Source organism: Iodidimonas muriae (assembly GCF_014647255.1).
GTDB classification, from domain to species: Bacteria; Pseudomonadota; Alphaproteobacteria; order Sphingomonadales; family Rhodothalassiaceae; genus Iodidimonas; species Iodidimonas muriae.
In genome coordinates this window covers 1-56417 of record NZ_BMOV01000010.1, presented here as the reverse complement: position 1 = coordinate 56417, position 56417 = coordinate 1, and the positions used below count along the sequence as shown (strand labels likewise).

General features: G+C 59.9%; 61 protein-coding genes and 1 tRNA gene (1 of these 62 running past the window's edge). 21 read left to right on the top strand and 41 right to left on the bottom strand.

Translation table 11 applies throughout. The features are described from left to right. Positions 1-197 carry the 5' end (the start) of a site-specific DNA-methyltransferase gene (locus IEX96_RS12335; protein WP_150006416.1) on the bottom strand. It extends 1222 nt beyond the left edge of the window, so 197 of the gene's 1419 nt are visible here — the first part of the coding sequence; it begins with the start codon at positions 195-197; its stop codon lies beyond the left edge, outside the window. 375 nt (positions 198-572) lie between these two features. On the opposite strand from IEX96_RS12335, the gene IEX96_RS12330 reads away from it, so the two are divergent. Genes IEX96_RS12330 through IEX96_RS12320 form a run of 3 tightly spaced genes read left to right on the top strand, consistent with a single transcriptional unit; the run spans position 573 to position 1630 of the window. Then, a complete protein-coding gene (locus IEX96_RS12330; RefSeq protein WP_150006417.1) occupies positions 573-875 on the top strand; it encodes a type II toxin-antitoxin system HigB family toxin in 303 nt (100 codons plus the stop codon). An 11-nt stretch (positions 876-886) separates the two neighbouring features. Beyond that, the gene (locus IEX96_RS12325) at positions 887-1258 is read left to right on the top strand and encodes a helix-turn-helix domain-containing protein (protein ID WP_150006418.1); all 372 of its coding nucleotides are present in this window, start codon (positions 887-889) and stop codon (positions 1256-1258) included. Positions 1259-1276: 18 nt separating this feature from the next. After that, positions 1277-1630: a HigA family addiction module antitoxin gene (locus tag IEX96_RS12320; RefSeq protein ID WP_150006419.1), complete on the top strand. Its 354-nt coding sequence runs from the start codon at positions 1277-1279 to the stop codon at positions 1628-1630. Between the two features lie 139 nt (positions 1631-1769). Here IEX96_RS12320 and IEX96_RS12315 read toward each other — a convergent pair whose 3' ends face one another. The 17 genes from IEX96_RS12315 to IEX96_RS12235 form a co-directional block, all read right to left on the bottom strand. Further along, on the bottom strand, positions 1770-2213 hold the full coding sequence (locus IEX96_RS12315; RefSeq protein WP_150006420.1) for a DUF6362 family protein: 444 nt from the start codon (positions 2211-2213) through the stop codon (positions 1770-1772). Continuing rightward, positions 2206-2406 carry a hypothetical protein gene (locus tag IEX96_RS12310; protein WP_150006421.1) on the bottom strand — a complete coding sequence of 67 codons (201 nt, stop codon included), beginning with the start codon at positions 2404-2406 and terminating at the stop codon, positions 2206-2208. The genes IEX96_RS12315 and IEX96_RS12310 overlap by 8 nt, the downstream gene beginning before the upstream one ends. A 65-nt stretch (positions 2407-2471) precedes the next feature. Then, the gene (locus tag IEX96_RS12305) at positions 2472-2684 is read right to left on the bottom strand and encodes a DUF6378 domain-containing protein (RefSeq protein WP_150006422.1); all 213 of its coding nucleotides are present in this window, start codon (positions 2682-2684) and stop codon (positions 2472-2474) included. Next, entirely contained in the window at positions 2681-3259 is a 579-nt protein-coding gene (locus IEX96_RS12300) for a hypothetical protein (protein WP_229773724.1), read from the bottom strand. The genes IEX96_RS12305 and IEX96_RS12300 overlap by 4 nt, the downstream gene beginning before the upstream one ends. Positions 3260-3422: 163 nt before the next feature. Continuing rightward, complete coding sequence (locus IEX96_RS12295; RefSeq protein WP_188874011.1) at positions 3423-6365, bottom strand: DUF7146 domain-containing protein; 2943 nt, start codon at positions 6363-6365, stop codon at positions 3423-3425. Further along, the gene (locus tag IEX96_RS12290) at positions 6358-7641 is read right to left on the bottom strand and encodes an ATP-dependent DNA helicase (RefSeq protein WP_188874010.1); all 1284 of its coding nucleotides are present in this window, start codon (positions 7639-7641) and stop codon (positions 6358-6360) included. The genes IEX96_RS12295 and IEX96_RS12290 overlap by 8 nt, the downstream gene beginning before the upstream one ends. After that, positions 7638-8405, bottom strand: coding sequence for a hypothetical protein (locus tag IEX96_RS12285; RefSeq protein ID WP_188874009.1), 768 nt, complete (start codon positions 8403-8405; stop codon positions 7638-7640). The genes IEX96_RS12290 and IEX96_RS12285 overlap by 4 nt, the downstream gene beginning before the upstream one ends. A gap of 8 nt (positions 8406-8413) precedes the next feature. After that, positions 8414-8638: a DUF6511 domain-containing protein gene (locus IEX96_RS12280; protein ID WP_229773723.1), complete on the bottom strand. Its 225-nt coding sequence runs from the start codon at positions 8636-8638 to the stop codon at positions 8414-8416. Further along, entirely contained in the window at positions 8635-9015 is a 381-nt protein-coding gene (locus IEX96_RS14115; RefSeq protein WP_229773722.1) for a hypothetical protein, read from the bottom strand. The genes IEX96_RS12280 and IEX96_RS14115 overlap by 4 nt, the downstream gene beginning before the upstream one ends. Then, positions 9012-9701: a hypothetical protein gene (locus IEX96_RS12270; protein WP_188874007.1), complete on the bottom strand. Its 690-nt coding sequence runs from the start codon at positions 9699-9701 to the stop codon at positions 9012-9014. Before IEX96_RS12270 ends, IEX96_RS14115 begins: the two co-directional genes overlap by 4 nt. Before the next feature lie 5 nt (positions 9702-9706). Continuing rightward, positions 9707-10570, bottom strand: a complete 864-nt coding sequence (locus tag IEX96_RS12265) for an ATP-binding protein (protein ID WP_150006460.1) — start codon at positions 10568-10570, stop codon at positions 9707-9709. Continuing rightward, a complete protein-coding gene (locus IEX96_RS12260) occupies positions 10570-10863 on the bottom strand; it encodes a hypothetical protein (protein WP_150006458.1) in 294 nt (97 codons plus the stop codon). The genes IEX96_RS12265 and IEX96_RS12260 overlap by 1 nt, the downstream gene beginning before the upstream one ends. 125 nt (positions 10864-10988) lie before the next feature. Next, positions 10989-11327 (bottom strand): hypothetical protein, encoded by a 339-nt coding sequence (locus IEX96_RS12255; protein WP_150006459.1) that lies wholly within the window; start codon positions 11325-11327, stop codon positions 10989-10991. Between the two features lie 57 nt (positions 11328-11384). Beyond that, positions 11385-11960: a sigma factor gene (locus tag IEX96_RS12250; RefSeq protein ID WP_188874006.1), complete on the bottom strand. Its 576-nt coding sequence runs from the start codon at positions 11958-11960 to the stop codon at positions 11385-11387. Positions 11961-12153: 193 nt separating this feature from the next. After that, a complete protein-coding gene (locus IEX96_RS12245; protein ID WP_150006461.1) occupies positions 12154-12867 on the bottom strand; it encodes a hypothetical protein in 714 nt (237 codons plus the stop codon). A 98-nt stretch (positions 12868-12965) separates the two neighbouring features. Then, positions 12966-13928, bottom strand: a complete 963-nt coding sequence (locus tag IEX96_RS12240; protein WP_188874005.1) for a winged helix-turn-helix domain-containing protein — start codon at positions 13926-13928, stop codon at positions 12966-12968. Next, a complete protein-coding gene (locus IEX96_RS12235; protein WP_188874004.1) occupies positions 13888-15141 on the bottom strand; it encodes a hypothetical protein in 1254 nt (417 codons plus the stop codon). Before IEX96_RS12235 ends, IEX96_RS12240 begins: the two co-directional genes overlap by 41 nt. Positions 15142-15299: 158 nt before the next feature. On the opposite strand from IEX96_RS12235, the gene IEX96_RS12230 reads away from it, so the two are divergent. Genes IEX96_RS12230 through IEX96_RS12215 form a run of 4 tightly spaced genes read left to right on the top strand, consistent with a single transcriptional unit; the run spans position 15300 to position 17759 of the window. Then, on the top strand, positions 15300-15539 hold the full coding sequence (locus IEX96_RS12230) for a hypothetical protein (RefSeq protein WP_150006447.1): 240 nt from the start codon (positions 15300-15302) through the stop codon (positions 15537-15539). A gap of 29 nt (positions 15540-15568) precedes the next feature. Further along, positions 15569-16057, top strand: coding sequence for a DUF2924 domain-containing protein (locus tag IEX96_RS12225; protein ID WP_150006448.1), 489 nt, complete (start codon positions 15569-15571; stop codon positions 16055-16057). 14 nt (positions 16058-16071) lie between these two features. Next, positions 16072-17379, top strand: a complete 1308-nt coding sequence (locus IEX96_RS12220) for a recombinase family protein (protein ID WP_229773719.1) — start codon at positions 16072-16074, stop codon at positions 17377-17379. Then, on the top strand, positions 17376-17759 hold the full coding sequence (locus IEX96_RS12215; protein WP_150006403.1) for a hypothetical protein: 384 nt from the start codon (positions 17376-17378) through the stop codon (positions 17757-17759). The genes IEX96_RS12220 and IEX96_RS12215 overlap by 4 nt, the downstream gene beginning before the upstream one ends. 86 nt (positions 17760-17845) lie before the next feature. On the opposite strand, the gene IEX96_RS14220 is transcribed toward IEX96_RS12215, so the two are convergent. The 7 genes from IEX96_RS14220 to IEX96_RS12185 form a co-directional block, all read right to left on the bottom strand. Continuing rightward, positions 17846-17974: a hypothetical protein gene (locus IEX96_RS14220; RefSeq protein WP_268238510.1), complete on the bottom strand. Its 129-nt coding sequence runs from the start codon at positions 17972-17974 to the stop codon at positions 17846-17848. Positions 17975-17997: 23 nt separating this feature from the next. Beyond that, complete coding sequence (locus tag IEX96_RS12210) at positions 17998-20202, bottom strand: heavy metal translocating P-type ATPase (protein WP_150006404.1); 2205 nt, start codon at positions 20200-20202, stop codon at positions 17998-18000. Then, on the bottom strand, positions 20202-20528 hold the full coding sequence (locus IEX96_RS12205) for a P-II family nitrogen regulator (RefSeq protein WP_150006405.1): 327 nt from the start codon (positions 20526-20528) through the stop codon (positions 20202-20204). The genes IEX96_RS12210 and IEX96_RS12205 overlap by 1 nt, the downstream gene beginning before the upstream one ends. A 1-nt stretch (position 20529) precedes the next feature. After that, the gene (locus IEX96_RS12200) at positions 20530-23661 is read right to left on the bottom strand and encodes an efflux RND transporter permease subunit (protein ID WP_150006406.1); all 3132 of its coding nucleotides are present in this window, start codon (positions 23659-23661) and stop codon (positions 20530-20532) included. Positions 23662-23672: 11 nt separating this feature from the next. Continuing rightward, positions 23673-24848 (bottom strand): efflux RND transporter periplasmic adaptor subunit, encoded by a 1176-nt coding sequence (locus IEX96_RS12195; RefSeq protein ID WP_188874002.1) that lies wholly within the window; start codon positions 24846-24848, stop codon positions 23673-23675. Further along, complete coding sequence (locus tag IEX96_RS12190; RefSeq protein WP_188874001.1) at positions 24845-26107, bottom strand: TolC family protein; 1263 nt, start codon at positions 26105-26107, stop codon at positions 24845-24847. Before IEX96_RS12190 ends, IEX96_RS12195 begins: the two co-directional genes overlap by 4 nt. An 83-nt stretch (positions 26108-26190) precedes the next feature. Next, entirely contained in the window at positions 26191-26499 is a 309-nt protein-coding gene (locus tag IEX96_RS12185) for a hypothetical protein (RefSeq protein WP_188874000.1), read from the bottom strand. 160 nt (positions 26500-26659) lie between these two features. On the opposite strand from IEX96_RS12185, the gene IEX96_RS12180 reads away from it, so the two are divergent. After that, complete coding sequence (locus tag IEX96_RS12180; RefSeq protein WP_150006298.1) at positions 26660-27097, top strand: MerR family transcriptional regulator; 438 nt, start codon at positions 26660-26662, stop codon at positions 27095-27097. Between the two features lie 23 nt (positions 27098-27120). Continuing rightward, entirely contained in the window at positions 27121-27447 is a 327-nt protein-coding gene (locus IEX96_RS12175) for a YnfA family protein (protein WP_150006315.1), read from the top strand. A gap of 330 nt (positions 27448-27777) precedes the next feature. Here the strand turns inward: IEX96_RS12175 and IEX96_RS12170 are convergent. After that, a tRNA-Ser gene (locus IEX96_RS12170) sits at positions 27778-27867 on the bottom strand. A gap of 112 nt (positions 27868-27979) precedes the next feature. Further along, entirely contained in the window at positions 27980-30559 is a 2580-nt protein-coding gene (locus tag IEX96_RS12165; RefSeq protein ID WP_150006299.1) for a TonB-dependent receptor plug domain-containing protein, read from the bottom strand. Positions 30560-30987: 428 nt separating this feature from the next. Here IEX96_RS12165 and rplU point away from each other — a divergent pair, with 428 nt between their 5' ends. The 7 genes from rplU to IEX96_RS12130 all read left to right on the top strand — a co-directional run bounded on the left by rplU (position 30988) and on the right by IEX96_RS12130 (position 36051). Continuing rightward, on the top strand, positions 30988-31422 hold the full coding sequence (rplU, locus tag IEX96_RS12160) for a 50S ribosomal protein L21 (protein WP_373293768.1): 435 nt from the start codon (positions 30988-30990) through the stop codon (positions 31420-31422). A 28-nt stretch (positions 31423-31450) separates the two neighbouring features. Next, complete coding sequence (gene rpmA / locus IEX96_RS12155) at positions 31451-31711, top strand: 50S ribosomal protein L27 (RefSeq protein ID WP_150000695.1); 261 nt, start codon at positions 31451-31453, stop codon at positions 31709-31711. A 94-nt stretch (positions 31712-31805) separates the two neighbouring features. Continuing rightward, the gene (gene obgE, locus IEX96_RS12150) at positions 31806-32888 is read left to right on the top strand and encodes a GTPase ObgE (protein ID WP_150006300.1); all 1083 of its coding nucleotides are present in this window, start codon (positions 31806-31808) and stop codon (positions 32886-32888) included. Positions 32889-32893: 5 nt separating this feature from the next. Next, positions 32894-33604, top strand: coding sequence for a nicotinate-nucleotide adenylyltransferase (locus IEX96_RS12145; RefSeq protein WP_229773718.1), 711 nt, complete (start codon positions 32894-32896; stop codon positions 33602-33604). 45 nt (positions 33605-33649) lie between these two features. Next, positions 33650-34003 (top strand): ribosome silencing factor, encoded by a 354-nt coding sequence (gene rsfS / locus IEX96_RS12140; protein ID WP_150006317.1) that lies wholly within the window; start codon positions 33650-33652, stop codon positions 34001-34003. A 248-nt stretch (positions 34004-34251) separates the two neighbouring features. Next, positions 34252-35217: a DMT family transporter gene (locus IEX96_RS12135; RefSeq protein WP_188873999.1), complete on the top strand. Its 966-nt coding sequence runs from the start codon at positions 34252-34254 to the stop codon at positions 35215-35217. A gap of 75 nt (positions 35218-35292) precedes the next feature. Further along, positions 35293-36051 carry an SDR family NAD(P)-dependent oxidoreductase gene (locus tag IEX96_RS12130; RefSeq protein WP_150006302.1) on the top strand — a complete coding sequence of 253 codons (759 nt, stop codon included), beginning with the start codon at positions 35293-35295 and terminating at the stop codon, positions 36049-36051. Positions 36052-36073: 22 nt separating this feature from the next. Here the strand turns inward: IEX96_RS12130 and IEX96_RS12125 are convergent, their stop codons facing one another. Continuing rightward, positions 36074-36880, bottom strand: coding sequence for an SDR family oxidoreductase (locus IEX96_RS12125; protein ID WP_150006303.1), 807 nt, complete (start codon positions 36878-36880; stop codon positions 36074-36076). Between the two features lie 9 nt (positions 36881-36889). Next, positions 36890-38110 carry a CaiB/BaiF CoA transferase family protein gene (locus IEX96_RS12120; RefSeq protein WP_150006304.1) on the bottom strand — a complete coding sequence of 407 codons (1221 nt, stop codon included), beginning with the start codon at positions 38108-38110 and terminating at the stop codon, positions 36890-36892. Positions 38111-38322: 212 nt separating this feature from the next. On the opposite strand from IEX96_RS12120, the gene IEX96_RS12115 reads away from it, so the two are divergent. The 3 genes from IEX96_RS12115 (at position 38323) to IEX96_RS12105 (ending at position 41435) form a co-directional block, all read left to right on the top strand. Then, positions 38323-38829, top strand: coding sequence for a MaoC family dehydratase (locus IEX96_RS12115; RefSeq protein WP_150006305.1), 507 nt, complete (start codon positions 38323-38325; stop codon positions 38827-38829). Between the two features lie 82 nt (positions 38830-38911). Further along, positions 38912-39628, top strand: coding sequence for a flavodoxin family protein (locus tag IEX96_RS12110; RefSeq protein ID WP_150006306.1), 717 nt, complete (start codon positions 38912-38914; stop codon positions 39626-39628). A gap of 94 nt (positions 39629-39722) precedes the next feature. Continuing rightward, positions 39723-41435: a Na/Pi cotransporter family protein gene (locus tag IEX96_RS12105; RefSeq protein WP_150006307.1), complete on the top strand. Its 1713-nt coding sequence runs from the start codon at positions 39723-39725 to the stop codon at positions 41433-41435. A 10-nt stretch (positions 41436-41445) separates the two neighbouring features. On the opposite strand, the gene msrA is transcribed toward IEX96_RS12105, so the two are convergent. The 10 genes from msrA to flgB form a co-directional block, all read right to left on the bottom strand. Further along, complete coding sequence (gene msrA, locus IEX96_RS12100; protein ID WP_150006308.1) at positions 41446-41976, bottom strand: peptide-methionine (S)-S-oxide reductase MsrA; 531 nt, start codon at positions 41974-41976, stop codon at positions 41446-41448. A 26-nt stretch (positions 41977-42002) separates the two neighbouring features. After that, the gene (alaS, locus tag IEX96_RS12095; RefSeq protein WP_188873998.1) at positions 42003-44678 is read right to left on the bottom strand and encodes an alanine--tRNA ligase; all 2676 of its coding nucleotides are present in this window, start codon (positions 44676-44678) and stop codon (positions 42003-42005) included. A gap of 166 nt (positions 44679-44844) precedes the next feature. Continuing rightward, the gene (recA, locus tag IEX96_RS12090) at positions 44845-45909 is read right to left on the bottom strand and encodes a recombinase RecA (protein WP_150006309.1); all 1065 of its coding nucleotides are present in this window, start codon (positions 45907-45909) and stop codon (positions 44845-44847) included. A 133-nt stretch (positions 45910-46042) separates the two neighbouring features. Continuing rightward, entirely contained in the window at positions 46043-48373 is a 2331-nt protein-coding gene (locus IEX96_RS12085; protein ID WP_188873997.1) for an ATP-binding protein, read from the bottom strand. Between the two features lie 48 nt (positions 48374-48421). Beyond that, on the bottom strand, positions 48422-49516 hold the full coding sequence (flhB, locus tag IEX96_RS12080; protein ID WP_150006311.1) for a flagellar biosynthesis protein FlhB: 1095 nt from the start codon (positions 49514-49516) through the stop codon (positions 48422-48424). A 10-nt stretch (positions 49517-49526) separates the two neighbouring features. After that, on the bottom strand, positions 49527-50285 hold the full coding sequence (gene fliR / locus IEX96_RS12075; protein ID WP_150000707.1) for a flagellar biosynthetic protein FliR: 759 nt from the start codon (positions 50283-50285) through the stop codon (positions 49527-49529). A gap of 6 nt (positions 50286-50291) precedes the next feature. After that, the gene (gene fliQ / locus IEX96_RS12070) at positions 50292-50558 is read right to left on the bottom strand and encodes a flagellar biosynthesis protein FliQ (protein WP_150000708.1); all 267 of its coding nucleotides are present in this window, start codon (positions 50556-50558) and stop codon (positions 50292-50294) included. Between the two features lie 97 nt (positions 50559-50655). Continuing rightward, the gene (gene fliE / locus IEX96_RS12065) at positions 50656-50949 is read right to left on the bottom strand and encodes a flagellar hook-basal body complex protein FliE (RefSeq protein ID WP_229773715.1); all 294 of its coding nucleotides are present in this window, start codon (positions 50947-50949) and stop codon (positions 50656-50658) included. Positions 50950-50983: 34 nt separating this feature from the next. Then, positions 50984-51382, bottom strand: a complete 399-nt coding sequence (gene flgC / locus IEX96_RS12060; RefSeq protein ID WP_150000801.1) for a flagellar basal body rod protein FlgC — start codon at positions 51380-51382, stop codon at positions 50984-50986. 35 nt (positions 51383-51417) lie between these two features. Further along, positions 51418-51849 carry a flagellar basal body rod protein FlgB gene (gene flgB / locus IEX96_RS12055; protein WP_188873996.1) on the bottom strand — a complete coding sequence of 144 codons (432 nt, stop codon included), beginning with the start codon at positions 51847-51849 and terminating at the stop codon, positions 51418-51420. Between the two features lie 190 nt (positions 51850-52039). Here flgB and IEX96_RS12050 point away from each other — a divergent pair, with 190 nt between their 5' ends. Together IEX96_RS12050 and fliP are read left to right on the top strand one after the other, a co-directional pair. Further along, positions 52040-52432 (top strand): flagellar biosynthetic protein FliO, encoded by a 393-nt coding sequence (locus tag IEX96_RS12050; RefSeq protein ID WP_188873995.1) that lies wholly within the window; start codon positions 52040-52042, stop codon positions 52430-52432. Between the two features lie 62 nt (positions 52433-52494). Beyond that, positions 52495-53202: a flagellar type III secretion system pore protein FliP gene (gene fliP / locus IEX96_RS12045; RefSeq protein WP_150006320.1), complete on the top strand. Its 708-nt coding sequence runs from the start codon at positions 52495-52497 to the stop codon at positions 53200-53202. Here the strand turns inward: fliP and IEX96_RS12040 are convergent. After that, on the bottom strand, positions 53199-54221 hold the full coding sequence (locus tag IEX96_RS12040; protein ID WP_188873994.1) for an adenosine deaminase: 1023 nt from the start codon (positions 54219-54221) through the stop codon (positions 53199-53201). The two genes, fliP and IEX96_RS12040, sit on opposite strands and share 4 nt — an antisense overlap. 191 nt (positions 54222-54412) lie before the next feature. Beyond that, positions 54413-56305 carry a TonB-dependent receptor gene (locus IEX96_RS12035; RefSeq protein WP_505706230.1) on the bottom strand — a complete coding sequence of 631 codons (1893 nt, stop codon included), beginning with the start codon at positions 56303-56305 and terminating at the stop codon, positions 54413-54415. Positions 56306-56417 lie beyond the last annotated feature (112 nt).

Sequence of the window (56417 nt, the reverse complement as noted above, 5' to 3'; positions counted from 1 at the left end):
AGCACCCGGCCGTGGCCGGCGATGAGCACGCCGCCGCCGTCGATCAGGCACGGGACCAGCCAGCCATATTCGGCAAGGCTGCCGGCCAAGAGCGTCACCTGCCGCTCGGAATGGAGCCGCGCGTTCGCCGCAAACGGGACGAGCTTCTCGATCGGCCATTGCTCGATGGCCGAGGCCTGGAAACGGAGATCGTGCATGATCGAGGTGGATTTCCGTGGTGGATTCCCGGTGGACTCTGGGCTGGACTCCGGAGGCCACCCCTGGGGTCCAGGATAACGCTTTGAATTGTCGCGTATTTCGGCCGCTGGCTGGCTTCCGGGGTGGCTTCCAAGTGGACTCCGGAAACCACCCTCAGGGGCCATCCTAACGCTTTGAATTGGCGTGGGTTTCATCCTTCGAGCGGGTGTGGCTTCCGGGTGGCTTCCCAAAATTTTGCGCTGGCGGTGGAAAACTCCCGGACCAATGCCCCCAGCATAGGCTGAGTGCCAGGGAGGACCCGTGATATATCAAAGGCTTGACAGTCTGGCGAAAAACCTGTTGGTCCCAATATGGGACTATGGTAGAGTGCGCCGATGCGGGTCATCGCTCTCGGTACATTGAAGGCGTTCCTGGACAGCGACCCCGCTTGTGCGGATGCGCGCGAGCCGGTGATGGCGTGGTACCGGCAAGTGCTCCGCGCCGATTGGGCGACGCCGGCCGAGGTCAAGCGGGACATCCGCACCGCCAGCGTTCTCAGGGACGGGCGGGCGGTGTTCAACATCGCCGGCAACAAGTACCGTGTCGTGGTTTGGATCAACTACCCGTACCGCGTCGTCTACATCCGCTTCATCGGCACGCACCGCCAGTATGACGGGATCGACGCGCAGACCATTTGAGGAGAGCAGGAATGGACGTCACACCGATCAAGACCAAGCGGGATTACCACCGGGTACTCAAGGAGGTCGAGGGTCTCATGAGCGCCGCGCACGGCACGCCGGAAGGCGACCGCCTGGACGTGCTCGTCACGCTGGTCGAAGCGTGGGAGGCCAAGCACTATCCGATCGACCTCCCCGATCCCGTCGAGGCGATCAAGTACCACATGGAGAGCAAGGGCCTTGAGCCCAAGGACCTCGTCCCCTGCATCGGCAGCCGCAACCGGGTCTACGAGATATTGAACCGCAAGCGGCCTCTGACCCTCAAGATGGTCTGGCGGCTGCACAAGGGCCTCGGCATCCCGGCTGAATCCTTGATCAAGGTGGCGGAAAACCGGGCGGCATGATCCTTTGCGAGCGCACCCGTGACCATCAAGCGCGAAGACATCGACGAACGGACGGTCGCCTTCTCCGACATTGCCACCGGGCGCCGGCTGCCGCCGGTCCATCCCGGCGACATCCTGCGCGAGGATTTCCTCGAGCCCTTGGGGCTGAGCGTCTACGAACTCGCGGGCGCGCTCCATGTGCCGCGCTCGCGGCTCAACGACATCGCGCGCGGGCGCCGCGCCATCACCACCGACACGGCGCTCCGGCTGGGGCGGTATTTCGGGACGTCGCCGGAGTTCTGGATCAACCTCCAGGCGCGCCACGATCTCGACGTCGCCGACCGCACGGTGCGGCGCAAGATCGAACGCGAGGTGGCACCGCGCGCGGCGTAAACGGGTACAAATGGGTGTCGCGCCACCACGGGCGCAGAAATCCAAGCGTGGGCTCAATATGGCGCTTGGCGGGCGCAGGTGTCCACCACCAAACGCCCTGACCCATCGCTTTGTGTGAGACATTTTGCGCACCTCTTCGTTATCGCGCGCCCGACAGCGCCCGCGCACGCCTCGTGAGATAGCGGCGCGACCAGCTCTTGGGCAGCGGGCGCTTCTCGAGCCGCCAGAGGATGACGCACAGCCCGTACTCCTGGCGCCGGTGGGCGGTGGCGCGAGCGATGCCGAAGCGGGTGCAGATTTCCCGCCAACGCATACCCTCGGCCCGGGCCCAGACCAGCCTGGCGTCCTCGCCGTCGAGCCAGCGCAGCCATTCGAGCGTCGCCTCCATGCGGGTGATCGCATCGGGCGGCGGGACGGGCCTTCGCATCCGCGACGGCGCCTGGCCGACGAGGTCGGCGAACTCGTAGATGACCTTGGGCCACAGATTGAAATAGCCCTGCACGCGGACCTCGGGCAGCCGCTTCATCACGTCCGCCGCCTCGATCAGGCGTTCCTCGACATGCTCCTTCGTCCACTCAGCCATGGCGGACATCCCTGCAATCCGGACGTGGCCCATAAAGCTTCTCGCCGAGTTGGCGCACCAGTTCGCGCTCGGGCCATGAGAGCCGCGCATCGTCCACCGCGACGGCGAGCAATCCCTGCTCGCGCCAGCCCTCGCGCTTGACCTGCTCCGGGGAGCGCCGCTCGCCGCCATAGCCTTTCGGAAACCACCTCATCGCCCGACCTCCTGATCTTCCGCGGCGATCTCGGCGCCAAGTGCCACATATGCGGCGGCGTCCACCTAGCTGTCCCGGTGATCGGGCAGGTGTGCAAGGCGCGCCAGCTTCAAACCGGCCATGCACAGGGCGACCTGATGGGGGGTGACGGCGTGGCCGAGGATCGCTGACCATATGGCGGCGATCCGGGCATGCATCCGATGGGCGTCGCCATATTCCTCGGCACGGACCGTGGTGACCGGCGAACTGGCATCGGCGAGAATCTCCTCGCGGGTCATCGCACACCCCCGCTCGTCTCGATCGCCCAGAGGAGGATGGCGATGGCATCGGCCTCGTTGTCGTCGGCGGGAACAAATCCGCGGGCGCGGACGGCGGCGATCACCGCCGCCTTGTCGGCATTGCCCTTTCCGGCGATGAAACGTTTGATGGTGCCAACCGGGACGCCCTGGTAGGCGATCTCGTTCTGCTCGCACCACGCCGTCAAGGTGGCGAGAAAGCCGCCATAAGTGTGGGCGGCGTCGGTGCCGATATGTCGCCGCACTTCCTCGAAATGGACGCTGCCGATGCCGCCGGCCTCGCTGGCAAGCCGGTCGAGCCAGCTCCGGAAGCGCAGATAGCGCATGCCGCCGCCGTCATAGCGGCTGGGCCGGAACGACACCGTTCCGCTGACGATGGTCCCGTCGGCGGTGCGGATTGCCCAGCCGGCAACGGTGCCAAGGTCGAGGGCGAGGATTGTCGCCTTGGTCGCCGAGATTTTGGCGGAAGGCGGCGACAGAGGCGGTGCAGTGATCGCCGGCGCGCTTGCATCCGTTGCCGGCAGTGTCAGAGTCGTCGAAGCCATGATGGTCTCCATGATCGGGGGTCTTCGTGGTCAGAGCCTGTCCCGGACTTGATCCGGGAGCGGCGGCGTGGTCCCCGGATCAGTGTCCGGGGCAAGCCTTGGCGGAGCTGATCGTCGCCGCCCGCTTTCGGATCATTGGGAGGGCCGGGCGGCCCGGTGGCGTTCGGGGCGCGCATCACAGCACCTCCTTGAGCCAATCGGGCAGAGGGGGATGTTGCGGCGCTTCATCCGCACGCCCCCCGCAACATCCCCCGGAGATTTCACCGTCATTTGAATGACTTTGGGGATGTGAGGGATGTGGGGGATGTTTTTCCCCACCTTCCCTGTCATATGCGTGCGTGCGCACATGTGTGGGGGTACGGAAAACATCCCCCACATCCCCCACATCCCCAAACACATTGATTGGGCTTGCGTTTTTTGTGGGGATGTCGGTGGGGATGTCTGCCCCGACAGCCCCGACATCCCCACTGGATGAACCGTGACGGGCCGCGGCCCCGGGCTTTTGCTCGATTGCCAGCGCCCAGCGCTGCGACTTGTGCAGGATGCCCGCGGTTGCGATGCGGACGCTCAGAGCTTGCAGATCGAACACCCGGTCGCGCACTTTGCCGAGCATCCTGCCGAGACGTATGCGCTGCGAGCGGTCGTTGCCGCTTCCGAGCGCCAATGGCGGTTCGCAGGCAATGGCGAGATCGTAGAGATCGCCGGCGCCGACCTCGGCCGTGCCGAAGCGATCCCACCAGGCGGCGACGAAAGCGCGCCACATGGTGCCCTCGGCATCGTTGGCAGCCATCAGATCGTCGAGATTGCCGAGAAAGCCGTCGATGCCGGCGGTCTCCAGAATGCCCCCGATGACGCGCGACCAGGCTTCGAAGCTGCCGATCCGCTTTGCGCTCATGGGCTTGCCCGCGGCGACCCAGGCACGGATGAGGGTGAGACAGGCGGCCACGAGGCGGGCGCGGTTCGCCTTCACCCAGCCCATGAGGTCCGGATGCCGGAAGCCGTCGCGCAGCCAGGGGCGGTCGGTCTTGGCGTCGAGGCGGATGCGCACGATGCGCCGCATGATCTCGCGCGAGAATTTCGGATTGTTGCCGGTCGCGATCCAGACGCAGCGGATCGGGATGCGGGTGGTCTCGGACAGGCCGAGAATACGGTCCTCCCAGCTTGGCGCGGTCAGCGCCGCCGCGAGTGCCGCTGAGTCGACCTCGTGGTTGATGTTGTCGATGACGACGAGCGAGGGCATCTGGCGGAGCTTGGCCGTGATGCGCTTGCGCCATTCCTCCTCGTCGGTGCTGGCTGTCATCACCACCACGGAGACGCCGGTCATGATGACGGCGGCGATGTCGATCATGAGGCCGGCCCCGGTTCCGACATCCGGCTTTTCGATGACATGGAGCGGCGTCGGCCCGTCGATCAGCGCGCGGGCGAAGCCAAGCAGGAGCAGCGCCACCGCGTGCGCCCGCTCGGCCGGAGAGACGAAGGGAAAATCGCCGAGAAGATCATCGAGGATCAGCGCCCGAGCCTGCGCCACATCCTCCGCCGACGGATTTTCGGGAATGGGCGGCAGCGTGAAGCCCGGTGCCGGGTGGTAGAGAAGTTTTGCTTGCTTGTGATAGCCGGGATCGGTGAGCAGCGCGCCGTTCCGGCCGAAGACGGGCGTGTTGACGATGCCGGACAATACCGGCAGGGCCGGATCGGGGGTGGCGAGCAGCGTCTTGACGAGGCTTGTGGGCGGCGCGGCCGGCACCAGCTTCTCGTTGCGGCCGAGGCGGCGCCACGCCGCGAGCCGCGCCAGCATATAGCGCAGCCGCTCCTCGGTGACGGGTACGGCCATGGGCCGGCCCTCGTCGTCGGGCACGACCCAGGACGGCACGCCGCCGGCACGGAACAGCCACGGTGTGCGGTTGGAGGCGAGCAGCAGCGACCACGCCTTGTTACCGCTGTGCGAAAGATCGCCTTCATCGGCGCGATGGGTCGGCAGGGGCGATGACGGCAGGGTGAAGCCATGGGGAAGATGCCGCCCCATGGCGGGCTCTTCATCTTGCCCACCCGCGATGCCGGCAATGGCGCCGCGGACAAGATCGGCGAGGACCTCCGCGCCATCATCGCACAGCAGGTCGTTGAAATCGGTGTCGGGCGTGGGTGGATGGCAGATCGCGACCTCGCGCCCTTCGGCCTCGAGCCTGCGGGCCGTGGCCTCGGCGGCGCGAAGCCCGGCGCCGGAAGAATCATGGTCGGCCAAGATGACGATTTGGCGCGCGGCGGGCGGCAGCACGATCTGTTCCAGATGGCTGGTGGAGAGCGCGGCCCAGACCGGCAGGTCGGGACAGGCCGTCATCACGGCAAGCCCGGTCTCGATGCCCTCGCAGAGCCCGAGGCGCCCATCATTGCCGATCCCGGCCAGCCGCACGGCGCCGCCCAAGACCTTGCCCACCATCTTCTTTGGATTGGGAACGTCGGCCTTGGCCTTGCCGTCGGGGGTCAAATAGATGCGCTGCAGGGCCGTGATCTCATCCTTGCCGCCCCGCACGACGCCGACGAGGGCCGGAAAGCCCATTTTCGTCTCCCAGTGGGTGAGATCGGGATGGCAGAGAAGATCGGGGCAGTCGGGAACCTTGATACCGCGCGCGCGCAGGTAGGCGTCGGCGAGGCCGCCGGCGACCGGCGTGGCGCGGGACAGGATGATCTCGATTTCCCGCTGGCTGTCCTTCTCCCTCGCCGGCGCCTGGGATGGCTCACGCCGTGCAGGCGCGGTATCGGACCAGCCGACAAGGGAGGCGGCATGGGCGAAGAGATCACGGCCCTGAAGGCCGGTGGCGTGTTCGAGCGTGCTCAAGGGGCCGCCGCCCGCACCGCCATCATGATCGTACCAGTCGCCGGCGCGGGAGCCCTTCAAGGCGATGACGCAGGAGCCGGTCTTGCGCGGGGCATCGCCGCGGATGTTGGCGAGCCGCCAGTCGCCTGTCCCGAACCGCGATCCGGGATCGCCCTCGCGCCGGCCGTTCGGAAAATGCTGCGGTACCCAAGCATCGGCGGTGTCGCGCAGGCGGGCGACGATGGCGTCGAGGTCGTAACGGGCCTCGGGCGCCCGCGCGGGGGCGATGTCGTTGAGGTCAATCAAGGATCACCAGCCCTTTCTCGGCCCGGGTGATCGCGGTATAGAGCCAGCGGGCGCGATCCTCGGCCGTGCGCCCCAGGCCGTCGTCGAAGACGACAATGTTCTGCCATTGCGACCCTTGCGCCTTGTGGCAGGTGATGGCCCAGCCCCAGACCGCCTCGATCAGCGTCTTCTTTTTCCAATGGTCGCGCCGCTCGCGCTCGGGATCGGGCGCCACATGCTCGTCGAAATGCCCCTTGTAGATGCGGAAACGCTCGCGTTTCCTGCTCCCGCCGCCGATCGTCTCGCCGTCCTCGGTGTCGATGACGGCGGTGAACGAGACCTCGTCCTCGTCGGCGATGTCCGAGAGATCGACGAACATGCCGTTGACGAGGCCGAGATCGCCCCGGTTCTTGAGGCAGATGATCTTCTCGCCGGTGCCGGATGGATAAACGCCGTCGAAGCCGGCGGCATGCTTCATGGCGAGGTTGAGATTAAGGCGGGTCGCATTCCTGCCGCAGATGACCTGGCCGCCGTTGAGCATCTGGGCGGGCCCGACCTGATCGCGGCGCATCTTCCACACGAACTGATCATGCTCGCCATAGGCGATGGGGAGCCCCTGGCGGGCGAGGGTCGCGAGCCGGAGGATGGCGCTGTCGCCCGCTTGCCGGTGGACCTCGGTCAGGAGCACGTCGGGCGCGTCCTTGGTGAAGGCGCCTTCTCCCTTGACGGGCGGCAGCTGGCCGGGATCGCCCAGCACCAGGATCGGCTTGCCAAAGGCCAAGAGATCGCGCGCCATGTCGTCGCCGACCATCGAGACCTCGTCGAGCACCAGCAGCCTGGCGTCGCGCAGCGCCGACTGCTCGTTCAAGACGAAGCGGGGCTTCAAGGAGTCGGAATGGCGGAGTTCGAGCGAGCGCAGCTGCGACTCCGCGAACAGGCGCTCGGCCGCGCCCATGCCGGGCAGCTTCGCCTTGAGGTCGGCGATCTCGGTCTTGACCCGCTCGATCTCGGCGGGCGTCGCCTCCGACACGCGGTAGATCAGCGAATGGATGGTGGAAGCGGGCGTGCCCTTGCGGGTCATCACCAGCGCCGCCTTGCCGGTGAAGGCGGCATAGAGGACGCCGTCCGGGCAGTCGTCCAAACCCAGTTCGGCGATGGCGTGCCGGGTGATGGTGGTTTTTCCGGTCCCGGCATAGCCGAACACCCGGCACACCTGGCGCGCATCCGTGCCGTTCGTGAACCAGTTTTTGACGGCCTCGATGGCCTTCGCCTGAAGGTCGGAGGGGGTGAAGGTCATGGAGTCCTCTCCCAGCAGCGTTTGGCGAAGGGACACAGGCGGCAAAGGTAGAAATCGCAAGCCGCGGCGATGCGCGGCGGCAGTTCGCCGGCGTCCGCGGCGCGGAGGATGGAAACCGCCTTGTCGGAGAGCGCCTGAGCCTTTACCGGGTCGAAGGGCGCGATCTCGTGGAAGAGTTCCTGCGTGTCCTTGTTGAGGGCGGTGAACAGCGTGACGGCGACATCGAGATAGGCCATGTAGAGCTGGACCTGGGCGAAATAGATCGGCTTCGAGACCTCGAGGCCGCGCTTGACGAGGTCGGTCCAGGATTTGGCGTTGAGTGCCTTGTGCTCCCACAGCGCCGGCCAGGCGACGCCGATATCGGGCCCGCCGATGATGACGCCGTCGATATGCCCGCGCAGCCGCCCTCCCGCTGCCGAGAAGCCGAACTGGCCCCCGTCCTTCCGCTCGGTGCGGAGATCGAAGCCCGCGGCCCTGAGCCAGCGGATCGACAGCGCCTCGAACACATGCCCCGCCTTGAAGATGCGCAACATATGTCCATCGAACTCGCGGCCTTGGTCGGGCGGTGTGCGGGTGTATTCGAAGGCAAGGCGCCGGGCGCAGGGCTCGCCGATGCGGGAAGCGCCGAGATAGTCGCGCGGTGGTTGGCTCACCCGCTCGGTGACGAGGGCGGCATCGATCAGGCCGTTGATCCGGGTTGCGGCGCTATCGGCCGGAGCGCCGCCATATATAAAACCGGACTCGTGATTGAGATCGACCAACATGCCCGGCCTCAAAACGGAATGGGGTCATTGAGGTCGTTGTCTGCCCGCCTGGCCGCCGCCTGGCGCTGCATCGAGTCCCGGAACCCGTCGATGCAGGCCTCGATGATGCGGTCGATGTCTTCGGCCTTCCGGTCGTGGAAGGGCGCCATCAGGCCGAGTTCGGTCAGCGTCTCGGCGAGAGTGCGCCGGGCGTCCTTGATCGCCTGTGTTTCCATGGTCGTCTTGTCGATCATGCCATTGTTCCTGTTGGCGAGGGCGGCGCCGGCATCGAGACAGCGCATCGAGCAGAAGCGGTATTGCGGGAATCGGTCGGGGCGGAGGTGATGGCAATATCCGAAGCCCCTGGCCTCGCGCCCGCAGACGGCGCAGCGGGTTGGCCGAGCAGGAGCACGCATATCGGGTCGTCCTCCGGCCAGCCCTGGCGCTGGAAACGCTCCGATTCCAGGACGATCCAGCGCGAGATGGCGTTCACGGCCATCGCCTCGAGGTCGGCGAGCGTCAGCGACGCGACAGGACTGCTGAGCTTTCCAGCGCCTCTTGCCTCGAGCCATTCCCCGATCACCTTCGCCGCTTCCCGGGTCACATGCGCCCGCCACTCGTCGTCCGTCATGAATTCAGCCATGCCGGCCCGGCGGGTTTGGGGGTGGACTGCGACGGTGCCGGTGTCGATGGCCCCGAAGCGGTTGCGGGAGCCGAGTTCGCCCAGGCGGGTGCAGCCGGCTGCACGGCTGACGCTTGCTTTGCGGGCGCCGCGCGGCGGCTCGGGCTCGGCGGCACGGCCTCGCCGGCCGTCACCTTCTTCCATTCCGGCTCGGTCGGCAGCACCACCCGGTCGAGCCGGTTGCTGTCGCCATAGCTGGGGTTGGTGGAGGGCTCGACCTTGATCTTGGCGACGAAGGCGATGCCGTCGAGATCGGCGAGACCGCGCAACATGCGCTTCGCCTTCGCCGCCTCGCTCATATCCTCGGGGTCGAGGCCGAGGGCGGAGTCGATCATGGCGCGCAAGCTCGCCTTCGAGATCTTCCAGCCGATGGAGACGCCGTTCTCGTCGACCTTGCCGCCCTGAACGGTGAACATCTGCCAGAACTTGCGCCGCACATGGGGGCCCTCGGTCACCGTGAACTCGCAATCGAGCATCAGGGCGTCGCTCGTCGCGGACGCCTTCAAGAGGCCCTTGTCGATCTCGGCCTCGCCGTCGACGCCGCCCTTGCGGATGGTCATCGCGACCTTGGCGAAGGTGCCGTCGGGAATGAGCTCGCCTGTCCGCTGCGGCTCGGCATCGTTCATGTCGTACATGGCTGTCATCCTTTGTGTGCGGGGTTGAGATTGATCTTGGAAAGAAGCGCGCCGAGGTCGGCGGGCTCGGTCACGTCGAGGCGGCCGGAGCGGTCCTTGGCGGGCAGGCCGAAGGGATTGCCTGCGCGGCAGACGAAGCGGCGGTGCCCGCCCTTCTCGGGGTCGTGCCGCCAATTCCCTATCCCGGTCGCAGAGCCGGGATCGCTCTCGGCGCTGAAGAAGCTCATGGTGACGACCTGATCGACGATGCCGGGCAGCTCGCGCGCCGCCTTGCCGCCCTCCATCTGCGGCTGCCAGGTCGTGCGGTTGAACTCGTCGGTGACGCGTTCGAGGATGCCGACGAAGATCACGGTCTTTCCGGGGGCGTGCTGCAGATGCTTGAGCAGGCCGATGACCTCGCGGGCGAGCAGGCCATAGGCGCCGCGGGTGTCCGGTTTGCCAGTTTTGTCGGAGAAGGCCTCCGGCCGGGCCTTCGCCCAGGCCATTGCCTGGCGGGTGAGGTCGGTGATGGAGTCGACGAAGATGATGCTGCGCTCGGCGATTACCCGCGCGAGGTCAGGATAGAGTCCGGCGACATGGGCATGATGGGCTTCGGAGAAGAAGGCGTCCGGGCTCGCCGCCGGGTCGACACCGCCGATGAGGCAGGCGATATCGAGCGCATCGGTGAAGGTGCGGATCGGGACCGACACACCGGGCCAGTCCTGCACCGACTTCATGCCAGCCTCGAGATCGAGGCAGAGCGTTTCGGCGGGCGGCAATGTCCGGAGCTGCCAGGTCTTGCCGTGACCGCTGGCGCCGAACAGCGCGATGGTGGTCTTGTTGCGGGCGGCCGACAACCGTTCGTCGGCGGTGATGATCTTGAGTGCCATCATGCGTCTCCCGCACCGACAGCGGCGACGGCTCGGTCGGTGCCCAGCGCGCCTGCATCGCGGGCCAGCTGATAAAGCTTGCGCAGGGCGTGCAGCCGGTCCCCGACGGCGTTGAACTCAGCCTCAATCCCGCGCAGCGCGAAGGCGATGTCGTCGAGGGTGGCGTCCTCGATCGGCTTGGCAACGGTTTCGGGCCGCCGTGGCGCCTGCGCCGGCACAGTCACCGTGTCTGGCAAGGCTTCGAGCGCATACTGACGTTTGCGAAGTTCGGAAACGGCGGTGGATTGGGTCATCGGGACTCCTCTGGATTGATGACGAGACGGAAGGTCGGCTTGGTCGTCGCCACGGTGCGGACAACGGCGGGGACCTGTCATGGTGACCTCCGTCACCCTGCGGCGGGTTGGAGACGCCGTCGGCATCACGCCACCTCCGCCAGCAGGAGCGACGACAAGGCCGCCCGAGCGTGCCTCGGCTTGGGGCGCGCGACGGCGAGATAGCTGTAGTCCTCGGGGCCATGGCGGCGCTGGACGAGGTGGACGAGGCCGGTCTCGGAAGCGAGAAAGGCGCGGCGCGCCATGCGGGCGAGCTCGGTCTTCTCGCGCTCGCCAAGGCACGTGTTCTGCGCCGTGATGTTGAGGGCGAGGAAGCCGCGATGATATACGAGGACGTCGCCTGGCGCCGCCTGGCCGATCCAAGCGCAGAGCTCGATCTCGGTGAGCCGCAAGCGGACAGTGGGAAATCGGGTGATGGCGTTCATGTCAGGTTCCTACTCATGCTCTTGGAAAACCGTCCCAGGATCGGGTCCAGGGCAGGCTCAGGCCGCCGCAATGCCGGCGGTGAGGAGCGTGAGGCGGATATCCCGAACCCGGCGGTAGAGGCTCGAGCGGGCGCCGCGTCCCAGCGCCGCCAGCTGATCGATGGTGGTGCGCGAGAGGGCGGCGCAGAGGACGCCGTCGTCGGGGGCGAGCGCCCCGAGGCCGCGCTCGACGTCAAGGCGCCGCTCGACCTCGGCGAAAGCGTCGGCCGGCTGGCCGAGGACGGCGGCGAGTCCGTCGCCCTCGGCGATGAGGTCGCCGCGCGTGGCGCCGTCGCCATCGGGGAGAGCCTCGTCGAGGGAGACCGGCACGGCGCCGTAGAGCCGGCGCTCGCGCCTCACCCTGTCGGCAATGCGGGTCCCCTGATTCCTGAGGATAATGCCGGCGAAGGCGCCGAGCGCGCCACGGGCGGGATCGAAGGCCGGCAGCCGGGCGGTCAGGTCGGCGAGCAAATCCTGGCGGACATCATCCAGTTCGGCGCGCGGCAGACGGAGCTTTCGGACGAGGCGGCGGGCGGCACTGTCAGCCTCGCGAAGAAGAATCTGCAGGTCGGATCGGGATATTGAATCGGGCATCAGACAAAACCTCGGTCATCGTTACTGATGTCCGCAGGTTGCCCGTCGTCCCGCCTCGGTTGGTGGGCAGGACGTGGGAAAGATGTGGGTGAAACGTGAGAACGCTCCCACGAGCGGTCGCCCCACTTTCCCTGCGAACAGCCGAGATACCTCGGCAGCGCAGGTTTGGAATGTCGGTGGGGCGTTGCGCAGCTTATTTTTTGTGCAACGCTCGCCCGAATATTTCCTTCGTTGGCCGCAGCTTGCCGTCCTTGTCAAACCAGGCCGATCTTCGCGCGACCTCCTGCATGAACTCGCCGTTCGGGAACCAACGCTTTACCGTGCTGGGCGCAACACCGAATGCCTTGGCCAGCATTCTGAAGCTTGGCGTTATGCCCTGAGCCAATAGCTGCCCACCTATCGAAATCGCATCCGAGCGCATCTCATGGGCACGGGACGCTTGTTCATATTCGGGGTTGGAACCGCCCAGCCGTTCGCGAATAAGGACGATGAGATCCCGCGGAATGTAAAGCTCACCGGTCCAGCTCAGAGCGTCCAGCATGCAGGCGACGAGCCAGTTTATGAGCTTGTCCGGAACGACAAGGCCACGCCGTGCCAAGTGCGTCTCACCGCTTTTCGCGAGCACCTTCACTTCAATCATCTTCTCCATGATCTGAAGCGATAATTCGCTGATGGCGTTGGGGTCGGCATCCATCGCACTGGCAACCAGGGCAGGGTCGAACCCATATTTTCCGAGTTCCGGCTCCAGATAGAAGAGCTGCTCTATCCCTCCGATGACACTGACCTCGATCTCGGCGTCAGGATCCTCTCGGCGCAACTTGACGTAAAGCTCTATGGACGGGTTCTTCTTGTATGCCTTGCTCATTGCGTTGTAACCGCCACACTCCTCGGTGCCATGTTCCGACATGATTATTTCCTCACAGCGTTTACGATTCGATTCAGGACCCGTCGGGTCGAATGATGGCCGATGAAGGCGGAGCGACTGCACTCGCGATCTGATGAAAATCAGGGCTTCAGCTCGATCTCCTCTGGGGTCAGAACCAGGCGATAACCATTGGGATTGCGCCGGTTCTCGACGAGCGAGCGGACGGCCCTGGAATCGGCGCTATTGCCCACCAGCGCATCTCGAAGCGCACGCACTGGTTCCCGTGGTTCCGACGTTATCCGGTGGATACTCGATCCCCACAGGTGGCTCTCGATAACTCGGTTCTCCACGATCGCCGGTGATTTCAAGGCCTGTTCGGCCAAAAGGACCAGCAGCTTGAAGGCCTGCTCGGAGAGTAGCTTTGGAACACCATCGAGCATAACGGACCTCGCGGCGCGGCCGATAACGAGGCGTGGAGCGAAAGCGTGCGGCGGCTCCAATCTGGCATGATCGAGGACGAAGTCCTCGCCAATGCAGGCGCCCACATCGACATGCAGGATCTCGGCCTCGGCGAATCGTGTCCGCTCGGATGCCGGCGGGGTCGGCGCAATCACGGTGATCGGCGCCGACCGCTCGACCATGCGAAGGGTCGCGATGAGCCCCGGCTGAGCGAGTGCTGCCTCTGAGATTGCGAGGAATACGGTCCTGGTCGCGCTCATGCCGAGATGCCAGACGCCGGGCGCCACTTCGGACGGCGCGGCACCGAAACCGGAAACGGCGGCGATCTCGCGCACCAGGGCGGCAGGCTCGATGCGGAAGCTCCTCAGATCATCGTCATCGAGAACGATGTCGCCGCCGCGGTCGAGCGGACAGGCCGCAATGTGCCGGCCGTCGATCTTCCGGATCGGGCGCGCCTCGAGCCCGCACTCGCAGGTCGGGCACAGCTCCCACTCGGTCGCCGGCGCGTGCTCGATCAGGATGCCGCGGGCGAGCAGCCGGTCGAACGCGCGGCCGAAATGGGGCGCCGCCTGCCGGCCCCAGAGGAGCGCAGGCGCGCCCGCCTCACTGAGCCGCAGCAGCAGCGCTGAGAGCATCCCGGTCATGGCACAATCCGTTGCGGCCGAGCAGTGTCATGATGCGCGCCTCGAAGCGGTGGCGCCTGAACGCCGCCACCGAGGGCGGCTTCAGCTTGACGGTCACCCAGGCCGGGCGCGTGGCGCCGGTGTCGATCTCCACTCTGAGCACAATGTGACCGAGCCGCCAATCGCTCCCGAGGCGAATGCCGCGCATCACCTCGCTCAAACGCATGAGCGCATTGTCGCGGCCGTCGCGTGCCAGATAGGAATGGAAGATGCGCACCTTGCCCGATCGCGGGTCGATGCCGACGCGGTCGACCTGTGCCTCGACGATCCGGACGCGCAGAACTCCCGGATCGAAATCATGCCGGAAGGAAAAGGCGAAGCCGGCGCGCTCGATGGGCTCGAGCGTATAAAGGTTCTGCGCGTCCGTTCCGGCGAAGAAGCCCGGGCGACGGAGAATCGTCTTCGCAAACAGCTCCGCCATATCGGCGCGCCGGGCCTTGGGCACTCCGCCGATCTTGAGCCGCCCGCCGTCTGCCGAATAGGACAGCACCGCATGCTCGGCCGGGCGGTAGCTGATCACCCGCTCTGCTCCCCGATCGACCACTGGCGTCGTCGTGATGGCGGCGCCGTGGGCGACGACGAGGTTGGTCTCGCCACCATCCTCATACCAGCCGACCCGGCAGTAGCGACCCTGGAAGTCCGCCTCGAACAGGATGGCGGCCGCCCGCTCGAACGCAGCCCTCGCAACGGCGTCGATCTCCGCCTCGACCCCCTCCTCAAGCCCGGCGAACTCGGCGAGCGATACCCGCGCCGCGAGCGCCAGCATGTCGGAGGCGGCATCGAAGACACGGGGATGGTCGAGGAACACCGCCAGGGCCACATGCTTTGGGTCCTGACACCCTTCGTCGCGCTCGGGGACGATCTCGAACCCCAGGCGGCGCGCCTGCTCCAGGATGATCTGCAGACCGTTCGCATGGCCGAGCTCGGCGATGCGGTGAAGGTCCGAGACCAGTCCCTCGCCATAGCCCTCCTCGGGCCCCATGAAGAAGCGTTGCACGGCCTCGCGCGCCCCATCGGGCGGGCCGTCGAAGACCGCCATGTCGAAGCCGTTGAGGCCTGCCCCGGACTCCGAACCGGGGTCCGCCGCATGCCGCTCCATGAGCCGCCGCAGGAGGCCGAGGTCGATCGTTCGGGTGAACTTCGGATTGACGAATTTCTTGAGATTCATCCCCATGCGGCGCTTCCTCAAAGACCGGTGGTTAAGATGTTCTTGATTCGTTCTTAATCGAAATGAGCGCAAGAGTCGATTCTGAATATGCATATGGCACAGATCGCGCGAACCGTGAGTAGGAGGTAAGGGAACCCCCTTGTTCCACGAACGGTCTCCGCCCCATGGACACGACCCTTGCCGGCCCCAATGCCATCGACCCCATGCGGATGACGCCTGACGAGCGGAACACCGAGGTGGGGCGCATCCTGGGCGCGGGGCTGGTTCGTCTTCATGCCCGACAGTCAAGCGAACTATCGGCGGACAGCGGAGAAAGTTCTCTCGACTTCTCGCCACCGCAGCGCCGTCATGCCAACCCCGGCTCAGAGGCCGGGGCAGGCCCGTCCACCAAGAGAAAGGCATGACGATGACACGACATTCGGCGGTAAAGACCATGGCGGCTGCACCGCCGCGACCCGGTGACGATGCAACCCGCGATGCACCGGTGCTGGCGCGGCTCGCGGCATTGAAGGCGATGACCGTCCCCGAGCTCAAGGCCGAGTGGCGGCGCCTCTTCGGCACCGACGCACCCAACAACAGCCGGCCCTTCCTCGAGCTCCGGCTCACCTACCGCATCCAGGAACTCATCTATGGCGGCCCCTCGCGCGAGGCGGTCCGGGTGTTGGACACCCTCGTGGACGAATTCAATGGAAAGCCGGTTCGCAAGGCGCGGATCGCCGACCCTCGCAAACCCGTCGCCGGCACGCGGCTGGTCCGGGAATGGGATGGCGTCGAGCACACCGTCACCGTCCTCAGGGACGGCTTCGAATGGAAGGGGCGGAAGTACAAGTCGCTCTCGGCGATCGCCCGCGCCATCACTGGCACCCGCTGGAACGGCTGGCGGTTTTTCGGCATGCCCGCCGCCCCGAGGTCGCCGCGATGAACAAGGTGCTCCCCATGCCGCGCCGGCAGCGCTGCGCTGTCTATACCCGCAAGTCCTCCGAAGAGGGGCTGGAGCAGGAGTTCAACTCCCTCGACGCCCAGCGTGAGGCTTGCCAGGCCTATGTCATGAGCCAGAAGGCCGAGGGCTGGGTGCTGGTTCCCGCCCATTACGACGACGGCGGCGTCTCGGGCGGCACGTTGGAGCGGCCTGCTCTGCAGCGGCTTCTCGCCGATATCGAGGCCGGACGCGTCGACGTCGTGGTGGTCTACAAGATCGACCGGCTGTCGCGCTCGCTGATGGACTTTGCCAAGCTCGTCGACATCTTCGATCGGCATGGCGTCACCTTCGTCTCGGTGACGCAATCCTTCAACACCACGACCTCGATGGGGCGGCTGACGCTCAACATCCTCCTCAGCTTCGCGCAGTTCGAGCGCGAGGTGGCGGGCGAGCGCATCCGCGACAAGATCGCCGCCAGCCGCAGGCGCGGCATGTGGATGGGCGGGCATCCGCCGCTAGGCTATGATGTGAAGGACCGCAAGCTCGTCGTCAACGAGGCCGAGGCGGCGCTGGTGCGCCATATCTTCGAGCGGTTCCTTTCCCTCGGCTCCGTCACCCTGCTGGTGCGCGAGATGCAGGCCGAGGGCCGATGCACCAAGCGCGGCAGGCCGTTCGACAAGGGGATCGTCTACAAGCTCCTGAACAACCGGGTTTACGTCGGCGAGGCGGTGCACAAGGGCACGAGCTATCCCGGCGAGCACGACGGCATCGTCGAGCGCGAGGCTTTCGACAAGGTGCAGGCGATCCTCGCCGCGAACGGCCGGACGCGGGCGGCCGCGACACGCAGCGCCACGCCGGCGCTCCTCAAGGGGCTGATCTTCACCGAAGCCGGCCGGGCGATGACGCCGACGCATACGAAGAAAGGGACGCGGCTCTACCGTTATTATGTGTCGACGGACGCGATACGGGGGCGGGACGCCGACGAGACGGCCGCACCCGTGCGCCTGCCCGCGGACGTGGTCGAGACCGCCGTGGTGCGGGAGGTGCGCCGTTTGGTGCGCACGCCTGAGATCGTGGCGCAGGCCATCGCCGCGGCGCGGCGGGAAGCGCCCGATGTCGAGGAGAGCGAGGCGGTCGCCGCCCTGGGGTGCTTCGACGAGCTCTGGGCGTCCCTGTTCCCGGCCGAGCAGGCGCGCATCGTCAAGCTGCTCGTCGCCCGCGTCACCGTGACCGAGGGCGGCCTCGCCGTTGATCTGCGCACCGAGGGCCTTGGCTCCGTCCTCTGCGAGATACTGGCGCCGAAACCCGAGGAGGTCACAGCATGACCACACCCGCCACCATCCGCATCGTCATCCCGCTGACGCTCCGCAAGCGCAACGGCCGGCCGCGCATCCTCCCGCCGGCCGATATCGAAAACACCGACGGGCAAAACCAGGACCCGCGCACCTTGCGCGCCCTCGCCCGCGCCTGGGACTGGCGCCGGCGCCTGGAAAGCGGCGAGGCCGCTACCTTGCGAGATATCGCTGAAGCCGAGCACGTCACGGTTCCCTATGTCAGTCGCCTCCTGCGCCTCGCTTTCCTCTCCCCCGCCGTCCTCGATCGACTCCTCGTCCATCGCCAGCCGTGTGCAGTGCCGATCGACAAGCTCGCCGCCGCAGCGCTGGTGCCGTGGGCGGAGCAGGTGGACATGGTGTTCGGGGAGTGAGCGCGGCAGTCTCTTGGGGTGCCACCATCCCGCGCCGCGAGCAGGTTCACCGCGGCCCCATCAAATTTTTACGCTCCTCCTCGGCCTCATTTGCGGCCTGAGAAGAAAAGGTATTTCACGAGCGCCGCGACGCCGAGGACGAGAAGGACCACAACCAGGAGCCACAGCACGCCCATGCCCCAGCCCATGCCTGCCATGCCGCTCATCATCTCCATCTTTCCACCCTCCGTCCATCGCTTCACAATACTGAAATATTACCCTCATCGACCATGATACGCAGCGCATTCGCGACGACGAGCAGCGAGGCGCCGATATCGGCAGCGATCGCGCCCCAGAGCGTTGCGTAGCCGGCGAAGGTGAGCACGACGAAGATCGCTTTGACTCCGAGCGAGAAGACGATGTTCTGCCGGATGATGGCGAGCGTGCGCCGCGAATGGCGGATAAGCCAGGGCAGTTTCGAGATGTCGTCGGTCATGAGAGCGACGTCGGCGGTCTCGATCGCTGCATCGGAGCCGATCGCGCCCATGGCGATGCCAAGGTTGGCGCGCGCCAGTGCCGGTGCGTCGTTGACACCATCGCCGACCATGGCGACCGTGCCGTAGCGTGCGACAAGCTCTTCGATTTTCTTGACCTTGTCATCCGGCAGCAATTCGGCATGCACCTCGTCGATGCCAAGATCGCGGGCGATTGCGCTGGCCGTGACACGGTTGTCGCCGGTCAGCATGACCACATGCGTGATGCCGGCAGCGTGCAGTTGTTCCACGATTTCGCGCGCTTCTGGCCGAACCGTATCCGCGACCGCGATGAGGCCGCAGACGTGACGCGGGTTACCGACGGCGATGACCGTTTTGCCGTCTGCTTCCAACGCTTCCACCCGTTTTGCGGTCTCGGGCGTATCCTGACCGCGCTCGACGACGTAGCGGTGGGAGCCGAGCCAGAACGGTTCGCCATCGAAGGTGCCGGTCAGCCCCTTTCCCTTGAGGACTTGTACGTCGTCCGCTGGCGCAGGTGTGATTCCCCGATGATCCGCATGGTCCAGTATTGCCCGCGCAAGAGGATGCGTGGACCGCGCCTCAAGCGCTGCGGCGCGCGCCACCAACTCAGTCTCGGTGTGGTCTCCGAGCGGGATGACCTGCGCCACGACGGGCTCGGCCCGCGTGATCGTTCCGGTCTTGTCCATGGCGATTGCCTTAAGGCGCGCGGGAAGCTCGATATAGGCGCCGCCCTTGACCAGCACGCCAGCGCGGGCCGATGACGCGAGTGCCGCGACGATGGAAACGGGTGTCGAGATCACCAATGCGCACGGGCAGGCGATCACGAGGAGGACAAGGGCGCGATAGAACCAGTCGTCCCACGCTCCGCCGAAGGCCAGTGGCGGCACCAGGAAGACGAGGAGTGCGAGAGCCATGACCGCCGGCGTATAGACGCGGGCGAACTTTTCGACCCATTGTTCTGCGGCGGCCCGGCGGCCATGAGCCTCCTCGACCATGCGGATGATGCGCGACAGCATGGTGTTCCCGGCCGCTTTGGTGGCTTCCACTGCGAGCGTTCCGTCACCGTTGATCGTGCCCGCGAAGACCTCCGCGCCGATCGCCTTTTCAACCGGCACACTTTCGCCGGTGATGGGTGCTTGATTTACGGTGCTGGCACCGGCAACGACCCGCCCGTCCAAACCGATGCGCTCGCCCGCCGGAACGATGAAGCGGTCGCCCGGATTGACCTCGGCCACCGGCACGTCCGTTTCCGATCCGTCTGCGCGCAGGAGACGCACCATGGGCGGAGAAAGATCGACAAGAGCGGCAATGGCACGGCGCGCCCGTCCGACGCTCCAGCTTTCCAGCGTCAACGACAGCGCAAAGAGAAACGCAACCGTCGCTGCCTCGAACCACTCGCCGATGACGATGGCGCCGGCGATGGCGACCGTCATCAAGAGGTTCATGTCAGGCCGTAGCCCGCGCGCTGCGTACCAGGCCTTGACGATAACGAAGCGGATGCCAAAGGCGATGGCGAGCGCATAGGCCGCCATCTCGGGCAAAGGCAAGGCTTCTCCGTCGTGACCGGCGAAAAGCCGAATAGCTTCGTTGAAACCGCCCGCGAGCCAAATGTGAATAACGAAACCCGTCGCGACGAGCAGTCCGCTGAGGCTCGTGAACCAGACTTGCTGACGGCGGCGCCGATCGCTCTCATCACGCGCGCTTTTCTCGCCGACGCGCCATTCGATCGCGTTCATGCCCGTCTGACGGACGGCTCGCCGGATATCCTCGGCGGAGACCGGCGGAGCTTCGGCGAGCACTGTCATGCGGCCGTTCAAAACGTCGAATGCGAGCTTGTCCGCGCCGCCGACAAGCGGGCCAAGCTCGCGACGGAGCACCGCCACTTCCTCGACACAATCCAGCCCCTTGACTTTGAAGGTCAGCCGAGCTGTTTCAACTGCGGGCGCCATCAGGATGCGTTTCCATCATCGATGCGATAGGACGCGTCGATTCCGCTTACATAAATCCAGCCAGCGTCTGGTTGGCCTGTGCGCCCATTTTTTCGAATAAGCGCTATGGCCTGATCGACCTGATCAGCTTCGCAGACGAGTTCCAGCTTCACCTCCGTGATGACCTTTTCTCCGATCTCGATCGAATATTGCCGTTCCTGGGAATCGAGGGCCTTCAGCATGCCCTTGACGTCGATCACGGAAATGTTCCGGAACCCCGCCGTCTTGAGGGCATGAACAACGTCGGCGATCCGATTACGGTGAATGAACGCTTTGACTTCCTTCATGTCAGACCTCCTGCGGTTCGAGCTGTCGGGCGGTTTCCACGGATCGCGCTACGCGCGTCTCCATCCACTCATAGATGACGGGGAGAAGGACGAGCGTCAGCAGAGTCGACGTGATCAGCCCACCGACCACGACGGTGGCAAGCGGCCGCTGGGTTTCGGCACCGACACCAGACGACAGCAGCATGGGGATCAGGCCGAGGATTGCGACGCTCGCCGTCATCAGCACCGGGCGGAGCCTGAGTTCCGTTCCGCGTCGTACGGCTTCCCCGACGCTTAGTCCCTTTTCGCGCAATCCATTGATGAATTCGACGAGGACAATGCCGTTGAGCATGGCGACACCGAAGACCGCGATGAAGCCGATCGCCGACGGCACCGACAGATATTGCCCGGTGATGGCGAGCCCGATCAGTCCGCCGATAGTGGCGAACGGCACATTGGCGATGATCAGCGTTGCGTGGCGGATCGAGTTGAACGCGGTGTACAGAAGGACGAAGATGAAAAAAATCGTCAGCGGTACGATGATTGAAAGGCGCGTGAGCGCGCGCTGCTGGTTCTCGAATGCGCCGCCCCATTCGATCCAATAGCCGGGCGGCAATTCCACATTCTGCTGGATTGCCCGGTTTGCATCCTGAACGAAGCCATCCACGTCGCGTCCGCGGACATCCATCTGGATCACCGCATAACGCTGCAATTGCTCGCGCCGAATGAAGGAATAGCCTTCCGCGACTGATACGTCCGCGACACGGCTCAACGGAATGATTGCCCCGTCGGCCGTGCTGAGCGGGATCGCCTTGATCGCCTCGACCGAGATTTTCGAGGAGTCCTGAAGCCGGGCCGTGATGTCGAATCGTCTGACGCCGTCGATCAGTGTCGAAACCGGCTCGTTGCCGATTCCGGTGCGGACGATGGTCAGAACGTCGTCAGCGTTCAGGCCATAGCGGGCGAGTTGCTCCCGGTCTACTTGAATCCGCACCTGCGGCTTGCCGAGATTGGCTTCGAGCGACAGATCGGCCACACCGGGGACAGAGGCGATTGTGTTCTTGATCTGTTGGCTCAAGCGGTCGAGTTCGGCCAGGTCTTCGCCGTAGAGTTTCGCCGCCAAGGTGGCGCGCACCCCTGAGATCAGTTCTTCCACCCGCATCTGGATGGGCTGGGTGAAGGCGATGACGGCGGTGGGAACGACCTCTTCCAGCTTCTCGCGCATGGCGTCCGCCAGCCCCTCAATCGAGCGGCCCGACTTCCATTCCCCCTTCGGCTTCAGGGCGGTGTAGATCTCCATGTAGTTGACGTCGGCGGTCTCACCCTTCTCGGCCCGGCCGATCATGGCGAGCGTGGTCTCGACTTCGGGGAAGTCCGACAGCGCCGCCTCGATGTCCTTGGAAATCTTGATCGACTGGTCGAGCGAGGTCGACGGAATCGAGGTCACCCGCCACATGATCGCGCCTTCCTGAAGCGTCGGCATGAACTCTTTCCCGAGAAAGGGAAACAGCGCGAGGCTGCCGATCAGCAAGGCTCCTGCGGTGATCACGACCTTCCTCTTATTGGCGAGCGACCAGGCGAGAAGGGGCAGATAGCCCCGCTTGATCCAGCGCACGAGCATCGTATCCCGTTCTTCCTTGGGCTTCAGGATCAAGGCGGCCAGAACCGGAATGATCGTCAGCGTCAGCAGCAGCGAGCCCGCCATGGCGAAGCTGATGTTGAAGGCCATCGGCTTGAAGAGCTTGCCTTCGAGGCCTTCGAGGCTGAAGAGCGGCAGGAACACGACGATGATAATCAGGATGGCGAAGGCGATCGGGTTGGCCACTTCCCGCGCGGCCGCCAGGACCGCCGCCGTTCGCTTGACCTCCTCGCCGTGCGACCGGCGCTCCGCCATGATCCGGAAGGAATTCTCGACCATGACCACGGCGCCATCGACCATCATGCCGATGCCGATGGCGAGCCCCGCCAGCGACATCAGATTGGCGGACAAGCCCGCCTGCTCCATGCAGATGAAGGCGATCAGCATGGCCAGCGGCAGGGCGGCGATGACCACAAACGCCGAGCGAAGCTCGCCAAGGAACAGGAAGAGCACAATGGCGACCAGGATCGAGCCTTCGATAAGAGCCCGTTCCGCCGTTGAGACGGCCTTTTCCACCAGTTCTGTGCGATCGTAGATCGGCTTCAGCGTGACGCCGTCAGGCAAGGCCTGTTCGGCCACGGAAAGCTTCTCCTTGACAGCATCGACCACGTTCTTGGCGTTCTCACCCATGCGCGACAAGGCCATGCCGAGGACGACCTCCTTACCGTCGCGCGTCACCGCGCCGAAGCGCAGCGACGGCGCCTGTACGACCGTCGCCACGTCCCGCAAATAGACCGGCGTGCCGTCCTCGACCTTGAGGATAATGGTGCCGATATCGCGCTCACCGTCGACGAGACCGAGGCCCCGGACCAAAAACTGCTCTGGCCCCTGATCGATATATTGCCCCCCGACCTGACGGTTGTTGGCCTCGATCGCCTCCATCACATCGCGGTAGCCGAGCTTGTATTTAATGAGCTTCAGCGGGTCGATCTGGACCTGGTATTGCCGTTCCTGGCCACCCCAGGACATCACGTCGTCGACGCCCGGCGCCGTCCTCAAGATGAGACGAATCGACCAGTCCTGCAGTGTGCGCAGGTCCATGTCGGTGATATCGCCCGCGAGTTGTTCGTCGGCGCGCTCAAGCGTGTACCAGAAGACTTGTCCGAGTCCGGAGGAATTCGGTCCCATCTCCGGCGTGCCGTAGCCCTCGGGAATGCGGTCGCGGACTTCCGCCAAGCGTTCCATAACCAGGCGGCGCGCAAAGTAAATGTCCACATCGTCTTCAAAATAGACCGAGACATAAGACAGGCCGAACAGGCTGACGGAGCGGATCTGGTCGACATCGGGCAGGCCCGCCATGGCCGATTCCACGGGAAATGTGAGAAGTTGCTCGACATCTTCTGCGGCGAGGCCGGGCGACTCCGTGTAGATATTCACCTGGACCGGGGTCACATCCGGAAAGGCGTCGATGGGAACCGTCGTCACCGCCCGCCAGCCGAGAAAGCCAATCACCAGAAAAACGATGATTACAAGAAACTTGTATTGAAGCGAAAGTTCAACGAGCTTGTTCAACATGATCTGTCTCCTCAGTGCCCGTGGCCTTCGCCCATCTGGGATTTCTGAATGAGCGACTTGAGGAGAAAGACCTCAGTCGTCGCGATTTCATCGCCCGCGCTCAGACCGGCCGCGACCTCAACCCAGCCGCCGCGCGTCACACCGGTCTTGATCGCCGTCGGGTGAAGTTCGTCGCCCTCGACTTTGAAGACGGTCGGATTTCCGTCCATGAGCGTGACAGCCGCCTCCGGTACGGCGAGCGCTTGCTTGCCGTCACCGACTCCAAGCGCGACGCTGACATATTGGCCGGGATGGAGTTCGTCGCCCGCATTGTCGACCTCGATACGGACTGGCAAGGTCCGCGTCGTTTCGTCAAGCCTGTGGTGGATCTGAACGATCCGGCCGCCGACCACGTGGTCCTTGTCAATCAGAATACGGACAGACGAGCCGACCTCGGCATGAGCAGCCTGCTCGGGCGTAAGCTGGGCTTGCACCCACACCCGGCTTTCATTCGTGATCTGAAACAGAACGCGGCCCGCCTCCACGACTTCGCCGACAACGAAATCGTCCTTGACGACCGTACCGTCCTGAGGTGCCAGAAGATCAAACATTCCGGTCGCTTTCGAAGCGTCACCGATTTTGACCAGTCCCTCTATCTGCTCCGATGTCATGCCGAACGCCAGGAGCTTGGCGCGTGCCTGCTCGGCAGCCACCTGCGCTTCCACATAACGCCGCTCGGAAACGACCTCACGCCCCAGCTCGCGCACGCGGCTCCATTCGCGCGTGGCAACGATCAGGTTTCCTTGCGCATCCGCCATCTCGACGCTGGACAAGGTGACAAGCGCTTGTCCGGCCGTCACATGGTCCCCAAGCCTTGCCTGCCGGGCGACAATTTGAGCGGAAATTCTCGGGGCGATCTGCGCTGATCGGTAAATATCGAGCGTCACCTCGCCCGGTACAACGGCTTCGTCGGTGAGGACCCGCAAGTCCACGGGCGCCGTGGTGACGCCTTTTGCCTTGCGATCGGCGGCAGTCATTTCGACGACACCGCCCTCTTCGTGCTCGTCCCCGTGTCCCGCCTCTTGGGAAGCTGGAGCGGTGACTTCATTCTCTGTGTTTGGCGACGGATTGATCAGCGCAAAAGCGGCGCCGACGAAAGCCACCACGACGGCTGCACCGCCTGAGAACAATTTCATTTTCCTGGTCATTGGATATTCTCCACCCATTCGCCGATCGCGGCGGAAGCGTCGAGCCAGTCGAACCATGTGGTCCAGAGACGGCCCTTGAGCTCAACGCCGGCGCTCTCCGTTGCGAAGGTTTGATTGAGTTGAATGATGTAATCGACGGCACCGATTTCGCCGGCTTGCCACAGCCGCTGCAGGAGCGCGCGTTGCTCTTCGAGCGGCGCCACCCCTTGGGCGGTCCAGGCTTGCCAAGCGCCGAGCGCCGTCTCGTAGCGCCGAAGGCTTGCGGCAAGCCGTGCTTCGACCCTGCGTCTCAAGTCACGGTAGCTCTGCTCGGCCGCGACCAGGTCGGCGCCGGCGGCGTCGACCTCGGCGCTGAACCTATTGCGGATGGGCAGGGGGATCGAGAGCCGGACGCCGAACAGTGTCGTCGACTCTCGCCGCCCGAACGGATCGAGGCTGCTTCGCTCCTCTCCGACCCGAAGGCCAATGGTGGGGTCCGGGATGCGGTTTCTCTTGGCGACGCGAATGAAAGAGCGGGCCGCCTCCGCATCCGCCATAGCCAGACGGAGTTCCGGCAGCGCGTCGACCGCCACGGCGTCAGTGGACGGCGGCGCCTCGGGCGGCAGGCCCGCCAGTGGCGGCGGAGGCGGCAGGACACCACCCATGACCGCCTGCAGGCGCTCCTCGGCTCGGGACAATTCGATCCTGGCCGTGCTCGCCGCGGCGCGTGCCTCGGCCAATGTCAGCCGGGCCGTGAGCAACTCCGATTGCGGCAGGTCGCCGGCGCGGTTGCGCCGGTCGGCGAGCGCCAGAAACTCCGCGTCGAGCGCCACACGCTCGTCCGCTACGCGCAAGCCCTCCCGGCGCGCCTGAAAATCGGAAAGAGCGACGAGCAGGTCGGCAAGAAGCGTTTTGCGGGCGATGGCGAGCCGGGCCTCGGCCGCGGTGATCTCGGCGGTTGCGACACCCGCCCGCGCCCCGCGCTTGCCACTGAGATCGAGCGTCTGCGACAGGCCGACCGACTTTGAATTGTCGAGCGCGTTCTCATAGCCGAGCTCAATCTCGGGATTGTAGAGCGGTTGCGCTTGGCCGCGTGCCTGAGCGCGCGCGGCATCCAATTCGGCCTGGGCCTGACGCAAGGCCGGATGATCACTCAGGACATTAAAAACAAATTCCCTGAGTGCGATGTCCGGTGCAGCGCTCTCCTGCGCCACGGCGGACTCAGCAAGCCAAAGGCTCGCGATGACAGCGCCGAAAAGCGCCAGTTTTGGGCATTTCATTCATTGAACTCTCTGTCTCGGTTACCAAGGTGCACGCGGCACGACGACGCCGTGTTCGCGCACAGACTCAGGGCTTGGAGAGTTCAGGCGTTGGGAGGCGGGACCGGCGGACCTTGGCCGAGGGAATTTTTGCCGATGTAGGCACCTGAAAGTATCGGCTTTGTCAGGCCCTCGTAGAGACACTCGCTGGCGTTTCCGGCTGGCGCCATATGGTGCAGAGCATGGCACCCACAATGGATTTCGCAGCCATCAAAGGCTTGCTTGTCCTGATCGTGATCCGATTGAGAATGCAGTTCGAGACCGTTAGTCGGCGCGGCGTCAAGAATGGCGATGTCGGCGAACTGAATCGCGACAAAGACAGCCATCACCAGCAATGCCAAGTATTTCTTCATCCCGCGCGACATAGTCCCTATGCGGTCAGCAATCCGTGAAGCCGCTCCTTCGCGACACCTGCACCACCGGCGCAAGATTGTCGTTGCGACTCGTTTGCAGGACATATAACATCTACAGTAGCTGTAGAAGCAACCCTGAATTTTCACCGGGTAAGAATTTATGTTCACGATCGGCCATGTGGCGCGTGCGACGGACTGTAAGGTGCAGACCATCCGCTATTACGAGCAGATCGGCCTTCTGCCGCAGGCCCCGCGTTCCGAGGGCAACCGGCGGCTCTACGCCCAGGCCGATATCGACCGCCTGGCGTTCATTCGCCACGCCCGCGAGCTCGGCTTCCCCTTGGACGCGATCCGCGAGCTCCTGAGCCTGTCCGATGATCCGAACCAGTCCTGCGCCGCGGCCGACGCGATCGCCCGCCGACAGCTCGATCAGGTGGAGCGCCGGATCACGGGTCTCGTGTCGCTGAAAACCGAACTCATGCGCATGATCGAGCAATGCCGGGGCGGAAAGATTTCCGACTGCCGCGTCATCGAGGTCCTGAGCGACCATGCGCAGTGCGTGACCGAGAACCACCAGATGACGGAGGCCAAGCCGTGAGCATGGCCGCCCCGTTCGCGCCCATGGCCGCGTTGGCCGTCTATATCGGCGCCGCCGTGGCCGAGATCGCCGGCTGCTTCGCCTTCTGGGCCTGGCTCCGCCTGGACAAATCCGCGCTCTGGCTGGCGCCGGGTATGATCAGTCTCGCGGTCTTCGCCTTCCTTCTGACCCGGATCGACAGCGATTTCGCCGGCCGCGCCTACGCGGCCTATGGCGGAATTTACATCGCATCCTCGCTGGCCTGGCTCTGGCTGGTCGAAGCGCAGCGCCCGGACCGTTGGGATGTGATCGGCGCCGCCATCTGCGTTTTCGGTGCCGCCGTCATCCTCCTCGGCCCGCGTCCGGCATGAGGACAGGGCTATGATCGAGCCGCTGCGCACCATCACGTTCTTTTATGCGACGGGCACACAATTGACGGCGGGTTGCATCCCAAAGCCGGGAGCATGAGCACCGGCACAAAAGTAAAGCCGGGCCGTTTTTGCAAGCCTTTGGAAATACGACGTTTCGCGGAGCTTAACCGAAGCCGTTCCGGTTAAGTTGAAGAGAGACGGAGACGGGAATTTCGGGTATTTGGGGCACTGATACGGTCTCCGCAGTAAACCCGCACCCCGCAAAACCCTCGGAAGGCAAAAGGAATTTTGCCCTTCATAGGGCCATCATATTGATTCGCAATAGGAAAATGGCGGAGAGACAGGGATTCGAACCCTGGGTACCCTTGCGGGCACAACGGTTTTCGAGACCGCCCCGTTCGACCACTCCGGCACCTCTCCACGGGCGGGGCGGAACCTAATCGAAGTTTTGCCCAAGGGCAAGATGCTATCTGGGAATTATTTTAGCCGGAAGGGCGCCCCCTTCCGACCTGTCTTTTTTCAAGCGGCGCGCTTACCAGCTCAGGGTTGCCCGGCCATAAATATAACGGCCGTTAAAACCAAAGGGAGAGAAGCTGGAAAAGGGCAGAATCTCGTTGAAAATCGAGAAGTTTCCGCTGCCATCGGGAAGTGCGCCAGTGGGCGATGCATCGGGATAGACATCGAACAGATTGTTCGCGCCGGCGGAAAGCTGCAGCCAATCATTGAAATCATAGCGCAGTTCCACATCCGTGACCCATTTTGCACTCAAAACCTCATCTGTGAGGGCCGTGGTGCCCGGGTCCAGCACTTTGCCATACCGGTTGAAGCGCACCGTTGCGCCCACCTGCTCCATCAGCCAGTTCACGCCGAGGTTGGTTTTGGTTTTGGGCTGGCCTTTTTCAAAGCGCAATTGCTCAAGCCGTCCAAACAGATCTTCACCGGTGAGATTGGCTTCCGCCAAGGGGCCGGGAGCCGCTTTCAACGATGTCACATCGGTTTCGTTATAATTGAAACCTGCGGTAAAGCGGAACAAGCCATAATCATCAGTATCATAGCTATAGGTCGCCACCACATCAACGCCGCGGGTGCGGGTATCAACGCCATTGATGAAGAACCGGGCCCGCTGCACTCCGGTGATCCCGATCCCTTCAAGCAAGGGAACCACAACATCCGACGGCAGGTTTTCTGTCAAAACGATGCGGTCGTCGATCTTAATGCGGTAAAAATCCACCGCAATGTTCAAGCCCGGCAGCGGATCGATCACAAAACCCGCGGAAAGGTTGAAAGACTCTTCCGCATCCAGAGGTGTTGCGCCAAGGGCCACCGCCACATCGCTTTCCACCGGGAATGTTCCCACTTCATTGGGAATGCCGTCGATGAAGTTCGTCGCCGTCGAGGTAAAGAATTGCTGCGACAAAGACGGAGCGCGGAACCCTGAAGAAACAGCGCCGCGCAGCGCCAAGCCTTGCATCACTTCATAACGGGTGGCCAGCTTGCCGTTCAATGTGCTGCCGAAATCGGAGAAATCCTCATAACGGCCCGCAATGGCCACATTCCACTTGCTGGTAATATCTGTATCCAGCTCCGCATAAAGCGCCCAGCTATTGCGGTCACCTGTCACTTCATTGGAAGGCTGGAAGCCGGGGAAAACCTGCGAGCCGGCGGCGCCGGGGAAATCGCCCTGAAGGAAAGAGGCTGGCTCCCCTGCCCGCACCTGATAGCGCTCGTCACGATATTCCGCACCAAACGCCACAGACAGCGGATTATCAAGGAATCCCACATCCACAAGGCGTTGGACATCCGCATTGGCCACCATATGGCGGAACCGCAAAGAACCGGCGTCAAATTCTGTTGGGCTGGTCGGCCCAAGCGAGGTGTTGAGGCTGTTTTCCACGCCGAAATTGAATTCGTCCATCCCCCAGACAAAGCTGGTATCGAACTGCCATTCCCCCATAGAGCCACGCACGCCCGCCGCTGCCGATTTATCGTTAATATCAGTCACGATAAACGGCAAAAAGCCATTGGGTTGCACTTCTGGCGTGGTGCGGCTGTCATTGGGGCGACGGAAAAAGCCGGCGCTTTCCCCTTGCCGATCGCCAAGGCTGGCAAAGGAATAGAACTCAATCTCGTCGCTCAGATCATAGCCCATATTATAAAAGAGCGAGATGTCTTCCACATCCGCATTGCCGAACCGGTGGTTCAAGCGGTTCGCCGTAAGCTCACGCGGATCATCCACCGAGAACTGCACCCGCGGATCAAAGCCCTGGCGGTTGGTAGGATTGCGGTCCCGATATTCACCACTGACATTGAAAAAGCCGCGCTCGCCAATGGGAAGGCCCAGATTGCCCTGAATGGTCAGCGTTTCCCCGTCGTTCACCGAGCGATTCTTGCCCGTGGGGATCAACTGGACATTGCCGTTACCATCCAGCATGGGCTGCCCGTTCGATCCTGTGGCAACGCCGGAAAATTCAGGAATACCGGGCAAGGTGGTCACATGCTGGCCATAAGTCGCGGTGAGCGATCCCCCTTCCGGGCGGGATTTCAACACCACATTGATCACCCCTGCAATGGCATCCGAACCATATTGAGCGGCCGCGCCGTCACGCAGAACCTCGATACGTTCAATAGCGCTGGCGGGTACCATGTTCAAATCCACGGCACTGGAACCGCGCCCCACAGAGCCATTCACATTCAGCAATGCGCTGGTATGGCGGCGCTTGCCATTCACCAGAACAAGCGTGTGATCCGGTGCCAATCCGCGCAGAGTGGCTGGGCGAGTGGTATCGGTGCCATCGGTGATGGAGGGCTGCGGAAAGTTGAAGCTCGGCAGCAAATTGCTCAACATCTGATTGGTTTCCGTAAAGCCCTGCTTGCTCAAATCCGATGCGCTCAAAACATCGATGGGAACCGGGCTATCGGCAATGGTACGGTCAAGGCGGCGTGTACCCGTAACCACAATCTGTTCCAAGGCCGGACGCGCCTCGTCAGCCGACTCTGTTTGTGCCAAGGCAGCGCTTCCGGACAAACCCTCAAGCCCAAGAGCCGGGCCAACAGCCAAAAGCGCACTAAGAGCCGTCGTACGGCTCAGTTTTGCCAATCTTGACGGTGTCATTTAATTCTCTCCCTTTTTTGGCAGTCCCGATTTTCGACAAGATTGCCATCGGGTTTTACCTATCTTAACGTGTAACTGAAACAACCGGACATATTACATATTTGTGCAACGCACAATCTCTTAATTTAAAAAATCGACATATAAATGAAGTCTAGACCATAAAAAGAAGCATATTCCACTTAAATAGATCGGATTTTTGAAACAAAACTCTTCTTATCGGGCTTTTTTGCCCCTCCCCCCATCGGAAAGCAGTGTAGCTACCCAACAATTCTTGACATTGCGCGCCCCGCTGGATACACACGCCCAACCGTGAGACATTCCCGATGGGCTTGGCTCGCGGCTATTGTGCTTTATCAAAAGCTATTCGGTAACAGCCTGCGGACATCGACCTCCAAGCGCGAGACCCGGTTTCGGGAACAGCTCGCCCGGTGATTTGCGGCGTACAAGATGAGAGAATGATTATGTTCGCAGTCGTGAAAACCGGCGGCAAGCAATACAAGGTTTCGGAAGGTGACGTTGTCATCATCGAACGCCTTGAAGGCTCGGCCGGCGATACCATCACCCTTGACCATGTGTTGATGCTTGGGGATGGCAAGGATCTCAAAGTCGGAACGCCCACCCTTGAAGGGACGGTCGTGACCGCTGAGATCATTGAACAAGGTCGCGGTGACAAGGTCATCGTGTTCAAGAAAAAACGCCGCCACAACTATCGCCGCAAGCGCGGCCATCGGCAGGATCTAACTGTTCTGCGTGTGAAGGCCATCGGCGCAGGGTCGGCTAAAAAGGCTGCGTCAACGGGCGCATCAAAGTCGGAGGCCAAAAAGCCTGCCGCCAAGAAAGCAGCCCCCAAGAAGGCCGAATAAGGCCTGCAGCCCTTAGGAGTAAGACAAAATGGCACATAAAAAAGCTGGCGGTTCCTCCCGCAACGGTCGCGATACCATTGGCAAACGCCTTGGTGTGAAGAAATTTGGTGGCCAGCATGTGGTCCCCGGCAATATCATCGTGCGTCAGCGCGGCACAAAATGGCATCCCGGCACCGGCGTTGGCCTTGGCAAGGATTACACCATTTTCGCCATTGTTGAAGGCGAAGTGGTTTTCCGTAAAACCCGCGGGAAAACCCTTGTGAATGTGGCTCCTGCCGCACAAAAATAACGAAACCTGCGTCATTTGGCGTAACGGTTTCGATGGAAAACATGCAAAAAGGGGATGGAATACCATTCCCTTTTTTCGTTGAAAGAATTGGACGATGAAGTTTCTCGATCAGGTAAAAATTCACGTTCTTTCCGGCGCCGGTGGACATGGTTGTATGTCGTTCCGCCGGGAGAAATATGTGGAATTCGGCGGCCCCGATGGCGGTGACGGCGGACGCGGCGGCCATGTGATCGTGGAAGCTGTGGAAGGCCTCAACACCCTGATCGATTATCGTTATCAGCCCCATATCAAAGCGCAACGCGGCGAGCATGGTATGGGCAAAAACATGACCGGCGCTTCCGGCAAGGATATTGTTCTAAGTGTTCCTGTAGGCACACAGATTTTCGATGGCGACGGGGCGTTCATGATCGCCGATCTGAAAAATTTGGGCGACCGCATCCTGTTGGCACGCGGCGGTCAGGGCGGCTTGGGAAATACCCATTTCAAATCTTCCACCAATCAGGCACCCCGGCGGATCACCAAAGGCGGCGAAGCGGAAGAACTTGAAGTCATTCTGCGGTTGAAGCTGTTGGCCGATGCGGGGCTTGTCGGGCTTCCCAATGCCGGAAAATCCACCTTTTTGGCGGCCACCACCCGCGCCAAACCGAAAATTGCCGATTATCCTTTCACCACTTTGGCACCACAGCTTGGCGTTGTCGGCCTGAATGATCGGGAATTTGTACTGGCCGACATCCCCGGCCTGATCGAAGGCGCCAGCGAAGGCCTTGGGCTTGGTGATCGCTTTTTGGGCCATGTGGAACGCTGCGGCGTGTTGCTTCATCTGGTGGACAGCACGTCTGAAACCGCTGCCGAAGATTACCAGACCATCCGGGCCGAGCTGGAAGCTTATGGCAATGGTCTGGCTGAAAAGTCTGAAATTCTTGCGCTCAGCAAATGCGATGCTCTTACCGATGAGGCCCGCGAAGAAAAACGCGCCGCTTTGGAAGCCGTCGCTCAAAAGCCGGTTACCATGCTGTCCAGCGCCAGTGGCGAAGGTGTGACCGATCTTTTGTCGCAGCTTTTGGCCCGTATCGATGCGGTGCGCGATCCGCACTCTGTAGATCCGGAAAAGATGGAAATACCGGACGCAGAGCCGCAAACTGCAACCGATAACTGGTCGCCTTTGGGGGACGATTGATGCCCATGACGGGGCCGACAGTCTGCACGTCCAAGGCACCGTTCCAAGGGCGGTCAACGCCGCCCGCCCCCCGTTGCTTTCCGCAATTACCGGGGATGGATTTGTGGCGCGGCCAGCGGATCGGCTTGCTTGGTGGTTCTTTCAATCCCGCCCATGAGGGGCATCTTCATATCAGCCTTGAAGCCATAAAGCGCTTGAATTTGGATCATGTCTGGTGGCTTGTTTCACCGCAAAATCCTTTAAAAAGCAGCAAAGACATGGCGCCGCTTCAAGATCGGTTGCGCTATGCCAGATCACTGGTGCGCCATCCGCGAATCCATGTGAGCGACATCGAGCAACGCCTTGGCACAACCTACACGGCCAACACGCTGGAACGGCTCAAGAGCCTATTACCACACAGCCGCCTTATCTGGTTGATGGGGGCCGATAATCTCCAGCAATTTCCGAATTGGAAACGCTGGACCGATATTGTGGCCACCGTGCCGCTTGCGGTTTTCGACCGTAATCACTATTCTTTAAGAGGTCTGACGGGGAAAATGGCAACCCGATTTCGTCATAGCCGCCTGTCCGTTCAAGCCGCGAAAGCGCTTGCAACCAAAACAGCACCGGCTTGGGTTTTCATTTCCCTTCGCAGACACCCTGCGTCTGCCACTGAAATCCGTGAAGCGCAAACCGCGATTTCGCCGTTTTCTGTGGCTGTGAAACCAAAGGAGTAAGGTTTGCACGCCAGTGAACCGACGCCCAGCGTCACATCCAAATCCATGCCGGCGGTATCCGGTAAGCTTTTGGAAACGGTTCTTGCCACGCTCGATGACAATAAAGCGGAAGAGATCGTCTCGATCCCGTTATCGGGCAAATCCAGCATTGCCGATCATATGATCGTCGCAAATGGCCGGTCCAGCCGCCAGGTTGCCGCGATTGCCGATCACATTGTGCGCACACTGCGCGAGCAAGGCCTTGGCCATGCCCGTGTTGAAGGGTTGCCGCAAGCCGATTGGGTGTTGATCGATGCCGGCGATGTGATCGTCCATCTGTTCCGTCCGGAAGTCCGCAGCTTCTACAATCTCGAGAAGATGTGGGCAGCGGATTTGGGTGCGGAGCCTGTGGCGCACTAAACCCGATTTGTGGCAAATCACTTTGAACCGGTGATGCCCCCACATTTCATTGCGCTTTGCTTATGCTTGTGCGTCATGCCATCATTATGACCGGCGTGGCGTTTCCTGTGCCTTTTCTTACCAGCGATAATGACTAAATACCGCTTAGATGGAAGTGCCCAAGACAATGCCCTCTCCCGGCAGGGTCAGAGGCAAGGTCAAGGACAGGCACAGCCCCACCCGCATCACCAATAAAAGAACCCCAAGGCATGCACGCCATTTCTCGCTTCAATCTTTTGCCGGGCCGGGTACGTGCCGTGTGGTGGATGTTTGCGGCAGCTCTTTTGGTGACGTTAATGGGGGCCATTGTCAAACATATGGGCCAAACCATGCCGGTGTCCCAGATCGCCGCCATTCGGTCGGTCTTTCTGGTGGCCGCGATTTTACCCTTCATGCTGCGACAAAGTCGGCGGGTGTTTCACCCCGGCAATGTGGGGCTTTTGCTGGCCCGTTCTTCAACATTGGTGATCGTGAATGTGGTCGGTTTCTGGACGCTGACACGCCTGCCCTTGGTGTATGTCACCGCCATTTCCTTTTCCAAACCCTTGTTCATTGCCCTTTTGGCGGTGATGTTTTTGGGCGAGGCCATGCGCTTGCGGCGCACCATTGCCACCCTGATCGGTTTTGCCGGCGTACTTGTGATGCTCAACCCCACCGGCGTCGCCTTGGCCCAAGGCGAAATGTTGACCGCATTGGCGGCTCTTGGTGTGGCCTTTGCCATGGCTGTCGGTGTCATTCTGGTGAAGCAACTGGCCGCCAGCGATCATCCCAACACCATTATTTTTTACGGCAATCTTGCGGTTCTGATTTTGCTTACCGGTCCGGCCATTGTGTTTTGGGTTCCGCCTACGCCAGAGCAATGGATCGCGCTGGTTGCGCTGGGCCTGATCGGTTTGGCATCCCAAAGCAGCTTCATCCGCGCCTATCAAGCCGCAGATGCCAGTTTCGTTGCCCCCTTTGAATATATCCGGCTGCTGTCTGCTGCCGCTGTCGGCTATGTGATATTTGGCGAAAGCCCCGATATATGGACCGCCGCGGGAGCCTTGTTGATCGTTGGCTCCACCCTTTATATCGCCAGACGCGAAGCCCAGCTTGCGCGGCGCGAGGCCATAGAGAAAACACAAGCCACCCCGACCCAGCCTTTAGCCCAGCCCCCGGCCCCCTTTGCCGATTGATGGCTGCTGGCTTGATCCCATGCGCCAGAAGTGGCATTGAGCAGGGCAATCAAATTCCATAGCAAAGAGGCTCCTATGCAACTCAAGGATACAGCCGTCATCGTTACTGGAGGGGCATCCGGTTTGGGTGGTGCCACCAGCCGCCATTTCGCCGCCAAAGGTGCAAAGGTCGCCATTTTCGATCTCAATGCCGAAAAAGGGGCCGCTTTGGCCGCAGAAATCGGCGGGCTTTATGCGCAGGTGGATGTAACGGACGAGGCCTCCGTCAGCGCAGCTCTCGATATGGCACAAAACGCCCATGGCACGGCGCGCATCCTGGTCAATTGCGCGGGCATTGGCGCGGCAGCCAAAACCGTCAGCCGCGGCGAACCGCATCCGCTGGATAGCTTCAAAAAGGTGATCGAGGTCAATCTGATCGGCACCTTCAACTGCATCCGGCTTGTGGCCGCCCGCATGATCTCCGCCGAGCTTATGGGGGAAGAACGGGGCGTTATCATCAATACCGCCTCCATCGCCGCCTTCGACGGACAAATCGGACAAGTGGCCTATGCCGCATCGAAAGGCGGCATTGCCGGCCTGACATTGCCCGTGGCCCGTGATTTGGCGGACAAACAAATCCGTTGCACCACCATTGCACCGGGGCTGTTTCTCACCCCCTTGCTGATGGGTTTGCCAGAAGACGCGCGCATCAGCCTTGGGAAATCAGTGCCCCACCCGGCCCGCTTGGGCGACCCTTCGGAATATGCCCTGCTTGCGGAACAGATTGTGCAAAACCCCATGCTGAATGGCGAAACCATCCGGCTCGACGGGGCATTGCGCATGGCTCCGCGCTAGAATCCGGCGGCAAAAGCGGGCGCTATTCAGCGCGTACGGATGCCATCATCTTAAACAGCAAACGGGGCGCGAGACGCTTGAGCCACAAAGCCTGCATCTCACGGCCCTTCCCCACCGAAATCTCCGGCTTGCCGCGTTCAAATCCCCGCGCGATCACCTCAGCGGCAGCCATAACGTCCATGCCCCCTGCAATGGATTCCGTCTGGCGGCCAAAAGGGGTCGCATCCCCTTTCAAGGCGTATGTTGAAATATTGGTCTGGATGAAGCCCGGCACGATAGTGGTCACGGCGATATTCTCGGCAGCCAGTTCAGCCCGAAGCGCATCGAAATAGCCCATCACCGCATGTTTGGCAGCACAATAGCCGGTCCGCAATTGAACGCCGATCTTGCCCGCCACCGAAGCGGTTACCGCCACATGCCCGCTGCCTTGCGCCAGCATGATGGGCAGCACCTTTTGCGTTAGCGAAATGGGCGCGAAAAAATCCAGCTCCATAACCTTGCGATAAACCGCCATATCGGTGTCCACAGCCATAGAACGCTGGCTGATCCCCGCATTGTTCACCAGCAGATCAATATGCCCGAAAGCATCCTTGGCGCGGGCCACCACATCATCCAGAGCCGCTTCATCCAGGGCATCAAAAGGCAGCACCACATATTGGTCCCCGTCCCCGCCCGCCTTGATGATCTCAGTCCGCACGCGGTTCAGTTCATCTTCCCGCCGTGCCGATAATATCAGCTTTGCTCCGCGCTTGGCCAAAACCTTGGCCAAAGCCTCGCCAATGCCCGATGATGCCCCGGTAATCCAGACGACTTTCTTCTCGAACTGCATATGCTGTCCTTATCCTATGGCGCCACTGTCTTTCAAACGCGCCCTATCTTCCGGGTCTATTCCCAATTCATCAAGGATTTCATCGCCATGCTCCCCCAATAATGGCGGGGGGCGGCGATAGCTGACGGGGGTTTTCGACAGATGGATGGGATTGGCCACAGTGGGAACAGAAACACCCAAAGGATGATCCATATCCACCCGCATTCCCCGATGAACGGCCTGCGGATCGGCAAAGGCTTCCCCCACAGAATTGATGGGGCCATGCGGGATGTTCACATGGCTTAATATTTCAAGCCAGCGGGCCGTTGTGTGAAGCCGCATCCTGGCTGCGATGGCAGGCACCAGCACATCCCGATGGCGCACCCTTAAGGCATTGGTTTCATAACTGCGGTTGCGCGCCAATTCCGGCGCTCCGATCGCCTCACAAAAACGCTGGAACTGGCGGTCATTGCCCACACAGACGATCACACGCCCATCTTGTGTTTCAAAATCCTGATAGGGAACGATATTGAGATGCGCATTGCCAACGCGTTTGGGGCTTTCGCCACCAATCAGATAGTTCATATTCTGATTGGCCAGCCAGCTCATTTGCGTATCCAGCAAGGCCATATCCACATATTGGCCCTCACCGGTTTTTTCCCGATGGCTCAAAGCCGCCAAAATCCCGATGACCCCATACATAGCGGTGGTGAGATCGGCCACCGCAGTTCCCACCTTTATGGGCGGCCCATCGGCCTCGCCGGTGATGCTCATCAATCCTGAAAGCCCCTGCACGATAAAATCATAGCCCGCCTGTTTTGCACTGGGCCCGTCCTGGCCAAAGCCGGTGATCGAGCAGTAAATCAGGCCCGGATGGTCCTTCGAGAGACTGGGATAATCCAGCCCGTATTTCGCCAGCCCACCCACTTTGAAATTCTCGATCACCACATCGCTTTGGGCCGCCAGCTTGCGAATAATCTTTTGTCCCTCCGCATGTGACAGATCCACGGCAATGGAGCGCTTATTGCGATTGGCCCCCAGATAATAGGCCGCTTCTTGGTCCGCACCGTCCGTATCTTTCAAATAAGGCGGGCCCCAGGCGCGGGTATCATCGCCAGTGCCGGGGCGTTCCACCTTGATTACATCGGCTCCCAGATCGCCCAATATCTGGCCCGCCCATGGCCCTGCCAATACCCGCGACAGATCCAGAACCCTGAGATGACTTAATGGCCCCCCGCTTGTTATCGCCATAACCGTTCCTTTTCATGCGTCCTGTTGGCGTCTCATTGGTCGATCACCTGATGGTGCAGGTCAAGGACCGGAGCCTAACGAATAAGGGCAATTTTTCCAGAACTGCTTTTGCCTGCCCTCTGGATCAGGGCAAAGCCCCACGAAAAGCCGCCTTGCCGCACTGCAACAAGAGCGCTAGGCTGATTGTCTTATGTCAAAGTGGGAGAAAGTCCATGGTGCAAACACATGAAGCGGTTGGCGAACATCGGTATCGGGAAAGTTTCGGCCGTTGGTTTGATGAATTCCATGTGGGCGATATCTACGAGCACCGCCCCGGACGCACCATCACCGAAAGCGACAATACGTGGTTTTCTTTACTCACCATGAACACCCACCCGCTACATTTCGATGCCGAATATGCCAGCAAAAGTGAATTCAAACGGCCCTTGGTGGTGTCCTCTCTCACCGTTTCCCTTTTGTTGGGCATGAGCGTTTCGGATGTATCGCAAAAGGCCATTGCCAATTTAGGCTGGAAAGAAATCCGCATGACTGCTCCGGTGTTCGTGGGAGATACCCTTTATGCGGAAAGCGAAGTGTTGGAATGTCGCGAATCCAAATCCCGCCCCGGCCAGGGGATTGTCACGGTGAAAACACGGGGTAAAAACCAGAATGGCACCATCGTGTGCGAATTCGAACGCTCTGTGCTTATCCCGAAAAAAGGGTATGGATTGGAAGGATAACTGTTAAGTTTGACGCACAATAACCTTATAGGAGGGAACTTTTCTGGCGCCAGAGCATTTATTGAAGAACAACCTTCAGGAGATGCTTGTGCCAAACCCAACCTATTCCGACCTCCGTGCGCTGTTTTTGAACTGTACGCTAAAGCCTAGCCCCAACACCTCCCATACCGAGGGACTGATCCGTGTGTCCCAGCACATCATGGAAGCGCAAGGGGTGAAGACCGAGATCTTGCGGCCGGTGGATTTTCATCTGGCCCCCGGCGTCTATCCAGATATGCGTGAACACGGGTTCGACCGCGACGATTGGCCCGCCATTCAAGACAAGGTTATGGCTGCCGATATTCTGGTGCTCTGTTCGCCTATCTGGCTGGGCGATAAATCCAGCGTTTGCGCCCACAGCATCGAACGGCTTTATGGCTTTTCCGGCGAATTGAATGAGCAAGGGCAATATGCCTATTATGGCCGGGTTGGCGGATGTTTGATCACCGGCAATGAAGATGGCATCAAACATTGTGCCATGAATATTCTCTATTCATTGCAACATCTTGGCTACACAATCCCGCCACAGGCCGATGCCGGATGGATTGGCGAAGCGGGTCCCGGACCATCTTATCTGGACAAGGGCTCACACGGGCCGGACAATGATTTCACCAACCGCAACACCACCTTCATGACATGGAATCTCCTCCATCTGGCGCGGATGCTGAAAGATGCGGGTGGTATTCCGGCCCATGGCAATCAGCGCTCCAAATGGGAAGCCGGTTGTCGCTTTGATTTCGAAAATCCTGACTATCGCTAAATCACGATCTGCGCAGCATCCTGATTGTTTGGCCCGGTTATCGCTTTCACAGGCCGTATCAGCCGTTCCATAATCCGGTGCAAAGGACAGCCTGATGACGATCTTGGTTCTGGAAACATTGGGCGGACTGGGGCTGTTCTTGCTCGCCATGTCCATGCTGACCGATGGGCTAAAGGCCATGGCTGGCACCGGATTGCGCAACATGCTTAAAAAAGGTACCCGCTCGAATTTGCGCGGGGCGTCTTTAGGGGCATTGATCACCGCCATTGTGCAATCTTCCAGTGCCGTGACGGTTGCGACCATTGGCTTCGTCAATGCCGGTATTCTGGCAATGCCGCAAGCCCTGAGCATTGTTTTCGGGGCGAATCTGGGCACCACCATGACCGGTTGGCTGGTCAGTCTCACCGGCTTTGATTTCAGGATCGAAGCCCTTGCCTTGCCGCTTGTGGCCTTGGGGACGGCCTTTCACATGCTGGCCGGACGCAGCAGATTTCAGGGCCTTGGCACCGCCTTGATCGGCTTTGGCCTCTTTTTCCTAGGCCTGTCGATTTTGAAAGACAGCTTCGCAGGCTTTGGCAGCCAGCTGGATCTGGCCGCCTTTGGCTCAGGAGATGTGCGCGGCATCGTCATCATGCTGGGCATCGGATTTGCGGTTACGGCCATCACCCAATCATCCAGCGCTTCCATCGCCTTGATCATCACCGCTGCCAGTCAAGGGGCACTGTCTTTGCCTGTTGCCGCAGCGGCCATTATCGGCGCAAATCTGGGCACCACCAGCACCGCTTTTCTCGCCAGCATCGGCGCCACCTCTGCTGCGCGGCGTGTTGCCGCCGGACATATTGTCTTTAACGGTATCACGGCTAGTTTGGCACTGGCTATCCTGCCCCTGCTTATCCTGATGGTGCGTCATGCGGGTGATTTTCTGGGCTTGGAGGAAAGCGCCGCCGCAACTTTGGCCTTGTTCCACAGCTTTTTCAATTTGCTGGGGATCATCGTGCTTTTGCCCTTCACAAACCGGATTGCGCGGTTCCTCAATCGATTTTTCAAAACCGCAGAAGATGATGTGTCGCGCCCGAAATATTTGGACAACACGCTGATTTCCATGCCGGTTCTGGCACTTGATGCCCTTTATCAGGAAGTCTCGCGCATGCATTTATTGGCAGCAAAGCTTGCTCTTGCCGCCTTCACGCCCGGTTCTCAAAAGCCGGCAGGGATCGTGGGGATGGCCCATGCCGTGACCACCCTTGGCGACAATATTTCCTATTATACCACCGAGATCAGCACCAACAGCATGTCCAGAGCATCGGCGCTAGAGTTTCCTTTGGTTTTGCGCACCACCCGCTATCTGGCGGAAACGGCTAATCTGGCCCCCAGCGCCAGCCAATTACAGCATTTCATGGATGAATTGGGCGACCCCCATGCCAAAATGGCTTTACGGACCGTCCTGCAATCGGGGCATTTCTGCGTCTCGTTAAGTGCACAAAAGGCGGTTTCTGATCCGCTAGAACTGGATCAGGCCCTAAGTCGTTTTCAAGGAGACTATGCAGCGGCCAAATCGGCCCTTTTAATATCAGGTAGCAACCGCACCATCGACATTGCAAAATTGGATCTTTTGCTAAACGATTTGAGACAAATGCGCCGCATGGTAGAGCAAATCACCAAGGCAGCGCGCACTTTGCGCGATATGCTGGCCCGCGCCTCTGCCCAATCACAAGATCACGGCAAAGAACCGAAAAATGCCGGAACAACGCCGGATGGCACCAGAGAACTATCTCCGATGCCCGCATCCGGCCTGACCCCGAAATAGGGGCGTTGCCTTAGCCCTTTGGTTTCATTTTGGACGCCCACATTTTGCGGGCTTTGGCCACTTTTGGGGCCACTACTGCTGCGCAATAGGGCTGGTCGGGATTGTTGGCGAAATAATCCACATGATAATTTTCCGCTGCCCAAAAAGGCCCGGCGGGAACAATCTGTGTCACCACGGTCCCGTCCCAGATATCGGCGGCACGTTTGGCGGCGGCATGGGCATCGCGTTCTTGTTCCGCATCATAGAAGAACACAGCCGAGCGATAATGTTCGCCCACATCATTGCCTTGGCGATTGATCTGGGTGGGATCATGCATGGTGAAAAATACATCCAGAATATCAGAAAAGCTGATCAATGCCGGATCATAGGAAAAATGCGCCACTTCCGCATGCCCGGTGCCGCCCGCGCACACCTCTTGATAGCTGGGCCGTTCCACATGCCCACCCATAAAGCCGGGCTGCACATCCTCTACGCCAATCAGATCCTTGAACACCGCTTCTGTGCACCAGAAGCAGCCGCCCGCCAGTGTCGCCTTTTTCATGACCATGTCTCCAGCCGCCAAACCAATTATTCGGCAGGCGCGTTCACGCGTAAAATCATCTCACGGATATGTTCAAGGGCCGTTTCAGCCTTTGCCCCATCCGGTCCACCGGCCTGGGCCATATCAGCCCGACCGCCGCCACCTTTTCCGCCCAAAGCCTTTGCAGCAACCTTCACCAGTTCGACCGCGCTTAGCTGATCGGTAAGATCATCGGTTACGCCAACCAGAACCGCGGCCTTGCCGTCATTCACCGCCACAAAGGCTGTCACACCGCTGCCCAGCTTTTTCTTGGCATCATCAGCCAGCCCCCGCAAATCCTTGGGGTTCACACCATCCAGAATCTGCCCAAGGAACACCACATCTCCCAAAGTTTCGGTATCTGCGCCCTTGGCCGAGCCGCCCCCCAAAGCCAGCGCCTTTTTAGCGTCCGACAACGCACGCTCCAGCTTTTTCACCTGATCCGCCAATTGGGAAACCCGTTCGGGCAAATCGGCAGGTGCCACCTTCAACTGTGCGGCAGCCGAACGCAAAAGAGCCTCTTCATCCAAAAGATAACGCCGGGCAGCCTCGCCGGTCAGGGCCTCAATCCGCCGCACCCCGGAGGCCACAGCGCCTTCGGAAACGATCTTGAACAGCGCGATATCGCCCAAACGATGCACATGGGTGCCGCCGCATAATTCCACGGAATATGCCGCATCGTCCTGCGTGTCTTTTCCCATGGACAGCACACGCACCTCATCGCCATATTTTTCGCCGAACAAAGCCACAGCACCCGCTTCCAAAGCATCGTCATAGGACATCAGCCGGGTGGAAACATCGCCATTTTGCCGAATAAGCGCATTCACCTGCGCTTCAATCTGCGCAAGATCGTCAGCATCAAGGGCTTTGGGATGGGTGAAATCGAACCGCAGCCGGTCATCACTGACCAACGATCCTTTTTGCGCCACATGCGGCCCCAAATGCTTGCGTAAGGCGGCATGCAGCAAATGGGTAGCGGAATGATTGGCGCGAATACGATTGCGCCGATCGGCATCCACATGCAAATGCACCACATCGCCAACACGCAGGCTGCCTGAGGTCACCTCAAGATCATGGACCCAAAGAGCACCGATCTGCTTTCGCGTGTCTAATACCTTGCCTTCAAACCCATTGTCACCGGATACCGTGCCCCGGTCGCCTGCCTGACCACCGGACTCTGCATAAAAGGGCGTTTGATTGACCACCAATTGCACAACGGCGCCGGCATCAACGCTGTCAATCCGCTCGCCATCTTTCACCAGCGCCAGCGTTTTGCCTTCGGCATCAAGGGCGTTATAGCCCAAAAATTCCGTTCCGCCCGCTTCGTCGCGCAGGTCGAACCACAGCTTTTCCGTAGACTTCTGCCCAGAGCCGGACCAGGCAGCCCGTGCCTTCGCACGCTGTTCGGCCATGGCCGTTTCAAAGCCCGCACTATCCACCACGCGCCCATCTTCGCGCAGCGCATCTTGCGTCAAATCAAGGGGAAAGCCAAAGGTGTCATAAAGGCGGAACGCCACATCGCCGGGCAAAGCCTGAGAGGGGGACAATTTCCCCACCTCTTCATCCAATAGCCGCAAGCCACGCTCCAGCATGGAGCGGAAACGCTCTTCCTCCAGCTTCAAGGTTTCAGTGATCAAAGGCTGGGCCCGCCGCAGTTCGCCAAATGCTGTGCCCATTTCATCCACCAGTGCGGGCACCAAACGGTGCATCAAAGGCGCACGGGTTCCCAACATATGGGCATGACGCATGGCCCGGCGCATGATCCGCCGGAGCACATAGCCGCGCCCTTCATTGGACGGCAAAACACCATCGGCAATCAAAAAGCTCATGGCGCGTAAATGGTCGGCAATAACCCGATGCGATGCCCGTTCTTTGCCTTCCGCTTTCACCCCCGTAAGATCGACCGAGGCGGCGATCAGCTTTTTAAACAGGTCGATATCATAATTATCATGCACGCCTTGCAGAACGGCTGCGATACGTTCCAGGCCCATGCCCGTATCGATAGAGGGTTTGGGCAGCGCATGGCGGGTTCCGTCGCCCGGCTGTTCAAACTGCATGAACACCAGATTCCAGATTTCGATAAAGCGGTCGCCATCTTCATCAGGGCTGCCCGGCGGGCCACCCGGAATATCTGCCCCATGATCAAAGAAAATCTCGGAACATGGCCCACAGGGCCCGGTATCGCCCATGGACCAGAAATTGTCCGACGTGGCGATGCGGATGATCCGATCTTCCGGAAGGCCGGCGATTTTCCGCCAAAGATCGAAGGCTTCATCATCATCATGATAAACGGTGACCAGTAAACGATCACGATCAAGGCCGAAGGTGCCGGTTACCAGATCCCACGCAAAGCCAATGGCCTGATCCTTGAAATAATCCCCGAAGGAAAAATTCCCCAACATCTCGAAAAAAGTGTGATGCCGCGCCGTGTAGCCCACATTATCGAGATCATTATGCTTGCCGCCCGCCCGCAAACATTTTTGCGATGAAACCGCCCGGCTATAATCGCGTGTTTCCGCACCGGTGAACACATTTTTGAAAGGCACCATCCCGGCATTGGTAAAAAGCAGGGTCGGGTCGTTATTGGGCACCAGTGGCGCGGATGGCACCGGCTGATGCCCCCGCTCACCGAAAAATTCAAGAAAACTTTGACGGACAGAATTTGTATCTGAAGGACGGCTCATAACGGGATTCATTCTCAAACAGGCTGGCTAAGGAAATGACGGCGTCGATACGCACATCATGTCTTTCATCACGGGGCTGCCGTCAAGGCCCACCCGCAGCGAAATTCCGGCCCACCTGTAAAAGAGCGATCCAGACAGCCCCGTCAAAGAACGGAAAACGCACGTATTACGCCTCTGGCTTACCGTCTTCCGTCAGCATCTTTTGCGACACAAGACCCGATGCTTTTCTCACCGCTTGTTCAATGGTATCGGCGATTTCAGGATGTTCACGCAGGAAAGTCTTGGCATTTTCACGCCCCTGCCCGATGCGCTGGCTGTCATAAGAATACCATGAGCCGGATTTTTCAACCACGCCGGCCTTCACCCCCAGATCCAACACTTCCCCCATTTTGGAAATGCCAAGCCCGTACATGATATCGAATTCAACCTGCTTGAACGGCGGGGCCATCTTGTTTTTCACCACTTTCACCCGCGTGGCATTGCCTACAATATCGTCTTTGTCTTTGATCTGGCCGGTGCGGCGAATATCCAGCCGGACAGAGGCATAGAATTTCAAAGCATTACCGCCAGTGGTGGTTTCGGGATTGCCATACATCACGCCGATTTTCATACGAATTTGATTGATGAAAATCACCATGCAGTGGGATTTGGAAATGGAGCCTGTCAGCTTACGCAAAGCCTGGCTCATCAGCCGTGCCTGCAGCCCCACATGGCTGTCGCCCATTTCCCCTTCCAGCTCGGCCCGCGGAGTAAGGGCGGCAACGGAGTCCACCACCAGAACATCCACAGCCCCCGACCGCACCAATGTATCGGCGATTTCAAGCGCCTGTTCGCCGGTATCGGGCTGGGAAATCAGCAATTCATTCACATCCACACCCAGCTTTTTGGCATAAGCCGGATCAAGCGCATGTTCGGCATCCACGAATGCCGCCACACCGCCCGTTTTTTGCATTTCCGCAACGGTATGAAGGGCCAATGTGGTTTTACCGGAGCTTTCCGGGCCATAAACTTCAATGATTCGGCCTTTTGGCAAGCCACCAATCCCCAAGGCAATATCAAGCCCCAAAGACCCCGTGGACACCACATCCGCTTCCATGCTGGGGCCGCGCTGCCCCAATTTCATCACCGAACCCTTACCGAATGCCCGATCAATTTGAGCCAAGGCGGCATCGAGCGCTTTTTGTTTATCCACGGATTGCTCCCCAACAACTTTCAAGGTGGCACCAGCCATTTCTTCGCTCCTTATTTCATGCCTTGGCATATGGATCAATCATGAGCGAATGTACCGTCTTTGTTCTTTTTCGGCAAGACAAAATATTCTTCTTTTGTTCTCGTCGCATTTTTGAAGAAAACCCCAAGGAATTTCAACTCAAAGCGGTCTTGACCGTTTCTGCCAATTGTTTGAGAGAAAAGGGCTTTGGCAAGAAAAGGAAATCGTCGCTGCCTTCGCCAACCCCTTTGCGGAACACATCTTCCGCATAGCCGGAGATAAACACCACGCGCAAATCGGCACGCAACTCCCGCGCCTTGGAAACCAGGGTGGGGCCGTCCATATTGGGCATCACCACATCGGAAATCAGCAGATCAATATTGCCCACTTCTTCACGAACGATAGCCAGCCCTTCCTCACCAGAGGCCGCTTGCAACACTGTATATCCCTTATTGCCAAGGGCACGCGATGCAAACATTCGCACAGCATCTTCATCTTCCACCAGCAAGATCGTGCCTTTGCCTGTCAGGTCGCGGGCAGCGGCGGGCGCTTGCGGCTGCGTTTCTTCCGGCACATGATTGTGCACCGGCAGATAAACACGGAAGGTGGACCCGTCCCCTTCAGTGCTGTCCACAAAAATAAAGCCGCCGGTCTGCTTGATGATCCCGTAAACCGTGGACAGACCCAGCCCTGTGCCTTTCCCCACATCCTTCGTACTGAAAAATGGCTCGAAGATCTTGTTCACGATATCAGGCGGAATACCGTGACCATTATCCGACACTTCGATCAAAACATAATGCCCCAATGGCATCACCGAATAATTTTGCACCAGCGTATCGTCTGGCCCGACGGCTTTGGTGCGGATGGTCAGGGTGCCGCCCCCTTCCATGGCATCGCGGGCATTGACCGCCAGATTCATAATCACCTGTTCGAACTGGCCCTGATCTACCCGCACGGCCCCCACATCACGGCCATGGATCATATTCAGCTGGACAGTTTCACCGATCAGGCGCCGCAGCAGATTGGAAAGATCCGCCAACACATCGGTGATCATCAAAACCTTTGGCCGCATGGTTTGCTGGCGTGAAAAAGCCAAAAGCTGCCGCACCAGATTCGAGGCCCGGTTGGCATTTTGCTTGATCTGCATAATATCGGAGAACGAATGGTCCCCCGGCCCGTGGCGCACCAAAAGCAGATCACAAAATCCGATGATCGCCGTAAGGAGATTATTGAAATCATGGGCCACACCGCCCGCAAGCTGCCCCACAGCCTGCATTTTCTGGGCCTGTACAAATTGCCGTTCCAGGCTTTTCTGCTGGGTTGTATCGATCAAATGCACAAGGGCCGCCCGCCCCTCCACCCGATCCAGCGGAGAAATAAACACCTGCCCGGTTCTGGGGGGCTGGGTGTTGAATGCCACCTCTCGCGGGGAGGCAACCACAGCTTGATGAACGGTTTGAGCGATGTCGCTTTTTAAGGACTCACGGTCATCGGCGGCCAGATAATCAATCAGCATATCGCCGCGGCGGGGCATGCGGTTTGGCGCAAAGCGTTTGAAGGATTTGTTGAATTCCGACAAACGCCCGTCACCATCCACGATCGCCAGCCCCACAGGGGCCGCATCGAACAGCGATTTCAGCAAGGATGTATCGGCCTCGGCCGCCGCCCCCGTGGCCACACCGGGACGGTGCACAAGGACCACCCGCCCAGAGGGCGTTTCATTGGAAGACGGCGCGTCCGGCGGAAAATCACCTTCGGAGAAAACCTTTTTCAACAAAGTACCGCCGCCACCGGTTTTCAACTCGGCACGTTTGGGATCAATCAACAAGCGGGCGGTCAGTAATGGTATTTCCGACGCATCGGCCACCCCCAGCCACAATGCCAATTGTTCATTGATATAGATCACCTTCCCCGAAGCATCGGCGCGGGCGCACCCAATCTCGATCTCGCTCAATCCTTGCCCTATGGAACCGACTGTCAGGTCGATATCCTTATTCCTGTCAGGGGTCTGATCGGCAAAGGACCACAGGCGATATCCGCAACACATGGTGCCTGCGATATCACAGATATAAGAGCCATCATCCGCCGCCTTGTTCATGGCCTCTTCCGGCCCCAAAGCCCCGAACATGGCCCGATAGGCCACATTGGCAACAACCAGATCGCCATGCGCATCACCCAAAGCAGCAGGCTGAGGCAAAGCACCGATCAATTCCGATAATTGATCCAGATCCGGCAAGGATTGGGTGCGGCGCAATCCACGCAACAGAATCAGGATTCCGCCGCCCGCCGCAAACAACACGGTGGCCCCGATCGTCAGCCCTTTGGACCAATCTCCCTGTGCGCCAAACAGCAAAACGCAAGCCAAAGACAAGGTGAAGGCCGCAATGGAAATAATCAGGATAGGACGCTGGCCGGTTTCATAAGGATCGGCCATATCGGTGAAAGGCATCGCCCGCGCCCCGTCTTTGATTGTCCCCTTTGCCAAGTGACGAAACCCCTTCATAAGCCACCCAATTCCCCCGCAGAGGCCCCCTTAATTGGTCGGACGATAGCTTGCCCGCCCGCTCTTTTTCAGGCGTAGCACGTAGCTGATGATCTGCGCCACTGCCTGATAATGATCGGGCGGAATATCATCATCAATTTCAACTGTGGCATAAAGAGCCCGTGCAAGGGGCGGATTTTCCACCATCGGGATATTATGCTCTTCTGCCACTTTGCGAATACGCATGGCCACATCGTCCACACCCTTTGCCAACACTTTGGGAACCTCCATGTCCCCATGGCTGTATTTCAAGGCAATGGCATAATGGGTCGGGTTGGTTACCACCACGCTGGCTTCGGGCACCGCGGCCATCATCCGCTTACGGGATTTTTCCAGACGGATCTGGCGCAAGCGCTGCTTGACCATGGGATCGCCTTCCATCTGCTTGTGTTCGTCTTTCACTTCCTGTTTGGACATGCGCATTTTCTTGGTGTGCTGCATGCGTTGAAAGACCAGATCGATCCCGGCCACCACTGTCATCGCCCCGATCACACCAAACATCACTTTCAAGGATAAGGCGACCGTTGTTTCTGTCATGGATTGAACCGGTTGGCTGACCAAGGCCACAAGCAAGCCCCGTTCCGGCCAGACGATCATTCCCACCACAAGAGAGACAATCAGCAATTTCGCCAGACTTTTAAGGAAATCCGCGACCCTTTGTGCGGAAAACATCCGCTTTGCCCCGGCCAAAGGGGAAATTTTATCCAGCTTGGGCATCAGCTTTTCGGTGGTGAACATAATCTTGTTCTGCACCAGATTTCCCGCCAAAGCCCCCAGCAGCAAAATCCCCATTGGCAGCAGCAAAACCAGCAGGATTTTGCCCCCCACCTCGCGCATCAGGCTCAAAATCGCATAGCCATCCATGGGAATGTCATAGGCGTGGGATAAAAACCCCGCCGTTTGCGTGCGTACCGTTGTCGTCGTGATATCCGCAGTAAGCAAAAAGGCGAACGCGCCAGCAACCAGCATCATCCAATGCTTAAGCTCCTGACTTTGTGGCACATCCCCTTTCTTCGCCGCTTCCTCCAGCTTTCTCGCAGAGGGGTCTTCCGTTTTTTGGGCGTCGTCTTCATTGCCCTCCGCCATGCGCCCCTCCTCAGGTCAGGAATACTGCCAATTGCTCTTCAAACGCGCTCAAAAACCACATCATCATCGCCGGAAAAGCGATCAGCAAAATCAGAAACCCCATAAAAATATTCAAAGGCATCGCAACAAAAAAGACGGGAAGCTGCGGCATCAGCCGAGCCGTCAGCCCAAGGCCGATATTGAACACCACACCGAATACGATAAATGGCGCAGAAATTTGCACACCCAGCAAGAATGTATCCGCCACCACATCCAGAACCGCTTGGGCAAAGCCCGACAGAACCGGCATTTGCCCCACGGGGAACAGGCTGTAACTGTCCACCATGGCATTCAGCATAAGCAAATGCAGATCGGTGGCGAACAAAAGCGCCACCCCCGTTACGGAAAAGAAGCTGGCGAAAATGGCGCTTTGCTGGCCCTGGGTCGGATCAAACTGTTGCGAGGCCGCCAAGCTGGTCTGAAACGCAACGATGGTCCCCGCCACATTAAGCGCATTCAGGATCAGCCGGGCGGTCATGGCGATCATCAAGCCAATCAGGAATTCAAGGATCAAAAGCGCCGCCAACAGGATCGGACTGGATGGAATTTGCGGCATGTCGGCGCGAACCAGACCATAGACCATCCCTGCAACCCCGACCGCTGCGGCGATCCGGATGCGTGGCGGGATTTGCTGTTCGCCAAAGGCCGGCGCAAAACCAAACAAGGCTCCAATGCGGACCAGCACCAACAAGAACCCAAAGATTTCAACGGGCAGGATCTCTTGCAACACGGCCGGTTATCCTCCGCTGGCCACCCGATCCATCAACCGCATCATCAAATCCCCCATCTGCGCGCCCATAAGAGGAAGGAACAACAACAGGGACAAGAAGATGGCGATAATTTTCGGAACGAAGGTCAGGGTCATTTCCTGAATTTGGGTCAGCGCTTGAAACAACGCGATGATCAGCCCTACCCCAAGGCCCACCGCCATCACCGGACCGGACACGATCAACAGCGTGTAAATTGCATCCCGCGCTACATCCAGAATATCCGCACCGTTCACCGGGCCGCCCCTCTATGGTTAACGTGGTTGATTAAAAGAAAAGCCGCAGTCTTGGGCCTGCGGCACAAAAATATGGCTAACCCATTCAGGCTCCCCGTTAAATCGGCATGCGCATGATTTCCTGATACGCGGAAATTACCCGATCCCGTACCGTTGTCACCGTTTCAAGCACCATTTCCGCATTGGAAATAGCCGTTACCACATCCACCATATCCGCCTGACCTGCGACCGCCTGTGCGCTAACACTTTCCGCAGCCGATACGGCGTTTGTCGTCTCGGAAACCATATTTTCCACCATGGCACCAAAACCGCTGCCTGTGCTGGCAATCTCGGCAGCGCCACCGCCCATGCGGCCAAGAGACGCCCCATAAGCATTTGCAGCATCAAGCATTTTGGTATCCATCACATATCGCTCCGGTATAAATTTAACGCAGAATTTCTAAGGTCCGTACGCTCATGGATTTAATGGCATCAATGACATTCAGATTGGCCTGATAGGTGCGCTGCGCCTGCCCCATATCCATGGCTTCCACCATGCCATTCACATTGGTCGTTTTCACATAGCCATTGGCATCGGCACCGGGATGGCCGGGATCAAAGCGGGTGCCGAAATCGGCCTTGTCGAATTCCACTTTCTTTACTTCCACCATTTCCACATCCAGCGTGCGGTCCAGAACATTGGCGAAGGTAACGGTTTTGCGGCGATAAGGATCTTCATTGGGGCTTGAGGCTTCCGATGCGGAATTGGCCAGATTTTCCGCGATGACACGCATCCGCGTGGTTTGGGCTTTCAAGCCCGATGCGGAAACCTGCATCGCCTTCATCAGATCATTGTCCACAGCCCAGTCTCCCCGTCCAATCAATTACCATTCGATCCGCGCAAGGCCGACCGCAAAAACCCGACCTGTTTGCGGTAAAGTTCAACCATCATGCCGTGATCCATCTGGTTTTGGGCCACAGCAAGAAGTTGCTCTTCCAAATCAACCGCATTGCCATCCGGCGCCACTTCCGTGACCGGTGCATCCACCACGCGAAGCCCGTCAGAGCCATCACCGGCACCAGCAAAATGCCCGGACTGGGTTGCCCGCAACCCCACAGAGCGCGGTCCCGCAGTCCGGGAAGCGGACGTGCTATCCACCAAAGCGCTGAAATCCTGCGCCGCAAGCGCCTGCGGCTTATATCCCGGCGTATCAGAATTGGCGATATTCTTGGCCAGCACAGTCTGATTGCGATTCAGCCACTGCATCCGGTCTTTGATCGCCGCCATCAATGGGATCTTCGAGAGATCCATGCTCTCAGTCCTTCCCCTCATGTCATGGTGTCCTGGCCGTCAAACCGGCCATGGGCCATGATTGCTCACACCAGAAACACAGGACATAATCAAACAAAACCGGTTAAGAGCAAGTTAAGATTTTCGCGCAACCTGCCTTATTGCCAAGTCTTTGGCAAGTTTAAGGATATTTTTACCATAAAGGCGTTCCATGGCGCTTTACCTTCTGGCGTTTTTGTCGCAGAAAGCCTTTATGACCAGCCTTGATGTCGCCAATGCCATATTCTCTTTGCTGATCGTCATCGGCCTGATTGCGGCGCTTGCCTATTTGGTGCGCCGTTTTGGCAGAACGGACAGCATGGCTATCCTTGGGAAAAAGCGCGCCTCACGGCGGCTGGTTATCAAGGAAAAGCTCAATGTGGATGCCCGTAATTACCTGGTTCTGGTCTCCTGCGACGATCAGGAACATCTTGTGATGGTCAATCAGTCCGGCGGCTTTGTGGTGGAAAAAAATATTCCGGAAAAACCTGTGCGAGCCAGCGACACACAGCCCAATTCCGCACCCTATAACCAATCCGAAAGCCATCAAGGAGCCTCCCATTGAGCCAGGCAGCGCGCACATGGCCCCATAAATGGCTTCTGCCCTTTGCAGCGGTCAGTATCGCTATGCTGCTGATGCTGGTTTGGCAAGCTCCAGCTTTTGCCCAGTCCCTGTCGATAGATATGGGGCAAGACGGCACCCTGACGGGCCGTGTGGTGCAATTATTGCTGCTGGTCACCGTCCTCACCCTTGCGCCTTCGATCCTTATTGTCATGACATCCTTCACCCGCATGGTAGTGGTGTTGTCGCTTTTACGCTCGGCTTTGGGCACCCAGCAAACCCCGCCCAATGTGGTCTTGATCAGCCTCGCCTTGTTTCTGACCGGCTTTATCATGGCGCCCACCTTGCAAGCCGCATGGCAACAAGGGGTTCAGCCAATGATCGACGAAGAAATCACCCCTGCAGAGGCGTTCCCTGCAGCCACCGGACCGTTCAAGGATTTCATGCTTGCCAATGTGCGTGAAAAGGATCTGGAGCTTTTCCTGGATGCGGCCGACACCGAACGCCCCGAAACACCGCAAGCCGTGCCGCTGACCAGCCTGATCCCGGCCTTTGTGATCAGCGAATTGAAACGGGCCTTCGAGATCGGTTTTTTAATTTACATCCCGTTTATCGTGATCGATCTGGTGATTGCTTCGATCCTGATGTCCATGGGGATGATGATGCTGCCACCGGTGCTGATCAGCCTGCCGTTCAAGCTGATCTTTTTCGTGTTGGTGGATGGCTGGCATCTGGTGGCCGGCAGCCTTCTCAAAAGCTTCAATGGCGGTTAGCCGGGATAAGCCGCTATATAATCGTCAATGGCTGCCATATGGCGGGCTTTTGCCGCCTCGTCCAGAAATGACCCACGGAAGCTGTTTTTTGCCAACACCGCCAGATCATCGCGGCTAAGATTCAAAGCCTGCGCCACTGCCAGATAATTGTCTGTCAGATAGCCGCCAAAATAAGCCGGATCGTCGGAATTCACCATCACATGAAGGCCGCTCTCCATCATGCGTTTCAAAGGATGATGGGCCATATCGTCGATCACACAAAGCTTCAGATTGGACAGCGGGCACAGGGTCAGTGTCATGCCGGAGCGGGCAAGCCGTGCGACCAATTCCGGATCGTCAAGGCAGCGATTGCCGTGATCGATGCGGTCCACATGCAATATATCCAGCGCTTCATGGATATAGGGTGCAGGGCCTTCTTCCCCCGCATGGGCAACGCGCTTCAGCCCTCGTGCGCCTGCCTCTTTGAATATCCGTGCAAATTTGGAAGGAGGATGGCCCAGTTCCGATGAATCCAGCCCCACGCCTGAAATGCGATCCAGATAAGGATCGGCCATGGCCAAGACATCAAAGGCGGCCTCTTCGCTCAGATGCCGCAAAAAGCACAGGATCAACCCCGATGTGATGCCAAAATCACGCTCACCATCATCCAAAGCCGCCAATATCCCATCTGCCACGGCTTCAAAGGCAATACCCCTGTCGGTATGGGTTTGCGGATCGAAGAACACCTCCACATGCCGCACATTTTCCTGAGCCATGCGTTTGAGATACGCCATGGTCAGATCATAAAAATCGCGTTCATGGCGCAGCACATCGGCGCCCGCATAATAAATATCCAGAAAATCCTGCAAATTGGAAAAGTCATAAGCAGCCCGAACGGCGTCCACAGTCTCATAAGGAATGGCAACAGCGTTTCGCTGCGCCAGTGCAAACATCAACTCCGGCTCCAAAGAGCCTTCCAAATGCAAATGCAACTCGGCCTTCGGCAGGCCTTTGACAAAATCTTTTAACTCATTGTCCACGGCATGGTGCTCCTTGTTGAGCGAAAACCATAACCGTCCCGCCCTGTGCTTTCAACGGATGGGACGCGCACCGCACGATGCCCGTTCGGCCGCTGACGAACCATATGGCGTTTTCAATGAAGGCAAACGCGCAACAAAAAACCCGGGGACAAAATCCCCGGGCCTTTTTTCCGAAAGCCTGGAAAGCTGCCTTAGAATTTGGCAGACAGCTCAACACCCCAAATCGGAGGCTCATTGACGAAACCGGTGAGATTGTTGAAATCAATCCCGCCCTTCAGTTCCGTTTCGTCGGTGATGTTGCGGCCATAAAGGGCAAAGTCATATTTGCCATTTTCCAGAGCATAACCAACCCGCAGGCCACCGATCAGCTCTTTCCCGCTGCGGAATTCCACCGAGTCATACAAGAAGAAGTTCTTTTCGCTGGTGAAGGCCCAATCGGTATAGGCATAAAGCTCGCCATCATTCCCAACAGGGATACCATAGCGTGCTGTCCAGTTGGCGATCCAACGTGGAGCCTGTGGCAAGTCATTGCCGTCAAGGGCTGCCAGACCATCCACAATGGGGTCCAGCACCGTGCAGGCGGCACAGAACTGCGTGCGCAAATCAGGATCGTTGATTTCCGTGAAATTATAGCTGGTGCCGGCTGTCACGAACAGATTGCTCGTTACCGCCCATTCCAGATCCAGTTCCACACCGGCCAGATCGGTATCCGCCGCATTCACAAGACGGTTGAAATTGGCATCACCGCCCACCGCTGTCAGTTGCTGGCCATCCATATCGCTGACATAGGCCGAGAAATTGACACGGGCACGGCGGTCAAACAGTTCTGCCTTCACACCGGCTTCCACGGAGAAAATCTCTTCCGTATCAGCAACAGTCACTTCATCACCGAACAGCAAACGGCCCTGAATAGACGGGGCGCGGAAGCCCTTGGCTGCACGTGTATAAACGCTCACATCATCATTGATGGTATAGGTTGCGCTCACATCCCAGCTCAGAACTTCGTCCGAAGGATTGGCTTCCAAAGGCCCGATAGGACCAACGCCAAGGAACGACAAAGGCGACAATTCACGGGATGCCGTGAAATCCTTGTCGTCTTCAGTGTAGCGCACGCCGCCTTCGATCACCAAATCGGGGGTCACTTCGATATTCACATTGGCAAAAATGGCCCAGGATTCAGACTTCTGACGCTGCGCGGCAAAGCCGTTGGGAGCATTATTGTCCAGTGAATTGAAGTTGGTGCTCTCGATTTTCAGATCTTCATTGAAATAGAAGAATCCGGCCTGGAAATCGACCATCCCCAGATCATTGCTGGCGATACGCAGTTCTTGCGTCCATTGATCCAGATCGGGCACGGCATCAGCAGTTGCCGCATTGAACGGAATGAAGCCGGGAGTGGAAGGCACGCCTTCAAACTCGCCACCAAAACCGCCATCCACATCGCCCACAGAGAACACTTCGCCATGTTCAAAGCCGGTGATGGAGGTGATGGTGAAATCCCCCATGTCATATTCCAGCTTGGCAGTAAGGCCACGCTGATCCAGTTCCTGATTATTGACGCCATCCTGAGTGACGCTGCGGCGATCGAAATCATCCACCAGCCCGCCAACGCCCGGCTTGATGATATTGGCGCGGAACACACGCGACGAGCCATCAAGTGAACGTGCATGGAAGTTCACCAAGGCGCTGAAGCGATCCGTGGGTGTGTAAAGCAACTGCACCCGGCCCGCGAAATCATCATAGCCTTCGGTCTGATCACGGTTGCCAAGGAACCCGGGGGCTTCATTGGTGACATAATCATCGCGGTGCTGATGGCGCACCGATGCGCGAATGGCCAGCACGTCCTGTACGATCGGGCCGCCAACAGCGCCTTCGAATTCGATGGTATCAAAGCGGCCATAGTTGAACTTGGCATAGGCATCGAATTCTTGCGTGGGCTTTTTGGCGTCGAGCTTGACGATCCCGGCCGGGGTATTGCGGCCAAACAAGGTTCCCTGAGGTCCGCGCAACACTTCCACACGGTCCAGATCGAAGGCAGGCATACCCTTCAGGATCGGGTTTTCCATGACGATTTCATCATAGATCAGCGATACGGGTTGCGATGCATTCAGATCGAAATCGGTATTCCCTAGGTTCAGGACTCATTAAAGCCACCAAATTACGATAGCAGCAATACAGATTGCAGAAAAAAATGTA

Coding starts and splice junctions, on each gene's coding strand:
- IEX96_RS12315 (WP_150006420.1), bottom strand. CDS start 2,213: ATGGCTGAGTGGACGAAGGAGCATGTCGAGGAACGCCTGATCGAGGCG.
- IEX96_RS12235 (WP_188874004.1), bottom strand. CDS start 15,141: ATGGGGATGAATCTCAAGAAATTCGTCAATCCGAAGTTCACCCGAACG.
- IEX96_RS12255 (WP_150006459.1), bottom strand. CDS start 11,327: ATGAACGCCATCACCCGATTTCCCACTGTCCGCTTGCGGCTCACCGAG.
- IEX96_RS12265 (WP_150006460.1), bottom strand. CDS start 10,570: ATGGCACTCAAGATCATCACCGCCGACGAACGGTTGTCGGCCGCCCGC.
- IEX96_RS12270 (WP_188874007.1), bottom strand. CDS start 9,701: ATGTACGACATGAACGATGCCGAGCCGCAGCGGACAGGCGAGCTCATT.
- IEX96_RS12220 (WP_229773719.1), top strand. CDS start 16,072: ATGCCGCGCCGGCAGCGCTGCGCTGTCTATACCCGCAAGTCCTCCGAA.
- IEX96_RS12105 (WP_150006307.1), top strand. CDS start 39,723: ATGACGATCTTGGTTCTGGAAACATTGGGCGGACTGGGGCTGTTCTTG.
- IEX96_RS12300 (WP_229773724.1), bottom strand. CDS start 3,259: ATGGAGACCATCATGGCTTCGACGACTCTGACACTGCCGGCAACGGAT.
- IEX96_RS12200 (WP_150006406.1), bottom strand. CDS start 23,661: ATGTTGAACAAGCTCGTTGAACTTTCGCTTCAATACAAGTTTCTTGTA.
- IEX96_RS12285 (WP_188874009.1), bottom strand. CDS start 8,405: ATGTTGGTCGATCTCAATCACGAGTCCGGTTTTATATATGGCGGCGCT.
- IEX96_RS12190 (WP_188874001.1), bottom strand. CDS start 26,107: ATGAAATGCCCAAAACTGGCGCTTTTCGGCGCTGTCATCGCGAGCCTT.
- IEX96_RS12245 (WP_150006461.1), bottom strand. CDS start 12,867: ATGTCGGAACATGGCACCGAGGAGTGTGGCGGTTACAACGCAATGAGC.
- rpmA (WP_150000695.1), top strand. CDS start 31,451: ATGGCACATAAAAAAGCTGGCGGTTCCTCCCGCAACGGTCGCGATACC.
- IEX96_RS12135 (WP_188873999.1), top strand. CDS start 34,252: ATGCACGCCATTTCTCGCTTCAATCTTTTGCCGGGCCGGGTACGTGCC.
- IEX96_RS12110 (WP_150006306.1), top strand. CDS start 38,912: ATGCTTGTGCCAAACCCAACCTATTCCGACCTCCGTGCGCTGTTTTTG.
- IEX96_RS12205 (WP_150006405.1), bottom strand. CDS start 20,528: ATGAAGGAAGTCAAAGCGTTCATTCACCGTAATCGGATCGCCGACGTT.
- IEX96_RS12050 (WP_188873995.1), top strand. CDS start 52,040: ATGGCGCTTTACCTTCTGGCGTTTTTGTCGCAGAAAGCCTTTATGACC.
- IEX96_RS12180 (WP_150006298.1), top strand. CDS start 26,660: ATGTTCACGATCGGCCATGTGGCGCGTGCGACGGACTGTAAGGTGCAG.
- IEX96_RS14220 (WP_268238510.1), bottom strand. CDS start 17,974: ATGGAGATGATGAGCGGCATGGCAGGCATGGGCTGGGGCATGGGCGTG.
- flhB (WP_150006311.1), bottom strand. CDS start 49,516: ATGGCGGAGGGCAATGAAGACGACGCCCAAAAAACGGAAGACCCCTCT.
- IEX96_RS12185 (WP_188874000.1), bottom strand. CDS start 26,499: ATGAAGAAATACTTGGCATTGCTGGTGATGGCTGTCTTTGTCGCGATT.
- IEX96_RS12225 (WP_150006448.1), top strand. CDS start 15,569: ATGGCGGCTGCACCGCCGCGACCCGGTGACGATGCAACCCGCGATGCA.
- IEX96_RS12145 (WP_229773718.1), top strand. CDS start 32,894: ATGACGGGGCCGACAGTCTGCACGTCCAAGGCACCGTTCCAAGGGCGG.
- flgC (WP_150000801.1), bottom strand. CDS start 51,382: ATGAAGGCGATGCAGGTTTCCGCATCGGGCTTGAAAGCCCAAACCACG.
- IEX96_RS12310 (WP_150006421.1), bottom strand. CDS start 2,406: ATGAGGTGGTTTCCGAAAGGCTATGGCGGCGAGCGGCGCTCCCCGGAG.
- IEX96_RS12125 (WP_150006303.1), bottom strand. CDS start 36,880: ATGCAGTTCGAGAAGAAAGTCGTCTGGATTACCGGGGCATCATCGGGC.
- fliE (WP_229773715.1), bottom strand. CDS start 50,949: ATGCTTGATGCTGCAAATGCTTATGGGGCGTCTCTTGGCCGCATGGGC.
- IEX96_RS12305 (WP_150006422.1), bottom strand. CDS start 2,684: ATGACCCGCGAGGAGATTCTCGCCGATGCCAGTTCGCCGGTCACCACG.
- obgE (WP_150006300.1), top strand. CDS start 31,806: ATGAAGTTTCTCGATCAGGTAAAAATTCACGTTCTTTCCGGCGCCGGT.
- fliP (WP_150006320.1), top strand. CDS start 52,495: ATGCTGCTGATGCTGGTTTGGCAAGCTCCAGCTTTTGCCCAGTCCCTG.
- IEX96_RS12165 (WP_150006299.1), bottom strand. CDS start 30,559: ATGACACCGTCAAGATTGGCAAAACTGAGCCGTACGACGGCTCTTAGT.
- IEX96_RS12175 (WP_150006315.1), top strand. CDS start 27,121: ATGGCCGCGTTGGCCGTCTATATCGGCGCCGCCGTGGCCGAGATCGCC.
- IEX96_RS12325 (WP_150006418.1), top strand. CDS start 887: ATGGACGTCACACCGATCAAGACCAAGCGGGATTACCACCGGGTACTC.
- IEX96_RS12280 (WP_229773723.1), bottom strand. CDS start 8,638: ATGATCGACAAGACGACCATGGAAACACAGGCGATCAAGGACGCCCGG.
- IEX96_RS12130 (WP_150006302.1), top strand. CDS start 35,293: ATGCAACTCAAGGATACAGCCGTCATCGTTACTGGAGGGGCATCCGGT.
- IEX96_RS12195 (WP_188874002.1), bottom strand. CDS start 24,848: ATGACCAGGAAAATGAAATTGTTCTCAGGCGGTGCAGCCGTCGTGGTG.
- rsfS (WP_150006317.1), top strand. CDS start 33,650: ATGCCGGCGGTATCCGGTAAGCTTTTGGAAACGGTTCTTGCCACGCTC.
- IEX96_RS12215 (WP_150006403.1), top strand. CDS start 17,376: ATGACCACACCCGCCACCATCCGCATCGTCATCCCGCTGACGCTCCGC.
- IEX96_RS14115 (WP_229773722.1), bottom strand. CDS start 9,015: ATGACGGACGACGAGTGGCGGGCGCATGTGACCCGGGAAGCGGCGAAG.
- flgB (WP_188873996.1), bottom strand. CDS start 51,849: ATGGATCTCTCGAAGATCCCATTGATGGCGGCGATCAAAGACCGGATG.
- IEX96_RS12250 (WP_188874006.1), bottom strand. CDS start 11,960: ATGCCCGATTCAATATCCCGATCCGACCTGCAGATTCTTCTTCGCGAG.
- recA (WP_150006309.1), bottom strand. CDS start 45,909: ATGGCTGGTGCCACCTTGAAAGTTGTTGGGGAGCAATCCGTGGATAAA.
- IEX96_RS12330 (WP_150006417.1), top strand. CDS start 573: ATGCGGGTCATCGCTCTCGGTACATTGAAGGCGTTCCTGGACAGCGAC.
- IEX96_RS12120 (WP_150006304.1), bottom strand. CDS start 38,110: ATGGCGATAACAAGCGGGGGGCCATTAAGTCATCTCAGGGTTCTGGAT.
- alaS (WP_188873998.1), bottom strand. CDS start 44,678: ATGAGCCGTCCTTCAGATACAAATTCTGTCCGTCAAAGTTTTCTTGAA.
- msrA (WP_150006308.1), bottom strand. CDS start 41,976: ATGAAAAAGGCGACACTGGCGGGCGGCTGCTTCTGGTGCACAGAAGCG.
- IEX96_RS12240 (WP_188874005.1), bottom strand. CDS start 13,928: ATGACCGGGATGCTCTCAGCGCTGCTGCTGCGGCTCAGTGAGGCGGGC.
- IEX96_RS12260 (WP_150006458.1), bottom strand. CDS start 10,863: ATGACCCAATCCACCGCCGTTTCCGAACTTCGCAAACGTCAGTATGCG.
- IEX96_RS12115 (WP_150006305.1), top strand. CDS start 38,323: ATGGTGCAAACACATGAAGCGGTTGGCGAACATCGGTATCGGGAAAGT.
- IEX96_RS12290 (WP_188874010.1), bottom strand. CDS start 7,641: ATGACCTTCACCCCCTCCGACCTTCAGGCGAAGGCCATCGAGGCCGTC.
- IEX96_RS12210 (WP_150006404.1), bottom strand. CDS start 20,202: ATGGCGCCCGCAGTTGAAACAGCTCGGCTGACCTTCAAAGTCAAGGGG.
- IEX96_RS12230 (WP_150006447.1), top strand. CDS start 15,300: ATGGACACGACCCTTGCCGGCCCCAATGCCATCGACCCCATGCGGATG.